50 protein-coding genes, 1 tRNA gene and 2 pseudogenes (2 of these 53 running past the window's edge) are annotated in these 57671 nt (G+C 67.4%); 32 read left to right on the top strand and 21 right to left on the bottom strand.

The genetic code is table 11. The annotated features are described in order from the left end of the window. The 4 genes and pseudogenes from ACIBH2_RS22780 to ACIBH2_RS22795 form a co-directional block, all read left to right on the top strand. Window positions 1–383: the end of a branched-chain amino acid ABC transporter permease gene (locus tag ACIBH2_RS22780; protein WP_397120444.1), read on the top strand. The gene continues 655 nt to the left of window position 1, outside the view; 383 of the gene's 1038 nt are visible here — the last part of the coding sequence; its start codon lies off the left edge, out of view; the stop codon is at window positions 381–383. Beyond that, complete coding sequence (locus ACIBH2_RS22785; protein ID WP_397120446.1) at window positions 380–1618, top strand: branched-chain amino acid ABC transporter permease; 1239 nt, start codon at window positions 380–382, stop codon at window positions 1616–1618. The genes ACIBH2_RS22780 and ACIBH2_RS22785 overlap by 4 nt, the downstream gene beginning before the upstream one ends. Window positions 1619–1659: 41 nt before the next feature. Continuing rightward, window positions 1660–2565, top strand: a pseudogene (locus tag ACIBH2_RS22790) (ABC transporter ATP-binding protein); the annotation flags it as partial. 171 nt (window positions 2566–2736) lie between these two features. Further along, entirely contained in the window at window positions 2737–3432 is a 696-nt protein-coding gene (locus ACIBH2_RS22795) for an ABC transporter ATP-binding protein (protein WP_397120987.1), read from the top strand. A gap of 52 nt (window positions 3433–3484) precedes the next feature. Here ACIBH2_RS22795 and ACIBH2_RS22800 read toward each other — a convergent pair. Together ACIBH2_RS22800 and ACIBH2_RS22805 are read right to left on the bottom strand one after the other, a co-directional pair. Then, window positions 3485–3557, bottom strand: a tRNA-Trp gene (locus tag ACIBH2_RS22800). A gap of 87 nt (window positions 3558–3644) precedes the next feature. Continuing rightward, complete coding sequence (locus tag ACIBH2_RS22805; protein WP_397120448.1) at window positions 3645–5135, bottom strand: hypothetical protein; 1491 nt, start codon at window positions 5133–5135, stop codon at window positions 3645–3647. Between the two features lie 366 nt (window positions 5136–5501). Here ACIBH2_RS22805 and polA point away from each other — a divergent pair, with 366 nt between their 5' ends. Continuing rightward, on the top strand, window positions 5502–8267 hold the full coding sequence (polA, locus tag ACIBH2_RS22810) for a DNA polymerase I (protein ID WP_397120989.1): 2766 nt from the start codon (window positions 5502–5504) through the stop codon (window positions 8265–8267). A gap of 112 nt (window positions 8268–8379) precedes the next feature. Here the strand turns inward: polA and ACIBH2_RS22815 are convergent, their stop codons facing one another. Beyond that, entirely contained in the window at window positions 8380–8712 is a 333-nt protein-coding gene (locus ACIBH2_RS22815; protein WP_397120450.1) for a hypothetical protein, read from the bottom strand. A 397-nt stretch (window positions 8713–9109) separates the two neighbouring features. On the opposite strand from ACIBH2_RS22815, the gene ACIBH2_RS22820 reads away from it, so the two are divergent. After that, the gene (locus ACIBH2_RS22820; RefSeq protein ID WP_397120452.1) at window positions 9110–9541 is read left to right on the top strand and encodes a 2-keto-3-deoxygluconate kinase; all 432 of its coding nucleotides are present in this window, start codon (window positions 9110–9112) and stop codon (window positions 9539–9541) included. A gap of 70 nt (window positions 9542–9611) precedes the next feature. On the opposite strand, the gene trxA is transcribed toward ACIBH2_RS22820, so the two are convergent. Beyond that, a complete protein-coding gene (trxA, locus tag ACIBH2_RS22825) occupies window positions 9612–9977 on the bottom strand; it encodes a thioredoxin (RefSeq protein ID WP_397120454.1) in 366 nt (121 codons plus the stop codon). 57 nt (window positions 9978–10034) lie between these two features. After that, window positions 10035–10535, bottom strand: coding sequence for a 2'-5' RNA ligase family protein (locus ACIBH2_RS22830; protein WP_397120456.1), 501 nt, complete (start codon window positions 10533–10535; stop codon window positions 10035–10037). A 209-nt stretch (window positions 10536–10744) separates the two neighbouring features. On the opposite strand from ACIBH2_RS22830, the gene ACIBH2_RS22835 reads away from it, so the two are divergent. The 4 genes from ACIBH2_RS22835 (at window position 10745) to ACIBH2_RS22850 (ending at window position 14651) form a co-directional block, all read left to right on the top strand. Continuing rightward, a complete protein-coding gene (locus ACIBH2_RS22835; protein ID WP_397120458.1) occupies window positions 10745–11830 on the top strand; it encodes an isocitrate/isopropylmalate dehydrogenase family protein in 1086 nt (361 codons plus the stop codon). A 143-nt stretch (window positions 11831–11973) separates the two neighbouring features. Continuing rightward, window positions 11974–12888, top strand: a complete 915-nt coding sequence (locus tag ACIBH2_RS22840) for an ABC transporter substrate-binding protein (protein ID WP_397120460.1) — start codon at window positions 11974–11976, stop codon at window positions 12886–12888. A 9-nt stretch (window positions 12889–12897) separates the two neighbouring features. Continuing rightward, complete coding sequence (locus tag ACIBH2_RS22845) at window positions 12898–13860, top strand: amino acid ABC transporter permease (protein WP_397120462.1); 963 nt, start codon at window positions 12898–12900, stop codon at window positions 13858–13860. A 38-nt stretch (window positions 13861–13898) separates the two neighbouring features. Next, a complete protein-coding gene (locus tag ACIBH2_RS22850) occupies window positions 13899–14651 on the top strand; it encodes an amino acid ABC transporter ATP-binding protein (RefSeq protein ID WP_397120991.1) in 753 nt (250 codons plus the stop codon). Window positions 14652–14722: 71 nt separating this feature from the next. On the opposite strand, the gene ACIBH2_RS22855 is transcribed toward ACIBH2_RS22850, so the two are convergent. Genes ACIBH2_RS22855 through ACIBH2_RS22865 form a run of 3 tightly spaced genes read right to left on the bottom strand, consistent with a single transcriptional unit; the run spans window position 14723 to window position 16972 of the window. Further along, window positions 14723–15562: an alpha/beta fold hydrolase gene (locus tag ACIBH2_RS22855; protein WP_397120464.1), complete on the bottom strand. Its 840-nt coding sequence runs from the start codon at window positions 15560–15562 to the stop codon at window positions 14723–14725. Beyond that, on the bottom strand, window positions 15559–15993 hold the full coding sequence (locus tag ACIBH2_RS22860) for a helix-turn-helix domain-containing protein (RefSeq protein ID WP_397120466.1): 435 nt from the start codon (window positions 15991–15993) through the stop codon (window positions 15559–15561). Before ACIBH2_RS22860 ends, ACIBH2_RS22855 begins: the two co-directional genes overlap by 4 nt. 58 nt (window positions 15994–16051) lie before the next feature. Beyond that, window positions 16052–16972, bottom strand: a complete 921-nt coding sequence (locus tag ACIBH2_RS22865) for a LysR family transcriptional regulator (RefSeq protein ID WP_397120468.1) — start codon at window positions 16970–16972, stop codon at window positions 16052–16054. 71 nt (window positions 16973–17043) lie between these two features. On the opposite strand from ACIBH2_RS22865, the gene ACIBH2_RS22870 reads away from it, so the two are divergent. The 8 genes from ACIBH2_RS22870 to ACIBH2_RS22905 all read left to right on the top strand — a co-directional run bounded on the left by ACIBH2_RS22870 (window position 17044) and on the right by ACIBH2_RS22905 (window position 25981). Next, window positions 17044–18411, top strand: coding sequence for an FAD-binding oxidoreductase (locus tag ACIBH2_RS22870; RefSeq protein ID WP_397120470.1), 1368 nt, complete (start codon window positions 17044–17046; stop codon window positions 18409–18411). A 244-nt stretch (window positions 18412–18655) separates the two neighbouring features. Next, complete coding sequence (locus tag ACIBH2_RS22875) at window positions 18656–20209, top strand: ABC transporter substrate-binding protein (RefSeq protein WP_397120993.1); 1554 nt, start codon at window positions 18656–18658, stop codon at window positions 20207–20209. A 14-nt stretch (window positions 20210–20223) separates the two neighbouring features. Further along, window positions 20224–21306 carry an ABC transporter permease gene (locus ACIBH2_RS22880; protein WP_397120995.1) on the top strand — a complete coding sequence of 361 codons (1083 nt, stop codon included), beginning with the start codon at window positions 20224–20226 and terminating at the stop codon, window positions 21304–21306. Further along, window positions 21306–22319, top strand: a complete 1014-nt coding sequence (locus tag ACIBH2_RS22885; RefSeq protein ID WP_397120472.1) for an ABC transporter permease — start codon at window positions 21306–21308, stop codon at window positions 22317–22319. The genes ACIBH2_RS22880 and ACIBH2_RS22885 overlap by 1 nt, the downstream gene beginning before the upstream one ends. After that, window positions 22312–24081, top strand: coding sequence for an ABC transporter ATP-binding protein (locus tag ACIBH2_RS22890; protein ID WP_397120474.1), 1770 nt, complete (start codon window positions 22312–22314; stop codon window positions 24079–24081). Before ACIBH2_RS22885 ends, ACIBH2_RS22890 begins: the two co-directional genes overlap by 8 nt. Window positions 24082–24222: 141 nt before the next feature. Next, window positions 24223–25107: an SPFH domain-containing protein gene (locus tag ACIBH2_RS22895; RefSeq protein ID WP_397120476.1), complete on the top strand. Its 885-nt coding sequence runs from the start codon at window positions 24223–24225 to the stop codon at window positions 25105–25107. Window positions 25108–25109: 2 nt separating this feature from the next. Next, a complete protein-coding gene (locus ACIBH2_RS22900; RefSeq protein WP_397120478.1) occupies window positions 25110–25274 on the top strand; it encodes a hypothetical protein in 165 nt (54 codons plus the stop codon). A 119-nt stretch (window positions 25275–25393) separates the two neighbouring features. Then, window positions 25394–25981, top strand: coding sequence for a hypothetical protein (locus ACIBH2_RS22905; RefSeq protein ID WP_397120480.1), 588 nt, complete (start codon window positions 25394–25396; stop codon window positions 25979–25981). A 1-nt stretch (window position 25982) separates the two neighbouring features. On the opposite strand, the gene ACIBH2_RS22910 is transcribed toward ACIBH2_RS22905, so the two are convergent. Both ACIBH2_RS22910 and ACIBH2_RS22915 read right to left on the bottom strand, forming a co-directional pair. Continuing rightward, window positions 25983–27032 (bottom strand): response regulator transcription factor, encoded by a 1050-nt coding sequence (locus ACIBH2_RS22910; protein WP_397120482.1) that lies wholly within the window; start codon window positions 27030–27032, stop codon window positions 25983–25985. Window positions 27033–27089: 57 nt separating this feature from the next. Further along, entirely contained in the window at window positions 27090–27965 is an 876-nt protein-coding gene (locus ACIBH2_RS22915; RefSeq protein WP_397120484.1) for a methyltransferase domain-containing protein, read from the bottom strand. A 298-nt stretch (window positions 27966–28263) separates the two neighbouring features. Between ACIBH2_RS22915 and rpsA the strand changes: the two genes are divergently transcribed. From rpsA to ACIBH2_RS22930, 3 genes are all read left to right on the top strand, one after another. Further along, entirely contained in the window at window positions 28264–29727 is a 1464-nt protein-coding gene (gene rpsA, locus ACIBH2_RS22920; RefSeq protein ID WP_397120997.1) for a 30S ribosomal protein S1, read from the top strand. A gap of 105 nt (window positions 29728–29832) precedes the next feature. Continuing rightward, entirely contained in the window at window positions 29833–30201 is a 369-nt protein-coding gene (locus tag ACIBH2_RS22925) for a DUF5655 domain-containing protein (protein WP_397120486.1), read from the top strand. Between the two features lie 27 nt (window positions 30202–30228). Continuing rightward, entirely contained in the window at window positions 30229–30861 is a 633-nt protein-coding gene (locus ACIBH2_RS22930) for a TetR/AcrR family transcriptional regulator (RefSeq protein WP_397120488.1), read from the top strand. Here the strand turns inward: ACIBH2_RS22930 and ACIBH2_RS22935 are convergent. Then, window positions 30807–33095 (bottom strand): MMPL family transporter, encoded by a 2289-nt coding sequence (locus ACIBH2_RS22935; protein ID WP_397120490.1) that lies wholly within the window; start codon window positions 33093–33095, stop codon window positions 30807–30809. The genes ACIBH2_RS22930 and ACIBH2_RS22935 overlap by 55 nt on opposite strands. Window positions 33096–33292: 197 nt before the next feature. On the opposite strand from ACIBH2_RS22935, the gene ACIBH2_RS22940 reads away from it, so the two are divergent. Beyond that, the gene (locus ACIBH2_RS22940) at window positions 33293–34822 is read left to right on the top strand and encodes a phospholipase C (protein WP_397120492.1); all 1530 of its coding nucleotides are present in this window, start codon (window positions 33293–33295) and stop codon (window positions 34820–34822) included. 70 nt (window positions 34823–34892) lie between these two features. Here the strand turns inward: ACIBH2_RS22940 and ACIBH2_RS22945 are convergent, their stop codons facing one another. Further along, window positions 34893–35105, bottom strand: a complete 213-nt coding sequence (locus tag ACIBH2_RS22945; protein ID WP_397120494.1) for a hypothetical protein — start codon at window positions 35103–35105, stop codon at window positions 34893–34895. 291 nt (window positions 35106–35396) lie between these two features. On the opposite strand from ACIBH2_RS22945, the pseudogene coaE reads away from it, so the two are divergent. Beyond that, window positions 35397–36338 (top strand): annotated as a pseudogene (gene coaE, locus ACIBH2_RS22950) (dephospho-CoA kinase); the annotation flags it as partial. Here coaE and ACIBH2_RS22955 read toward each other — a convergent pair. Further along, a complete protein-coding gene (locus ACIBH2_RS22955) occupies window positions 36337–36861 on the bottom strand; it encodes a DUF402 domain-containing protein (protein ID WP_397120496.1) in 525 nt (174 codons plus the stop codon). The pseudogene coaE and the gene ACIBH2_RS22955 overlap by 2 nt on opposite strands. A 172-nt stretch (window positions 36862–37033) precedes the next feature. Here ACIBH2_RS22955 and ACIBH2_RS22960 point away from each other — a divergent pair, with 172 nt between their 5' ends. Continuing rightward, window positions 37034–37477, top strand: coding sequence for a hypothetical protein (locus tag ACIBH2_RS22960; protein ID WP_397120498.1), 444 nt, complete (start codon window positions 37034–37036; stop codon window positions 37475–37477). Between the two features lie 158 nt (window positions 37478–37635). On the opposite strand, the gene ACIBH2_RS22965 is transcribed toward ACIBH2_RS22960, so the two are convergent. Together ACIBH2_RS22965 and ACIBH2_RS22970 are read right to left on the bottom strand one after the other, a co-directional pair. Further along, a complete protein-coding gene (locus ACIBH2_RS22965; RefSeq protein ID WP_397120500.1) occupies window positions 37636–38280 on the bottom strand; it encodes a DUF402 domain-containing protein in 645 nt (214 codons plus the stop codon). A 194-nt stretch (window positions 38281–38474) separates the two neighbouring features. Further along, window positions 38475–39044: a peptide deformylase gene (locus ACIBH2_RS22970; RefSeq protein WP_397120502.1), complete on the bottom strand. Its 570-nt coding sequence runs from the start codon at window positions 39042–39044 to the stop codon at window positions 38475–38477. Window positions 39045–39175: 131 nt separating this feature from the next. Between ACIBH2_RS22970 and ACIBH2_RS22975 the strand changes: the two genes are divergently transcribed. The 3 genes from ACIBH2_RS22975 (at window position 39176) to ACIBH2_RS22985 (ending at window position 46498) form a co-directional block, all read left to right on the top strand. Beyond that, entirely contained in the window at window positions 39176–39697 is a 522-nt protein-coding gene (locus tag ACIBH2_RS22975; protein WP_397120504.1) for a CAP domain-containing protein, read from the top strand. 144 nt (window positions 39698–39841) lie between these two features. Next, the gene (locus ACIBH2_RS22980; protein WP_397120506.1) at window positions 39842–45310 is read left to right on the top strand and encodes a carboxyl transferase domain-containing protein; all 5469 of its coding nucleotides are present in this window, start codon (window positions 39842–39844) and stop codon (window positions 45308–45310) included. Between the two features lie 168 nt (window positions 45311–45478). After that, window positions 45479–46498 (top strand): hypothetical protein, encoded by a 1020-nt coding sequence (locus ACIBH2_RS22985; RefSeq protein WP_397120508.1) that lies wholly within the window; start codon window positions 45479–45481, stop codon window positions 46496–46498. A gap of 4 nt (window positions 46499–46502) precedes the next feature. On the opposite strand, the gene ACIBH2_RS22990 is transcribed toward ACIBH2_RS22985, so the two are convergent. Then, entirely contained in the window at window positions 46503–46916 is a 414-nt protein-coding gene (locus ACIBH2_RS22990) for a nuclear transport factor 2 family protein (RefSeq protein WP_397120999.1), read from the bottom strand. A gap of 109 nt (window positions 46917–47025) precedes the next feature. Between ACIBH2_RS22990 and uvrB the strand changes: the two genes are divergently transcribed. Continuing rightward, window positions 47026–49194 (top strand): excinuclease ABC subunit UvrB, encoded by a 2169-nt coding sequence (gene uvrB / locus ACIBH2_RS22995; RefSeq protein WP_397120510.1) that lies wholly within the window; start codon window positions 47026–47028, stop codon window positions 49192–49194. Window positions 49195–49241: 47 nt separating this feature from the next. Here the strand turns inward: uvrB and ACIBH2_RS23000 are convergent, their stop codons facing one another. After that, window positions 49242–49712: a VOC family protein gene (locus ACIBH2_RS23000; RefSeq protein WP_397120512.1), complete on the bottom strand. Its 471-nt coding sequence runs from the start codon at window positions 49710–49712 to the stop codon at window positions 49242–49244. Window positions 49713–49771: 59 nt separating this feature from the next. On the opposite strand from ACIBH2_RS23000, the gene ACIBH2_RS23005 reads away from it, so the two are divergent. The 3 genes from ACIBH2_RS23005 (at window position 49772) to ACIBH2_RS23015 (ending at window position 52034) form a co-directional block, all read left to right on the top strand. After that, window positions 49772–50641, top strand: coding sequence for a helix-turn-helix domain-containing protein (locus ACIBH2_RS23005; protein WP_397120514.1), 870 nt, complete (start codon window positions 49772–49774; stop codon window positions 50639–50641). 75 nt (window positions 50642–50716) lie between these two features. Beyond that, entirely contained in the window at window positions 50717–51133 is a 417-nt protein-coding gene (locus ACIBH2_RS23010) for a DoxX family protein (protein ID WP_397120516.1), read from the top strand. Between the two features lie 448 nt (window positions 51134–51581). Next, window positions 51582–52034 (top strand): universal stress protein, encoded by a 453-nt coding sequence (locus ACIBH2_RS23015; RefSeq protein WP_397121001.1) that lies wholly within the window; start codon window positions 51582–51584, stop codon window positions 52032–52034. A gap of 51 nt (window positions 52035–52085) precedes the next feature. On the opposite strand, the gene ACIBH2_RS23020 is transcribed toward ACIBH2_RS23015, so the two are convergent. From ACIBH2_RS23020 to ACIBH2_RS23030, 3 genes are all read right to left on the bottom strand, one after another. Beyond that, a complete protein-coding gene (locus ACIBH2_RS23020) occupies window positions 52086–54359 on the bottom strand; it encodes a HelD family protein (protein WP_397120518.1) in 2274 nt (757 codons plus the stop codon). Window positions 54360–54447: 88 nt separating this feature from the next. Further along, a complete protein-coding gene (locus ACIBH2_RS23025; protein WP_397120520.1) occupies window positions 54448–54792 on the bottom strand; it encodes an antibiotic biosynthesis monooxygenase family protein in 345 nt (114 codons plus the stop codon). Window positions 54793–54801: 9 nt separating this feature from the next. Then, the gene (locus ACIBH2_RS23030; protein WP_397120522.1) at window positions 54802–56136 is read right to left on the bottom strand and encodes a diguanylate cyclase domain-containing protein; all 1335 of its coding nucleotides are present in this window, start codon (window positions 56134–56136) and stop codon (window positions 54802–54804) included. A 218-nt stretch (window positions 56137–56354) separates the two neighbouring features. Between ACIBH2_RS23030 and ACIBH2_RS23035 the strand changes: the two genes are divergently transcribed. Further along, window positions 56355–57500 carry a beta-ketoacyl synthase N-terminal-like domain-containing protein gene (locus ACIBH2_RS23035; protein ID WP_397120524.1) on the top strand — a complete coding sequence of 382 codons (1146 nt, stop codon included), beginning with the start codon at window positions 56355–56357 and terminating at the stop codon, window positions 57498–57500. 10 nt (window positions 57501–57510) lie between these two features. On the opposite strand, the gene ACIBH2_RS23040 is transcribed toward ACIBH2_RS23035, so the two are convergent. Further along, window positions 57511–57671: the end of a GAF domain-containing protein gene (locus ACIBH2_RS23040; protein WP_397120526.1), read on the bottom strand. 1561 nt of this gene lie beyond the right edge of the window; 161 of the gene's 1722 nt are visible here — the last part of the coding sequence; its start codon lies beyond the right edge, outside the window; its stop codon occupies window positions 57511–57513.

Genomic DNA, 57671 nt, shown 5'->3' on the forward strand with positions numbered 1-57671 from the left:
TCCGCGCGGTCGCCCAGGATCCCGATACCGCGACGCTCATGGGCGTCTCGCGGGAGCGGGTCATCATGCTGACCTTCCTCATCGGCGGTGTGCTCGCCGGTGCCGCCGCGCTGCTGTACACCCTCAAGGTGCCCAACGGCATCATCTACTCCGGCGGATTCATTCTGGGCATCAAGGCCTTCAGCGCCGCCGTGCTCGGCGGTATCGGCAATCTGCGCGGCGCGCTGCTGGGCGGTCTGCTGCTGGGTCTGGCGGAGATGTACGGCCAGATTCTCTTCGGCACCGAATGGCGAGACGTGGTCGCCTTCGTACTGCTGGTCGCGGTGCTCATGTTCCGGCCGACCGGCATTCTGGGCGAGAGCTTGGGGAGGGCCCGGGTATGACCGAGACGACGAAGACCCCGGCCGCCCCGACGCCACCGCAGCGTCCCATGCGCGGTGTCGGTGACGCGTTGCGTTCGTGGTGGGGCGGATTGTCGCGTCCCGCGCAGTGGGGGATCGGCGTGCCCGCCATCCTGGTGCTGGCGTTGCTGCCGCTGTTCCCGCCGCCGCTGTTGAACACCCCGGGCACCAGTTTCGGCGGTGTGATGGCGCAGTTCGCCATGTACGCGCTCATCGCCATCGGCCTGAATGTCGTTGTGGGACAGGCGGGTCTGCTCGACCTCGGCTATGTCGGCTTCTATGCCGTCGGGGCCTATACGGTCGGTCTGCTCACCAGTCCGAACAGTCCGTGGAACCAGACCGACGGCGGCTGGCTCAACACCAAGTGGGCGTGGCTGGCGTGTGTGCCGTTGGCGATCATGCTGACGGCGGTCTCGGGTCTGATCCTCGGCACGCCGACGCTGCGGTTGCGCGGCGACTACCTCGCCATCGTCACCCTCGGTTTCGGCGAGATCGTGCGGCTGCTGGCCGACAATCTCGGCGATCTGACCAATGGCAGCCTCGGGCTCTCCGGTATCGCGTATCCGCGGCTGGGGGAGTCGGAGGAGACCGCCGGTGGCTACTTCTCCTCGGGCAACCTCGGTGACTCGGAGAGCGGAAACCTGTTGGACCGGGCCAACTCCGGCACCTGGTGGTTCTGGCTCGGCATGGTGCTGGTGATCATCGTCCTGCTGATCGTCGGCAATCTGGAGCGCAGCCGGGTCGGTCGCGCGTGGGTGGCCATTCGCGAGGACGAGGACGCCGCCGAGGTCATGGGCGTGCCCGCCTTCAAGTTCAAGCTGTGGGCGTTCACCATCGGCGCGGCGATCGGCGGGCTGTCCGGCGCGCTGTACGCGGGCCAGGTGCAGTTCATCAATCCGACGGGCTTCAACATCATCAACTCGATGCTGTTCCTGTGCGCGGTGGTGATCGGCGGTCAGGGCAACAAGCTCGGCGTGCTGGTGGGCGCGTTCCTCATCGTGTACCTGCCCAACCGATTCATGTCGGTGGAGTTGGGTGGACAGTCGCTGGGCGACTACAAGTATCTGTTCTTCGGTCTCGCGTTGGTGGTGGTGATGATCTTCAAGCCGCAGGGTCTGTTCCCGGTGCGACAGCGGCTCCTCGCCTACGGGCGGCAGGTGTACCGGGCGGTGCGCAAACCCACCGAACCGGGCTCGGCGGCCGGAGCGGCGCAGTGACCGGGCCGGGCGCGGGTGGCGCGCTGTTCGACAACGAGGATATGGCGGCGGGGTACACCGAGGCTCCGGAGGTGGAGAGCGCCGGGACCGTGGATGTCACCGAGGTGATGCCGGAACTGGCGGACGCCGCCGCCGTGGCGGAGGCGGTCGCCACCGACCGCGAGATCGAAACCGCCGTCGGCGCACCGCTGTTGCGCACCGACGAGCTGACGGTGCGGTTCGGTGGTCTCACCGCGTTGGACAAGGTGAGCTTCGAGATTCGGCGCGGGGAGATCCTCGGACTCATCGGTCCGAATGGCGCGGGCAAGACGACCTGCTTCAACGCCATCACCGGGGTGTATCGGCCCAGTGGCGGCACGGTGTTCTTCGACGGGCATCCGCTCACCAAGACCAAACGCAACCAGATCACGCGGCTCGGTATCGCGCGCACCTTCCAGAACATTCGATTGTTCGGGGAGATGACCGCTTTGGAGAATGTGATCGTGGGAACCGATGCGCGGCACCGCACTTCGGTGCCCGGGGCGGTGTTCCGGACGCGGCGGCATCGGGCGGAGGAGCGTGCCGCCATCGAAAAGGGTATGGCGCTGCTGGAATTCGTGGGTATCGCGCCGCGGGCGGTCGAGAAGGCGCGCAATCTCTCCTACGGTGATCAGCGTCGCCTGGAGATCGCGCGCGCTCTGGCGACCGAGCCGAAGCTGCTGTGCCTGGACGAACCGGCCGCCGGATTCAATCCCAGCGAGAAGTCGGCGCTGATGGATCTGATCCGTAAGATCCGCGACGACGGGTTCACGGTGCTGCTCATCGAGCACGATATGCGCCTGGTCATGGGCGTCACCGACCGGATCGTGGTGTTGGAGTTCGGGCGCAAGATCGCCGATGGGCTGCCCGCGGAGATTCGGGAGAATCCGGCGGTGATCAACGCGTATCTCGGTGTGCCGGATACGGATTCGGAGTCCGCCGAGGGCACGCAAGAGTCGGCACCGGCTGCTTCGGGCGAGGTCGATCCCGCACCTGTCCCCGAAGGTGGGGCCAAGGCGGAGCCGGTCGCCCTCACCAAGGGCGAAGCGGAGCCACAGCGCCGCGCCGCCGACGCGACTCCGCTGTTGCAGGTCGAGGACATGGTCGTCAACTACGGCAGAATCCAAGCCCTGCACGGTGTTTCGCTCGACGTGGGTTCGGGCGAGCTGGTGACGCTGCTGGGTGCGAACGGTGCGGGCAAGACCACCACCATGCGCGCCCTGTCGGGTCTGCTCCCGCTGACCAAGGGGCGAATCCTGTTCGACGGCCAGGACATCACTCGGATGAAGGCTCACGAACGCGTCCTCGCCGGGCTGATCCAAGCCCCCGAGGGCCGCGGTGTCTTCCCCGGTATGACCGTTCAGGAAAACCTCGACATGGGTTGCTACGCAAGGCCCTTCAAGCAGAAGCAGGAGTACGACAGAACCCTCGACTGGGTCTTCGAGCTGTTCCCCCGCCTGGCGGAACGCCGCCGTCAAGTAGGCGGCACCCTTTCCGGCGGTGAACAGCAGATGCTCGCCATAGCCCGAGCCCTCATGGCCCGCCCGAAGCTGCTGCTTCTCGACGAGCCGTCAATGGGGTTGGCTCCCATGGTGATCCAGCAGATCTTCCGCATCATCACTGAGATCAACACCCAGGGCACCACGGTCCTGCTGGTGGAACAAAACGCCCAGCAGGCCCTAACCCGCAGCGACCGCGCCTACATTCTCGAAACGGGCGAGGTCACCAAAACCGGCCACGGCTCCGCCCTCCTCGAGGACTCCGCCGTCAAAGCCGCCTATCTGGGCGTCGGCTGATTCAGTACGCAGGAAGGGCCGGTCACTCCCGAGTGACCGGCCCTTCGTCTTGCAGGGGCGACAGGACTTGAACCTGCAACCTGCGGTTTTGGAGACCGCTGCTCTGCCAATTGAGCTACGCCCCTTCGCTGCGCGAACACAGTACCAAGCGACGGCGTCCAAGGCGAAATCGTTTCGCGGCCCCCCGAGTGACCGTGTCCGACCGCGGTGTGTCAGTCCGAGTCGCCGGTAGCCGTTTGTGAGCCGGTGCTGACATTGGCGGTATTCGACTGTCCGCCAATGTTTCCCACGGCCACGTTCGAATGGTTGAAGATCGTGGAGTTGTTGATCTGGGACACCATCTCCTCGAAGCCTCGCGCCACGAGTCCCCGTTCCTCCAGGAACTGGCGTACCGCGCTCAACATCCGCCGCTCCATGATCTTCAGATAGCGGTCGCGGTCCGACTCCTGAAAGAGGTTGTTGAGCCGCGTGCCCGCGGCGAACTCTCGGATGCTCGTGGCGGAGCCGAAGGTGGCGGCGGCCTGTGTGGGCGTGCTCCACGAGACGGGTGCCGCGGCGGACCTTTCCCGCATTCCGCGCAGCACGTCGAGGAGGCGGGACGGCATGGTGGTCGGCAACAGCGCGAGCCGGGCGAGCGCCCTGCCCATGGAGCGCAGTTCCAGCATGGTCGGGGGATCGTCGACGCGCCGAAAATCGGCGGCCACGGGCGGCAGCACGAACGCATGCCACTCCAGCACCAGCATTTGTTCCTCGCGCCCCACATGCAGATACCCGGCGACCGCCAATTGCCGTGCCCACCCCTCGATTCGGTAGCACTGATAGAAGCGGGCCGATTCGGGTGAGTTGTCGGCCAGGCGATTCCAATCCTGTTCCGGCAGCCACGGGTGAATGCCGTTCAGCAGCTGCGACATGACGACCTCGAACTCGGCGGCGTCGGGAAGCTCCGCCGCCGCCAGCATCACCCACCGGCTGATCTCGAGTTCGGTGAATCGGTAGCCCGGTGCCAGATCCGTGCCGTCGCGCAGTTTCGCCATCTCCTTGGCCACGTGCTGCTGAAGGTCCGACGGTCGGAACGCGGCGCTGGGCGCGTCACCACGCGACGTGCTCGGTGCGCTCTGCTCCGCCGGATGCAGCTCGAAGGCCGCCGACCAAGCCCGCACCCGAGTCCCCGCCCCGACGAACGGGTTACCGCCGCGATAGACGACGACCTCGTCGGATCCCTGCCCCATTCGGCGCAGATCATCGTCGGCGATACGCCGCAACCGGTCCGCGTACGGCGCGCACGCCTTCACCACCGCCTCACGCACCGGGGCGTCCGGGCGATAGTCGGCCAAGCCGTACCAGGCCGTAGCGGTGCTCCACGGCAGATACTCGCCGACGATCAGAATCGCGTACATGACGGGCACGAGCAGCAGACCGCCCACGACCCACAGCGCGACAGGTATCGAGGCGGCGATCACGCCCACGACGAGTGCCACCGGCGCGAGCAGCACCAGCCACACCAACGACGAGATAGACCACATCGCGGCCGTGACCAGCCACAACTGCCCCGGCTCGTCGAATCCGACCCCGAACCGCCGCAACGCCTGCGACCGGGCCACCCCCAGCGCGACAGCCGAACAGACACGCCAACTGAACGCCGACACGAACCATGCGAACACAACCGGCAGCGCCACCACGGTCAACAGCAAAAACAAAACCACCAGAACCGCGTTCACACCCCGCCGCCGGGCCCGCGCCGCAACCGCCTCCCGCAGAACGACCTCGGCACGAATCCCCGGAGACGGCGGAATAGCCCGAACCGGCGCCCCGAGGAACTCCTCGACAAGATCATCCGCCAACCGGTCGTCAAGATGCACCGCCGCCGCGAGAAACCGAGTGGCATGATCAGCCCGCACGGTAGTAGGAAACGCCACAAGACCCCCCTGGCCCATGAAATTAATTGGCGCACAGAAAATTACCAAGATCCGAACGAAATCGCAGCGCCGCCGAGAACACCGAGCCGTCTTGGCCGCGCCTCGGCCCGGTGGAGCATGGTTCGACGATACGGTTGTGCCCGGTGCGTGGGATTGTCGGTGCACGTCCCTAGACTCTGGGGCGTGACTCCTGCCTCTATCGATCAGCGTCCGAGTGCTGTGTCCGCCACCGAATCGGGGGAGCGGCCTACGCTGCTGTTGCTCGATGGGCATTCGATCGCGTATCGCGCGTTCTATGCCCTACCCGCGGAGAACTTCAAGACGCAGAGTGGGCAGACCACGAATGCGGTGTACGGGTTCACGGCGATGTTGATCAACCTGTTGCGGGATGAGAAGCCTACGCATGTGGCGGCGGCGTTCGATGTGAATCGGAAGACGTTTCGGACCGAGGCGTATCCGGAGTACAAGGCGAATCGGATCACCACGCCCGACGAGTTCCGGGGGCAGGTGGAGATCACCCGGGAGGTGTTGGGGGCGCTGGGGATTCCGACCATGGCGCTCGAGGGGTACGAGGCGGACGACATCATCGCCACGCTGACCACGCAGGCGGTGCCGCAGGGGTACCGGGTGCTGATCGTGTCGGGGGACCGGGATTCGTTGCAGCTGGTCAGCGACGATGTGACGGTGCTGTACCCGAAGAAGGGGGTCAGCGAGCTGACGCGGTTCACCCCGGCGGCGGTGGAGGAGAAGTACGGGCTCACACCGCAGCAGTATCCGGACTTCGCGGCGCTGCGCGGCGACCCGAGCGACAATCTGCCGGGCATTCCGGGCGTGGGGGAGAAGACCGCGGCCAAGTGGGTGCGCGAGTACGGGGATCTGGCCTCGCTGGTGGACAAGGTCGACACCGTCAAGGGCAAGGTCGGAGATGCCTTGCGCGCCAACCTCTCCAGCGTGGTGCTGAACCGGCAGCTCACCGAGATGATGCGCGACGTGCCGCTGCCCTACACCCCGGACCAGCTGGCCATGCAGCCGTGGGACCGCGAGAAGATCCACACCCTCTTCGACGACCTCGAATTCCGGGTGCTGCGCGACCGGCTCTTCGACACCCTCTCGCCCGTGGAGCCCGAAGCCGAGTCCGGCTTCGAGATCAGCGGCGGCGCACTGACTCCCGGAGCCGTCGCCGACTGGCTGGCCGATCACGCCAAAGCCGGTCAGCGCCATGGCGTTTCGGTGGTCGGCGTGGGCAGCCCGGTGCACGGCGACACCAAGGCCATCGCCATCGCGGCCGCCGACGGCGAGGGCGGCTACCTCGACGTGCACGCGCTGACCCCGGAAGACGAAGCCGCACTGGGTGCTTGGCTCGCCGACCCGGACACGTTCAAGGCCCTGCACGAGGCCAAATCCGCCATGCACGCGCTGCACGGTCGCGGCTGGACCCTCGGCGGCCTCACCAGCGACACCGCGCTCGCCGCCTACCTGGTGCGGCCCGGCCAGCGCACCTTCACCCTCGACGACCTGTCGCTGCGCTACCTCAAGCGCGAACTGCGCGTCGAGGACTCCGGCGAGACCCAGCTGTCGCTGCTCGACGACGAGGATCAGGTCGACGAGGAGATCGCCAAGACCGAGATCATGCGCGCCCAAGTGGTTTCCGACCTCGCGACCGTCTTCGACGACGAACTCGAGCGCATCGAATCCACCGCGCTGCTCGGCGATATGGAGCTGCCGCTGCTGACCGTGCTGGCCGATCTGGAGCAGGCCGGTATCGCGGTCGACTCGGAGAAGCTCGAGGAATTGCAGCGCAAATTCGCCGACCGCGTCGCCGAGGCCGCCAATGCCGCCTACGGCGTGATCGGCAAGCAGATCAACCTCGGCTCGCCGAAACAGTTGCAGGTGGTGCTGTTCGACGAACTCGACATGCCCAAGACCAAGCGCACCAAGACCGGCTACACCACCGATGCCGACGCGCTGGAGGGGCTCTACGAGAAGACCCAGCACCCGTTCCTGCAACACCTGCTCGAACACCGCGACGCCACCCGCCTCAAGGTGACCGTGGACGGCCTGCTCAAGTCGGTCGCCGACGACGGCCGCATCCACACCACCTTCAACCAGACCGTCGCGGCCACCGGACGCCTGTCGTCCACCGAGCCGAACCTGCAGAACATCCCGATCCGCACCGACACCGGCCGCCGCATTCGCGACACCTTCGTGGTGGGCCCCGGTTTCGAGTCGCTCATGACCGCCGACTACAGCCAGATCGAAATGCGGATCATGGCGCACCTGTCCAAGGACGAGGGACTCATCGAGGCCTTCAACTCGGGCGAGGACCTGCACACCTTCGTCGCCTCCAAGGCCTTCGACATTCCGCTCTCGGCGGTGGATCCGGAGATGCGCCGCCGTATCAAGGCCATGTCCTACGGCCTCGCGTACGGCCTGTCGGCCTACGGTCTGTCGCAGCAGCTGAAGATCAGCGCCGAAGAGGCGAAAGTGCAGATGGAGGTGTACTTCTCCCGCTTCGGCGCGATTCGCGACTACCTGCGCGACGCCGTGGTCCAGGCCACCAAGGTCGGCTACACCGAAACCCTCTTCGGCCGCCGCCGCTACCTGCCGGACCTGGACTCCAGCAACCGCCAGCGCCGCGAGGCCGCCGAACGCATGGCCCTCAACGCGCCCATCCAGGGCACGGCCGCCGACATCATAAAGGTCGCCATGATCGACACCCAGCGGGCCATCCGCGCGGCGGGCCTGAAGTCGCGCATGCTCCTGCAGATCCACGACGAACTCGTCTTCGAGGTCGCCCCCGGCGAGCGCGAAGCCCTGGAAACCCTTGCCCGCGAACACATGTCCAACGCCATCGAACTCTCCGTCCCCCTCGAGGTCTCGGTAGGCGTAGGCCGCAGCTGGGACGCCGCCGCGCACTGACATCCGCGAGGAGGAACTGGTGGCGGCATCGCGCGAGAGCGTCCCGCCACCAGTTCCCCCTGACCGCGCGGTACGTCAGGGGTGACGGTGCCTCACGGGTTTCCCCGGCGGATCAGTGGGGCACGAGGCTGCCGATGGTGGTGCAGGCGCGCGCGGTCGCGCGGCAGGTTCGCGCGCACTCTGTTTCCTGGAGTTCCTCGCACTGCCCCGCAATGTCGGCGCAGGCGTCGGCGGCGAGTTCGCACGACCACTGCGCCCACGGTGATTCGCGGTCCAGCAAATCCGCGGTCACCCGCGTCAGCTCGGCCAGATCGGTGAGCGCGGCGATGTGCCGGTGATCGGCGTGTGCGCCGCCGAGGTCGAGCGAGGTTCGAATCTGGCGCTCGCACACGCGGTGGCAGTCGAGCAGGTGGTCGATCGTGCTCTGGATTGTCGGATCGGTCATCGCGTCCCTCCAAGAGCGTTCGCTGTGGATTTGCCCATTGTCCGTCGCGGGGGTTCGAGGGGTGCGGAGGCGTGCCGGATGACCCGTGTCGAAAGTTACTCGTGGGTCGGTGCTTTATATGGTTGCTATCCCCGAGATGTCCCCTTAAGCTCGGTGCCGTGCCGAATCCCGCCTACAGCCGCAGCGCTGCGCGCCACGTCGCCGACCGCGACCGCGCCGCGCTTCTTCCGCTCACCGCGATGGTGGCTGTCGCGCGAATTCTCGTAGTAGCCCGCCGTAGCGGGGTCTGATTCGGACCGGCCCCCTCGCTGCGGCCACTCACGAAATCGCTTTGCGCTGGTCCCCTCTGCCATTCCACGGAAGATTCGGGAAGACCTCGTCCAACATGACCATCACATTGGATACACACACGTTCATCGCCGCCGCCCCCGCGAGCCTGCGGGCCGAGAGCAGTGGCCTCAGCCCCGCCGAGTTCCATGATCGGTACTGCGAATACGCGGGCCCGATCAAGCTCAGCGAATGGACGCCCATCGGCCAGCACGGCCCGGGCGGCCGCTACACCGCGACCCTCGAGATCGCCGACCACCTGCGCACCGTCGTCACGTCGGGCAACCCGGTGGCCACGCTGACCTCGGCCCTCTACGACGAGGGCTACCCGGTCGAAATCCTCGCGTTCCACCAGCGCCGCACCGAGAACGGCTTCGCCACCTTCGTGCAGTGCGAATTCAACGGCCGCCGAGGCTGGGGCGCCGCCCTCGCCGAAGACGGCGCGGAATCCGCCATCCGCGCCATGATCGCGGGCATCAACCACCTGGGTTCGCGCTTCTAGAACTCTCGACCTCGCGAAAACGCAAGCGCCGCACCTCTTTTAGGAGGGGCGGCGCTTGCGTGGGTGGTTGTCAGGACTGCTGCTGCTCGGCGAGCTGCTTGCGGACCTCGTCCATGTCGAGTTCCTTGACCTGGCCGATCAGGTCTTCCAGGGCGGCGGGCGGGAGAGCGCCGGGCTGGGCGAAGACGAGGACGCCCTCGCGGAAGGCCATGATGGTCGGGATCGAGCGGATCTGCGCGGCGGCGGCGAGGCCCTGCTCGGCCTCCGTGTCGACCTTGCCGAACACCACGTCGGGATGCTGCTCAGAGGACTTTTCGTAGGTCGGCGCGAAGCTGCGGCACGGTCCGCACCACTCCGCCCAGAAATCGACGAGTACCACGTCGTTTCCGGTCACGACCTCATCGAAGTTCTGCTCGGTAAGGGTCTGGGTGGCCATGGCATCCTCTCGTTGCGGTTTCGCCCGGTCCAACACCGGGCACTGCGGTTGTGTTCCCTACCCGACCGGCCACTCCAGCCGCCGATCGCCGTCCCACCGCCGAATACCCACAACCGTAGCCGGAAAATCCCCGTCGTAACCCACCGCCTCCAAGGCCGCCGCCAACTGCGGCGGGCTCACCCGCCGGGCCAGTGTGACGTGCGGCGTCCAGGCGTCGGGATGGGTATTCGCCGCGATACCCGGGCAGTCCGACACCACGCCGAACAGGCGGCGCTGGAGGTCGAGGAGGGCGGCGGTCGGCACCACGGCGCGCACCAGAACCGGCCGTCGCGCCCCGAAGACCAGCAGCCCGCCCAACCGCACCGGCAGCGGCTGAAAGTCCTCGTGCCCCAAGGCTTTATCCATGCGCGGCCAGATCTCCCGAGCCACCGCGACCGTGATGTGCGGCCGATGATTCTGCGCGGGCGAGTGCAATCCCGCCTCGGCCAGCACCCGCCACTGCCGCCGCACCGCCGCCTCGGCCGCGTCGTCGAGAACCAGTTCCACCGACTGCACCACATCTGGAACATACGCCGGTACACCCCCGCCCTCACCGTCTCTCCGCCGCGCCGCGACCCTGGTGCGCGGTGTTGATCACGCCTCGCCCGGGTTCCACTGCCGCCGTTCGCTCCCTCGATATTTGCCCCGCCCGCCCACTTGATCTCGAATCGACCCCCGCGCGTGTGCCGCCGTCTGCCCCGAAAGTCGGTTGCGCGAGGATTACTCGCATGATCGAGAGCACGAAACCCTTGCGGCTGGGTCTGATCGAGGGTGATGGGATCGGCCCCGAGATCGTGCGCGCCACCCGCGATGTGATCGACGAGGCGCTTCAGGTTGTCGGGATCGCGCCGGTGGAGTGGGTGCCGTTGCTCATCGGGCACGCCGCCATCGGGGAGTGCGGGGACCCGGTTCCGGAGCAGACGCTCAAAGGGCTCGAGGGGCTCGATGCCTGGATCATGGGGCCGCACGACAATGCGAGTTATCCGCGCGCATACCGCAATGGGCTGCCGCCCGGTGGCGCGGTGCGCAAGCGGCTCGGGCTCTACGCCAACATTCGCCCGGCCCGCACCCTCGAGGGCGTGCGCGCCACCGCCGAATCCATGGATCTGATCATCGTGCGGGAGAACAGCGAAGGGCTCTACGCCGACCGCAATATGTTCGCCGGATCCGGCGAGTTCCAGCCGACCCCGGATACCGCCCTGTCGGTCGGCCTGTTCACCCGCGTGGCGTCCGAGCGCATCGCGCGACTGGCCTTCGAGATCGCCGGGCGACGCCGCAAGCGGGTCACCATCGTGCACAAGGCCAATGTGCTGCCCTTGACCATGGGCCTGTTCCGCGATGTCTGCTACGAGGTCGCCGCGGAGTATCCCGATATCGAGACCACCGATGAGCACGTGGACGCCATGGCCGCCCATCTGGTCCGCACCCCGCAGGCCTACGACGTCGTCGTCACCGAGAACCTCTTCGGCGACATCCTCTCCGACCTCGCCGGTGAACTGAGCGGCTCGCTCGGCATGGCGTCCTCGCTGAACTGCTCGGACACCCAGGCGATGGCCCAGGCCGTGCACGGCGCGGCCCCGACGCTGGCCGGACACAATCGCGCGAATCCGGTCGCGCTCATCGCTTCCGCGGTCATGATGCTGCGCTGGCTGGCCGACCGCGATTCGTACTCCGCCCTGCGCCGCGCGGCCGAACGCATCGAATACGCGGTAGCCGAGACGTTGCGGGCCGGTGTCGCCACTTCCGATTTGGGTGGGTTAGCATCTACCACCGAATTCACCGAGCAGGTGCGGGCCCGTCTGCACCGCTGGTGAGCGATGTCCGGCGCGTAACGGGCACGCGCCAGCGTGTCGCGGATTAATCTTCCGTTACCGACCCGCGCGGAATGTCCGACTCGCCTACATTTCGAAACGGCGGGCGACGGCCGGATGTCGCGTAACCGAACTGTGGAGGACCTGTGTCTGTTCGATTTTTCCGCGGGCGTGCCCTGCGGGCCGCATGCGCACTCGCTGGCGGCGCTCTGGTGCTGACCGCGTGTACCAGCAACGAGGAGAGCTCCGCCCCCGAAGTGTCCAAGGTCGAGGGCATCACCAAGGTGGACTCCATCGCCTCGCAGTTGCCCGCCGATGTCAGCGGCTCCGGCAAGCTCATCGTCGGCGTGAACATCCCCTACGCCCCCAACGAGTTCAAGGATTCCTCGGGCAAGATCGTCGGCTTCGACGTGGACCTGATGGACGCGGTCGCCCAGGTGCTCGGCGTGAAGGCCGAATACCAGGAGGCCGACTTCGAGAAGATCATCCCCAGCATCGAGGCCGGAACCTTCAACCTCGGCATGTCCTCGTTCACCGACAACAAGGAACGCGAGCAGACCGCCGACTTCGTCACCTACTTCAACGCGGGCAGCCAGTGGGCCCAGCAGGTGGGCAAGGGCATCGACCCGGACAATGCCTGCGGTAAGCGAGTCGCGGTGCAGCGCACCACGGTTCAGGACACCGAGGAGATCCCCGAGCGCAGCGCCAAGTGCCTCGCCGAGGGCAAGCCGGAGATCGTGAAGGTCGCCTACGACGAGCAGAGCGCCGCCGCCACCGCGCTGGTGCAGGGCTCGGTGGACGCCATGTCCGCCGACTCGCCGGTCACCGCGTACGCCATCAAGGAAGCCAACAAGGACGGCAAGGTGCTCGAACCCGCCGGTGCCATCTTCGATTCCGCGCCGTACGGCTGGCCGGTGAAGAAGGGCTCCCCGCTGGCCCCGGTGCTCCAGCAGGCCATGCAGTACCTGATCGACAACGGCCAGTACCGCAAGATCGCCGAGAACTGGGGTGTCCAGGACGGTGTGATCACCAAGTCGGTCATCAACGGAGCACAGGGCTGATCGATCACCATGTCGGATAGTTCGAAGAGCCCGGAGCCGTCCGCCGCCACCGCGGCGGCGGCTTCGGCCGATACCGAGCCGGAGCCCATCAAGGCCATCCCTTTGCGGCGTCCGGGCCGGTGGATCGCCGCGGCGATCATCCTGGTGCTGCTGGGGCTGTTCCTGTGGGGCGCGAAGACCAACCCCGCCTACCACTGGGACACCTATACGAAGTACCTGCTGGACAAGCGAATTGCCCAAGGCGCGCTGACCACGCTGGAACTGACCGTCCTCGCCATGCTGCTCGGTGTGCTGCTGGGCGTGGTGCTGGCGGTCATGCGCCTGTCGCCCAACCCGGTGTTGCGCTCGGTGGCCTGGGTGTACCTGTGGATCTTCCGCGGTACCCCGGTCTACGTGCAGCTGGTGTTCTGGGGCTTGTTCCCCTCGCTGTACAAGACCATCACCGTCGGTGTGCCGTTCGGTCCGTCGTTCGCGGATTTCAATGTGCAGGACTGGCGCGCCCCGTTCGTGTTCGCGGTGATCGGCCTGGGTCTCAACGAGGCCGCCTACATGGCCGAAATCGTCCGTGCCGGAGTGAATTCGGTAGGCGAGGGCCAGCGCGAGGCGTCGACGGCCCTGGGCATGTCGTGGTCGCAGACCATGCGCCGCACCGTACTGCCGCAGGCCATGCGGGTGATCATTCCGCCCACCGGCAACGAGCTGATCTCCATGCTGAAAACCACGTCACTGGTGACCGCGCTGCCGCTCACCACCGACCTGTACGGCCGGGCGCGCGATATCTACAGCGTGAACTTCCAGCCGGTGCCGCTGCTGCTGGTGGCGGCCACCTGGTATCTGGCGGTGACCAGCATTCTCATGGTGGGCCAGTTCTATCTGGAGCGCTACTACTCGCGCGGTTCGTCGCGGCAGTTGACCGGAAAGCAATTGCGGGCGTTGGCATCCGTGCGCGTCGCGGGGGAGGAAGGGCATTGAGCGGCGAGAGCGCGCGCGCCGACAAGGTCGCGGCACCGATGGTGCTGGCCGACCGGGTGTGCAAGAACTTCGGCGGCCTACAGGTGCTCAAGGGCATCACCCTGGAGGTGAAGCGCGGTGAGGTGTTGTGCCTCATCGGCCCCTCCGGCTCCGGTAAGTCCACCTTCCTGCGCTGCATCAACCATCTCGAACAGGTGAATGCCGGACGCCTCTACGTGGACGGCGAACTCGTCGGCTACCAGGAGAAGAACGGCAAGCTCTACGAGCTGCACCCGCGCGAGGCGGCCCGCCAGCGCCGCGATATCGGCATGGTGTTCCAGCACTTCAACCTGTTCCCGCACCGCACGGCGCTGGAGAACATCATCGAAGCGCCGACCCAGGTGAAGAAGCTGCCCAAGGCCAAGGCGGTGGCCCGGGCTCGCGAACTGCTGGACCGAGTCGGCTTGGCGGACAAGGCCGATTCCTATCCGGCGCAGCTCTCCGGCGGCCAGCAGCAACGCGTGGCCATTGCCCGCGCCCTCGCCATGGACCCCAAGCTCATGCTCTTCGACGAGCCCACCTCGGCGCTCGACCCGGAGCTGGTCGGCGAGGTCCTCGGCGTCATGCGCGAACTGGCCGCCGACGGTATGACCATGCTGGTCGTCACCCACGAAATGGGTTTCGCCCGTGAGGTCGCCGACCAGCTGGTGTTCATGGACGGCGGTGTCGTCGTGGAGGCGGGCGTTCCGTTCGACGTGCTGTCGAACCCGCAGCACGAACGCACCAAGGCGTTCCTGTCGCGAATCCTGTGAGCACATAGCGCTTTACGCGTGACCGCCCCGCTCCGAGTCTTCGGAGCGGGGCGGAAACGTCTGTGGCCGGGTCAATCCCGCAGGAACTCCAGCACGCGATCGACCTGGCCGACGACGGCGTGGCCCATATCGGGCAGTACGTGCGCGGTGCCGTGTGGGATCCGATCACGAACGCGCCGTGCGGTTTCGGCGGAGTCGAACATGACATCGCGGTCGCCGACCAGTACGAGCACCGGCATGGGCAGGCTGGCGAGCTGTTGGTCGGTGAAGACCGGCAGGCGCTCCGTGCGGGGCTTGAAGTGGGTGAAGGTCGCGACGACATCGTCGAGGACCGGGGCCAGCTCGGGTGCGCTCAAACCCGTGACGAGGCTGGCGTTTCGGCGCAGATCGTGGCGGCCGAGCAGCCGGGGGAGGACGGCTTTCAGCATCCAGCCGTAGCGTTGGCGGCCGATACCGCCGGGGCACAGCAGCGCCAGCCGCGAGACCCGGTCGGGGCGGCGAATGGCGTAATCCAGTGCGGTCCAACCGCCCAGCGACATGCCGACCATGGCCGTGGACGTCATGCCCAGTCCCGCGAGAACATCGTCGAGCCAGAGCGCCACGGCCTCGGAGTCGAGCGCGGGCCGCGACGGCGCGCTCAGGCCGGGCTCGCCGACCATATCGACGGCGTAGGCGCGGAAATGCCTTGCGATCGTGGTGATATCGCCGCGCCAGGCGGTGGCATTGGAGCCCGAGCCGTGCAACAGCACCAGCGGCGGCGCGTCGCGCGGGCCGCAGGCGATGACCACGGTCTCCCCCTCGCGGGTGGGGATGCGCAGCTCCTCGGCCGGAATCGGCCAGGCGCGCAAGTGCTCTCGATACCGGCGCTGAATCTCGCGCGCACCGGCCTCGGTCTTGTAGATGGCGCTCATGACGCGAGCACTCCTTCCATGTAGTCGAGCAGGCGGGCCGTGGCGGCGAGTCCGCCGATGACGATCACCTTCAAACGCCCGCGCTCGGGGCTGTAGACGGTCTCCACCCGCAGTGGCTCGTCGTCGGGACCGGTGCGGCCGCTGGAGGCGCCGAGCAGCAGGGAACTCAGCCGCCCGAAGGTCTCCGGGCTGATGGCGTCGATCTCGACAATGCTCGAGACCTCGGTGTGCCGTTGCCGCGCCGCCGTCTCGCGCGGCGTCTCCGGTACGGGCCGTCCGGTAAAGGTCGCCAGATCGTCGTGCGCGATGCGGTACTGCTTGCCGATCCGGACGGCGGGCAGCTTGCCGTCGCGCACGTAACCGCGCACGGTCCGCACGTGCAGACCGAGGCGGTCGGCGACTTCTTCCACCGAATAGAGGCGTTCGCTCATGCAAACTACCCTATCAATCCCTATTGGGAGACTGATAGGGAAGTTTAGGTAACAGTGCTCACTGCTTCGAAGCTGTAGCGCGATCCTTCCGTACGCCCAGGGCGATGCGCAGCTGACCCAAGAGCACCTTCGCCGCGGGGCTGCCAGGGCGGTCCGCCCGCCATGCCAGCAGCAATTGCCCGCGCAGTCGCGGTGCCAGGGGAAGGACGCGCACCCCCATCGCCGCCGCGTCGTCGGGCGGCAACTCCGGAATGACAGCGACCCCCAGTCCTCGCGCGGCGAGGTCGATGAGCAGCGGGGGAGCGGCCGCCTCGAACGCGATATCGGGTGTGAGACCCGCTGCGGCGCAGGCCCGTTCGAACATTCCGCGCAGCCCGGTCCCAGGGGTCAGGCAGATGAGCGGATACCGACACAACTCGTCCAGGCCGATCTCCGCCCCGAACCGCTCGTCGTCCCTGGCGACCGCCGCGACAATGCCGGTGTCGAGCACCGTCTCGGTCTCCACCCCGGGATCGAGGTCCGCGCCGGTCCGCCCGATCATGGCGATATCCAATTCGCCGCGCCCCAGCGCCGCGATCATCCGGTCGGAGGTGTCCTCGGTGAGGCTGATCCGCACCTGCGGATGATCCTGGTGGAAGGCGGCGAGGACGCCCGCGACATCGAGGGCCTCCCCGGCCGCACCCGAGATCAGCCCGACCCGCACCTGCCCACGCAGCAGGCCGGTGAACTCGTCGACGGTATGGGTGATCCGCTCGGTCGCCTCCAATGCCGCCCGAGCGAACGGCAGTACGGCCGCACCCACCGGGGTCAGTGTCACCGAGCGTCCCGAGCGGTCCAGAAGCTGTTGTCCCAGTTCGCGTTCCAGCTGCCGAATCTGCGCGCTCAACCCGGGCTGAGCCAGATGCAGGCGGGCCGCCGCGCGCGTGAAATTCGCCTCCTCCACCACCGTGACGAAGTAGCGCAGTTGCCGCAGTTCCATAACTGTTGATTCTAGCTACGAGCAGAAGTATCTGTTGGAGTTATGGTCAGCGCCTCGGCAGAGTGAAGGACATGACGAAGACGACCATCACCGAACTGCCCGCCACCACCGGCCCGGTCTTCCGACCGGGAGACCCCGGCTACGACGCCGAGATCGCCGGTTTCCAAACCGCTTACACCCACCGCCCCGCCCTCGTGGTCGGCGCCCTGCACGCCGAGGATGTGCGCAGCGCCGTGGAGTACGCCGCGCGCCACGGCCTTCCGGTCGCCATCCAGGCCACCGGCCACGGCCTGTCGGTCGCCAACGACGGCGGCCTGCTCATCAGCACTCGCCGCATGACCGATATCCGCGTCGACGCAGCCGCCCGCACCGCCCGTATCGCCGCCGGTGTGCGCGCCGCGGCGCTCATCGAGGCCGCCGCCGCGCACGGCCTGGCGCCGCTCAACGGCTCCTCGCTCTCGGTGGGCATGGTCGGCTACACCCTCGGCGGCGGCATCGGCATTCTCGCCCGCGAATTCGGTTACGCCGCAGACCATGTGCGCGCCGTGGAGCTGGTCACCGCCGACGGCCGCCTGCGCCGCCTGGAGCCCGGCGACGAACTCTTCGCCGCGGTCCTGGGCACCGGCGGAAACTTCGGGGTCGTCACCGCCCTGGAGCTCGAATTGGTGCCCGTCACAACGGTGTACGGCGGCCAGCTCATGTTCGACACCCGCCTGGTCGCACCGGCCTTGGAGGCGTGGCGGCAGTGGACGGCCGAAGTGCCCGAGCAGCTGACCTCGGCCATCACCATGCTCAGCATTCCGAATATCCCGCAGGTTCCGGAGTTCCTGCGCGGCCGCTACACCGCCACCATCAACATCGCCTACACCGGCGACGCGGCCGAGGGCGAGCGCCTGGTGGCCCCGCTGCGCGCCGTCGGCGACCGGCTCGCCGACGATCTGCGCACCATGCGCTACACCGAATCCCATGGCATCTACCGGGATCCAGACGATCCGCACCCCTACACCGCCACCAATGCCCTGCTCGCCGAGCTGCCCGCCGTGGCGACCGACGCCTTCCTCGAGGTCACCGGACCGAGCTCGGGCAGTCCCGTGGTGGCCGGGCTCCGGCACCTGGGCGGCGCGCTGCGCCGCCGCGGCCCGGCCGGAATCGCCGTGGACCACCGCGACGCCGAATACGTCGCCCGGGTGATCGCCATGCCCGATGCCGAGCCGGTCCAACAGCGCCTCGACGAGGTCCGAAACGCTCTGGCCCCGTGGACGATCGGCCATCACCTGAACTTCCTCTACGGTGGCGGCGCGACGGCCGACGAGGCGCAGACCCGCCTCGGATACGACCCGGCGACCTACGACCGGCTGACCGCGCTGAAGGCGAACCACGACGCGCACAACCTGTTTCGGTCGAACCGCAACATCCCCCCGGCCATGACCGCGAAGTAACCAGCTCGTGACAACTTTTCCGTCATACGGCCATCAATCCGGGCACGATTCTTCGCAAATGCAATATATCGGCAATTACTCGTCGGTACTGTCCCCGCCATACCGAAAGTTCACCGTCGTCGGATCGGTCTTGTGATCCGGGACCGGACGTCGGCGGGTTTCGAGATGAGGGATCGAGATGAGAGATTCGGCGAGGCAAGTGAAGCCGCGGCCGGGTGTGTCGAGAAGTATTGCGGCACTGGGTATGACGGCGCTGGCCGTGCTCACCGCAGCGGGCTGCGGCTCGGGCCGGACCGGGGGCGGCGGGGATGGGGGGATCGTGGTCGGGACCACCGACAAGATCTTCTCCCTGGACCCCGCCGCCGCGTACGACAACGGGTCGCTACTGCCGGAGACCCAGGCGTACCAGTTCCTGTTGAATCTGCCGCCGGGCGAGACCAAGCCCAAGCCGGACGCGGCCGAGAAGTGCGAGTTCACCAGCCCCACGGTGTACACCTGCACGCTGCGTGAGGGTTTGAAGTTCGCCAATGGCAATCCGCTGACCTCCGCCAGCGTGAAGTTCTCCTTCGACCGCATGGTGGGGATCAACGATCCGAACGGACCCGCCTCGCTGCTGGGCAATCTGGAGAAGACCGAGGCCAAGGACCCGCGCACGGTCGTGTTCACGCTGAAGGGGGCCAACGACCAGACCTTCCCGGCGGTCCTGACCACCCAGGCCGGACCGATCGTGGACGAGAAGGTCTTCCCCGCCGACAAGGTGATGGACGACAACGAGATCGTGGCCGCCAAGCCCTTCTCGGGCCCGTACACCATCGTGAGTTACGACAAGAACAAGCTGGTCGAGTACAAGGCGAATCCGGACTACAACGGTGCGCTGGGCACGCCCAAGACCGACTCCATCTCCACCCGGTACTACGCCACCACCGAGAACATGAAACTCGATGTCCAGAACGGGGATATCGATGTGGCCTGGCGCAGCCTCACCCCGACCGACGTCGAATCCCTGCGCAAGAGCGACAATGTGAGCGTCCTCGAGGGACCCGGCGGCGAGCTGCGCTACTTCGTGTTCAACATGAACACCATGCCGGGCGCCGATCCGGCGCAGAAGCTGGCCATCCGCAAGGCCATCGCCTCCTCGGTCGACCGTGAGGCCCTCGCCACCAATGTCTACAAGGACACCTATACGCCCGCGTATTCGTCCGTGCCGCAAGGCTTCCCGGGTGCGACCGAACCGTTCAAGGACATCTACGGGGCCAAGCCCAACAAGGAGGCGGCGGCCAAGTTCCTCAGGGATGCCGGTGTCGCCGCGCCCGTCGAGCTGAACCTGCAGTACAACTCCGATCACTACGGCGGCAGCAGCTCCGAGGAGTACGCCGCCATCAAGACCCAGCTCGAATCGACCGGGCTGTTCCGCGTCAACCTGCAATCCACCGAATGGGTTGCCTACCAACGGGAACGGGCGCGCGACGCGTACCCGCTCTACCAGATGGGCTGGTTCCCGGACTTCTCCGATCCGGACAACTACCTGACCCCGTTCTTCGCGCCGAACAACTTCTTGCAGAACCACTTCGAGAATCCGGCCATCACCGCTCAGCTGACCGCCGAATCCACCGAGCCCAACGAGGACAAGCGGTTGGCGATCATCCGGCAGGTGCAGACGGATCTGGCCCGCGATCACATCTCCATCCTGCCGCTGTTGGCCGGTAAGCAGATCGCGGTGGCGGGTAAGGACATCACGGGCTTGCAGGAGACGCTCGACCCGTCCTTCCGATTCCGGTTCGGCGTACTGAGCAGGTGACCTCCGTCGCCAAGGTGGGGGAGCCGGAGTCCGCGGCTCCCCCACCGCGAACAAGGCGGCGCGGCAGCGGATCTCGACACAGCGTTCTCCTGCGCTATCTCGGTGTCCGAGCTCTGCTGATCGTGCCCACCGCATGGATTCTGGTCACCGTCGTCTTCTTTCTCATGCGGGTGATCGGCGATCCGATCACCGCGGCGCTGGGCGGTCGGCTGCCCGCCGACCAGATCGAGGCCCGCAAGGAGGCGGCCGGGCTGAACCGGCCGATTCTGGCCCAGTACTGGGACTACCTGTCCGGGCTGGCGACCGGGGATTTCGGCCACACCCAAGACAATCGGGCCGTCACCGAGGTGGTCACCACCTACGGCGCGGCCACCGTGGAGCTGGTGTTCTGGTCGCTGCTGGTCGCCTTCGCCGTCGGTGTTCCCCTCGGCAGATACGCTGCCACACACCGAGATTCGGCGGCCGACGTGGGCCTGCGCCTCGGCGCGATCCTGGCCTACGCCGCCCCGGTGTTCTTCGTGGGGCTGGTGCTCAAGCTCATCTTCGCGGTGCAGCTGGGCTGGCTGCCGGTGGCCGGACGGGCCAGTGCCAAGGTCGAACTCGACCTCATGCACGTCACGCCCAAGACCAACATCCTGTTCATCGATGCCATCCTCTACGGCGATATGGGCAATCTCGTCGATGTGCTGGAACACGCCGTGCTGCCAGCGATCGCGCTCGGACTGCTCACCGGCGGCGTCTTCCTGCGGCTCATCCGGATCAATCTGATCCAGACCCTGCGCAGCGACTATGTGGACGCGGCGCGGGCTCGCGGGCTGTCGGGGCGCGCGGTCACCGGGCGGCACGCCTTCCGCAATGCCCTCATACCGGTGGTCACCGTCATGGGCATGCAGATCGCCATGATGCTCGGCGGTGTGGTGCTGACCGAGAAGACCTTCGAATGGAAGGGGCTGGGCTACCAGTTCGCCGAATACCTCTCCGGCCGTGACTTCATCGCGGTGCAGGGGATCGTGGCCTTCATCGCGCTGCTGGTGGCGGTGATGAGCTTCTTCATCGATCTCATCGTCGCCCTGGTCGATCCGAGAGTGAGGTTCTGATGACCGCTCCCGAATTGGTCACCGAGCAGGCCGGGGTCGCGGTGGTGCCGCCCCGGCGCGGCGTGCCGGGGCTCAAGCTGATCAAGATGACGCACGGCCTGCAGCGGGTCACCCTGCTGTTCGGGCTGGGGCTGGTCGCGGTCTTCGTCGTCATCGCGGCGCTCGCGCCGTGGATCGCGCCCTACGGCTTCGCCGACCAGTCCGCCGACGGCGTGAATTTCGTTGCCCAGCAACCACCCTCGGCGGAGCACTGGTTCGGCACCTCGGTGCGCAGCGAGGACGTGTTCTCCCGGGTGGTCTACGGCGCGCGGACCGCCATCGCCGTCATCTCCATCTCGCTGGTGCTGTCACTGGTCGTCGGCGTACCGCTGGGGTTGGTGTCCGGATACATCGGACGCTGGCTGGACCGAGTGCTGGTGTTGTTCATGGACGCCATGTACGCCTTCCCGGCGCTGCTGCTGGCCATTGTGGTCTCGGCCATGGTGGCGGGCGGACAGGCCAGCGGTTCGGGCGGCATCCTGTCGGCCGCCATCGCCATCACGGTCATCTTCGTGCCGCAGTACTTCCGCGTGGTGCGCAATGCCACGGTGGCGGTGAAGACCGAACCCTATGTCGACGCCGCGCGGGTGACCGGCGCGTCCACGGTGCGAATCCTGTTCCGCCACATCCTCGCCAATGTCACGCAATCGCTGCCGGTGATCATCACGCTCAATGGCGCGGAGGCCATCCTCACCCTCGCCGGTCTGGGCTTCCTCGGCTTCGGTATCGAACCGACCCAGGCCGCCGAATGGGGCTACGACCTGAACAAGGCGGTCACCAACGATGTCTCCAACGGCATCTGGTGGACGGGCATCGTGCCCGGCGTGGCCATCATGCTCATCGTGCTCGGTATGACCTTGGCGGGGGAGAGCCTCAACGAGGTCATGAATCCGCTGCTGCGCACCCGCCGCACGGTGGGCGCGGCCACCTCGGTGGAGAAGGCCGCCGTCGCACGGGAGGTGGGCGATGTCTGAACCCGAAGCGGCACTGTCGATTCAATCGCTGTCGGTCACCTTCGCGACCGATGCCGGGGCGGTGCCCGCCGTCAAAGAGGTGTCCTACCAAGTGTTCCCGGGCGAGGTGCTGGCCGTGGTCGGCGAATCCGGCTCCGGGAAGTCGGTGAGCTCGCGCACCGCCATGGGTCTGCTGCCCGCCTCCGCGCGGGTCCGCGGCCTGGTCACCCTGGGCGGCAAGGACATCACCGCCATGAGTGAACGGCAGCTGACCGCGCTGCGCGGCGGGGCCATCTCCATGGTGTTCCAGGAACCCGGCGCGGCCCTGGATCCGCTGTTCACCGCGGGCTTCCAGATCATGGAAGTGCTTCGGGCACACAGTGATATGAGCAAGAAGGAGGCCAAGGCGCGGGCGGTGGAGCTGCTGCGGCTGGTCGGGCTGCCCGATCCGGAGCACCGGGTGGACTACTACCCGCATCAGCTCTCCGGCGGGCAGAAGCAGCGCGTCATGATCGCCATCGCCATCGCGTGCGAACCCAAGGTGATCATCGCCGACGAGCCGACCACCGCCCTCGATGTGACCGTGCAGGCCGAAATCCTGGAACTGCTCCGGGATCTGCGCACGCGGCTCGGCAGCGCCATCGTGCTCATCACCCACAATATGGGCGTGGTCGCCGACCTCGCCGATCGCGTGGTGGTCATGCGCGAGGGACGCGTGGTGGAGCAGGCCACCGTCGACGACCTGTTCGCGAATCCGCAACACGAGTACACGCGCGCGCTGCTGGCGGCGGTACCGCATCTCGGCGGCAGCCGGGTAGCGCTGCCGTCCGCGCCACCGTGCGGGCCGTTCGGCGCGGTCGACGAGTCCGAGGAGTCGAAGAAGCCTTCGGCGACAACGGTTTCCACGCCAGCGCCGGTGCCGCCAGCCCCGACCCCGGCGACCTCCGCCGGGCCGGTGCTGGCGGTGACCGATCTGATCGTCGAGTTCCCCGGCTCGTTCGGGCGACCCGCGTTCCGCGCCGTCGACCGGGTGACGCTCAGTATCGACAGTGGTGAAACCCTGGGCCTGGTCGGCGAATCCGGTTCCGGGAAGTCCACCATCGGGCGCTGTGTGGCGGCTTTGCAGAAGCCGTCCTCGGGGTCGGTGCGCATGCTCGGGCAAGAGCTGGCGGGCCTGTCGGAGAAGCGGCTGCGGCCCATGCGCCGCCGCCTCGGCTTCGTGTTCCAGGACCCGGCGACATCATTGAACCCGCGCATGACGGTGGGCGACTGTGTCGCGGAACCGCTCATCGTGCACGGTGCGGCCAAGGGCGAGCAGCTGCGCGCCCGCGTGCGCGGCCTCCTCGACGATGTGCAGCTTCCGGCGGGCACCGAACACCGCTACCCGCACGAACTCTCGGGCGGGCAGCGCCAACGCGCCAGTCTCGCACGGGCACTCGTGCTCAATCCGGATCTGCTGGTGGCCGACGAACCCACCAGCGCACTGGATGTCTCGGTACAGGCGAAGGTGCTGGAACTGTTCGCGCAGCTGCAATCCGAATGCGGTTGGGCGTGCCTGTTCATCAGCCACGACCTCGCCGTGGTCGACCAACTGGCCGACCGCATAGCGGTATTGCGCAATGGGGCGGTGGTCGAGCAGGGCACGCGCGACGAGATCCTGCGTCACCCGACCCAGGAGTACACCCAGCGGCTCGTGGCGGCGGTTCCGGTGCCCGACCCGGTCGAACAGCGCCGCCGTCGCGCGGCCACGGCGGAGTTGTTCGCCACCGATCACAGCGGCTGAGCTTCCCCGCACGCGCGAACCAAGGGCGGCGTCCTCTCATCCAGAGGGGACGCCGCCCTTCTCGTGTGGGCTGCGATCCAGTTGGCAGCCCCGTCGCCGTGCGCTATCGTAGTGATATCACTTCGATATTGGGAGGGCGCAATGGAGCTTCGTCCGGCGTTTCGGATGAACGGGTTTCTCATGCTGTTGGTGCTGTTCGCGACCATGGTCGCGGCAACGCTGGTGGTGATCGCGGCCATCGGGTCGGCGTCCGACGGGGGCGGGGTCGGGCCGGTGGTGGTCGCCATCGTCGCCGGAATCATCGGGCTGGCGGCGCTGCTGGGGCTGAGCGGCCTGGTGGTCGTGAACCCCAACGAGGCTCGCGTCATCCAGTTCTTCGGCCGCTACATCGGCTCGGTCAGCGAACCGGGCTTCTTCTGGACCGTGCCGATCACCGACCGGCGGCGAATCTCGTTGCGGGTGCGCAACTTCGAGACCCAGAAGCTGAAGGTCAACGACGCCGACGGCAATCCGGTCGAGATCGCGGCCGTGGTGGTCTACAAGGCCGTCGACAGCTTCAAGGCCGCCTTCGCCGTCGACGACTACGAGCAGTACGTGGAGACCCAGTCCGAGGCCGCCGTGCGACACCTCGCCACCATCCACCCCTACGACGCGCACGACGACTCCCGCACCAGCCTGCGCGACGGCACCGAGATCGCCGAGGAGCTCACCTCGGAGCTGCGCGAGCGCACCCTCATGGCCGGAATCGAGGTCCTCGAGGCGCGCATCACCCACCTCGCCTACGCGCCGGAGATCGCCCAGGCCATGCTGGTTCGCCAACAGGCCAACCAGGTGGTCGCCGCCCGCACGCGCATTGTCGAGGGCGCGGTGGGTATGGTCGGCCTGGCCCTGGAGCGCCTCGCCGCGGAGGGCATGGTCGAACTCGATGAGGAGCGCAAAGCCGCCATGGTGTCGAATCTGCTGGTCGTCCTGTGCGGCGACCGACCGACGCAGCCCGTCGTCAACGCTGGCACGCTGTACAACTGACCATGGCCCAGGGCAAGCGCGAACCGAAGAAGGTGCTGCTGCGCCTCGACCCGGCCGTCCACGAAGCCGTCGCCAAGTGGGCCGCCGACGACCTCCGCAGCATCAACGCCCAAATCGAGTACGCCCTGCGCCTGGCACTCAAACAGGCAGGGCGAGAACCCAAATAGCGCGAACGCCCCCACCCGGTGGGGGCGTTCGTTCGCGAGGGGGAACTCATGGCGGCGGTCTCCCGGCAGGTGCCGCCGTCAGTTCCCCCTGATCTCGATCGGCCGGTACGGTGTCCGGCGTGCCGATCTCGTTCGATACCAGTGGACTACAGCAGCAGGACGCGAACCGGTGGGTGAATCCCGCCACCCGTGACATGGTGAGCGTGCAGTACTTCGATCTCGCGCCGGATCTGCCCGCGGCGCTGGAGGATCTGGATACGCTGCGGCAGCGGTTGGCCCAGCATCGGGCCGATACCGGTTGTCTCATCGAGGCTTTCGTCGTCGGGGTGGACGGGCAGCCCGCGCTGCTGCGGATGGAGAAGATGCCGCTGCCCGATCAGCCGACCGGACTGATCTTCGCGGCCTCGCTCGTCGTGCCCAAACAACAGTGCAGCGCCACGCTGACCCTGCTGTGCCCCGAAGCCGGGCCGACCGGAATGCGCGAAGCCATGCTGGCGGCGCAGATCGGATTCCAGAACATGTACCCGCCGCACCCGTACGCTCCGGGGTTGCAGGGCAAGCTGCCCTACAACGCCGCCGACGACATCCGATGGGACGCACAGTTTCCCGAACATCCGCTCACCCGCGCCCGGCAGTGGATCGCCCGCACCGTCCCCGGAATGCGGCTGGATCCGGGCTTCGCCGCGCTGCCGCCCTTCCGGGGTTAGCTCACGCCGACTCCGGCCGCGCCGCGCCCAGGGCCTGTTCCAGCAGCGAATTCCGGTTCGCCACCTGGCATTTGGTGAGAATCGCCCGCACGTGGTCGGTCACCGTGTGGTCGCACAGCCCCAATTCCGTTGCCATGTGCCGGGTGTCGCGCCCGGCCGCGAGCAGCGACAGCACCTCGGATTCGCGGGCGGTGAGCGCGTGCGAGCGGGCGAACAGATCCAGGCGCTCGGCCGCGGTGCAGGGCTCGATCGAGACCGCGATATCGGTGCCGCGGCGACCCGCCTCGACGGTTACCCAGCGATTGCCGCCCACCTGGATGCGCGCCCGCGGCGGACCGATCGGCACCTTGTGTTCGGCGGCGATGAGCGCCGCGCCGACGTTGTAGACCGAATTCGGAATCGGCGGCATGGGCTGATCGGGCGGATTCAATCGCAACAGCGCCGCCGCGGCCGTCGTCTGCGTGCGCACCCGCAGATCCGCGTCGAGAATCACCACCGCCGGACCGCTCGGTGGGACCTGTCCGTCCGAAGCGCCGAAGGTCCGCGCCACCGCCTGTCGCAGCCCCATGGCCACCGGTCTGCTCAGCGCCGTCAGCGTGGCCAGCTCCGCGGAGGTGAACGGCGGCCAGGAGGTGCGCAGCAATTCGAGGAAACCCCAGCAGCCGTAGCGATCCCCGAAAGCGACAGTGGCCGTATCGGTTACGCGCAGGCCACGCTGGCACTCGCGCCACAGCAGCGACCGTTCCGGCGCGCCCCGGGTCGCCTCGAGCAGCGAGTGCGCCCGGCCGCCGAGCAGGCCGTCCCAGCGATTGACGGTGGTCAGATACCAATTGCGAATGAAATCGGGCAGTCCGGGCCACGCCAACCCGGGCACCTGCGCCATCGGCGAGGTCGCCACCCGCGTCACCGGATCGGTGAGCATGAAGACGTGCCCCTCGAACGGGAAGGCGCGGCGCAGGTCGGCGAGCACCGACGCACGCAACTGCTTGGCGGTGCTCCCGCCACTGATGTGTCGCTCGACCCGATCGGCCAGCTCGCGTGGGCTCGGCACGCGGCCCAGTCTAGGAAGATCTCCGGGATCGACAACACCGGACGCGATTTCCCGAGCTCATCGGACGGGCTTCTCGGTGACGAAAATGGCCGTACCGGGGAAGATCTCACCGCGCAACGGACTCCACTGCCCCCACTCCCGATCCAGCCACTCCGGCCAGTCGGGCTCGATCACATCGCACAGCACCAGGCCCGCGCCCACGATCTCGCGCACCCGATCGCCCATGGTGCGGTGATGCTCCACGTAGGTCGGCTCGCCGTCCGCGTCCACCTCTATATAAGGAGTGCGGTCGAAGTAGGGGATGGCCGCGCGCAGACCCTCCGGCCCGGGATCGTCGGGAAAGATCCACCGCATCGGGTGGTTCACCGAGAACACCCAGCGCCCGCCCGGCCGCAGCACCCGCGCCACCTCGCGCATCACCTGCGCGGAATCGGCCACGAACGGCACCGCGCCGAACGCCGAACACGCCAGGTCGAAGGATGCGTCGGCGAAGGGCAGCTGCTCCGCGCCCGCCTGCACGAGCGGAACCCGCGGGCCGCCCGCCGCCATGGCCGCCTGTCCACGCTCCAGCATGCGGCGCGAGAGGTCCAGCCCCACCGGATGCGCGCCGTGCGCGGCGAGCCACCGCGAACAGGGGGCCGAACCACAGCCGATCTCGAGGACCCGCTTACCGGCGATATCGCCGAGCAGCCGCCAGTCGCCCTCGTGCAGACCCTCCGGACACCACACGAACTCACCCTCGGGCGAGTCCACACCGAGGAAGTCGGCATGGGTGTCGTGGTACTGGATGGCGTCGGCGTCCCACCACTTGCGGCTGGCGCGCTGACTGTCCGCCGAGCCGATCTTGACCCGGGCCACTCCCACCGTGCCGAGCAGGGCATTGGCCTCGGCATGGCGTGCGTCGTCGGGGAGGGTGGAGTGATCTTCGGACATGGCATCACCCTATCGACCCGCGAAGGTCCACCCGTGTTTGCTTGGTGCAACTGACGTCGCGTACGCTGTTTTCCGCGAGTGTCTTCTGTGTCCAGATCCGCTGTTCTAGACCCAGGGACTTGGATATTGCAGACATTCGTGCTGTGAGACCGCATGCTTTGAGTGCAGCGTTGTGCTCCGCCGCAGCGATGTGCTGGTGCATGGCCAACGTTAGTTCCATCGCTGTGTGTTCGTCGCAGCAATACCGAAAGTCCACATGTCCACTACCGACCACAATCCGTCCGGAGCCTCCCAACACATGCCCACCACCGTGACCTCGCCGCAGGTAGCCGTCAACGACATCGGCACCGCCGAGGACTTCCTCGCCGCTATCGACAAGACGATCAAGTACTTCAACGACGGCGATATCGTCGAAGGCACCATCGTCAAGGTCGACCGCGACGAGGTCCTTCTCGACATCGGTTACAAGACCGAAGGCGTCATCCCCTCCCGCGAACTTTCCATCAAGCACGATGTCGACCCGGCCGAGGTCGTTTCCGTGGGCGATGAGGTCGAGGCCCTTGTTCTCACCAAGGAGGACAAGGAAGGCCGCCTGATCCTGTCGAAGAAGCGGGCTCAGTACGAGCGCGCGTGGGGCACCATCGAGGAGCTCAAGGAGCGCGACGAGGCCGTCAAGGGCACCGTCATCGAGGTCGTCAAGGGTGGTCTCATCCTCGACATCGGCCTGCGCGGCTTCCTCCCCGCCTCGCTCGTCGAGATGCGTCGCGTCCGCGACCTCCAGCCGTACGTCGGCAAGGAGATCGAGGCCAAGATCATCGAGCTGGACAAGAACCGCAACAACGTGGTTCTGTCGCGTCGCGCCTGGCTGGAGCAGACCCAGTCCGAGGTGCGCAGCGAGTTCCTGCACCAGCTGCAGAAGGGCCAGGTCCGCAAGGGCGTCGTGTCCTCCATCGTCAACTTCGGTGCCTTCGTGGACCTGGGTGGCGTCGACGGTCTGGTGCACGTCTCCGAGCTGTCCTGGAAGCACATCGATCACCCGTCCGAGGTCGTCGAGGTCGGCAACGAGGTCACCGTCGAGGTGCTCGACGTCGATCTGGACCGCGAGCGTGTCTCCCTGTCGCTCAAGGCGACCCAGGAAGATCCGTGGCGTCAGTTCGCCCGCACCCACGCCATCGGCCAGATCGTGCCGGGCAAGGTCACCAAGCTGGTTCCGTTCGGTGCGTTCGTGCGCGTCGAAGAGGGCATCGAGGGCCTGGTGCACATCTCCGAGCTGGCCGAGCGCCACGTCGAGGTCCCGGACCAGGTCGTGGCCGTCGGTGACGACGCCATGGTCAAGGTCATCGACATCGACCTGGAGCGTCGCCGGATCTCGCTGTCGCTGAAGCAGGCCAACGAGGATTACTCCGCCGAGTTCGATCCGTCGAAGTACGGCATGGCCGACAGCTACGACGACCAGGGCAACTACATCTTCCCCGAGGGCTTCGATCCCGAGACCAACGAATGGCTCGAGGGCTTCGAGAAGCAGCGTGAAGAGTGGGAAGGCCGGTACGCCGAGGCCGAGCGTCGCCACAAGATGCACACCGCTCAGATGGAGAAGATGGCCGCCGACGCCGCCGCCGAGGCTGCCAACGGTGGATCGTCCAACTACTCCTCCGAGAGCGGCGCCCAGGCGCAGGCCTCGACCAACGAGCCCGCCGGTGGCTCGCTGGCGAGCGATGCGCAGCTGGCCGCGCTCCGCGAGAAGCTGTCGGGCAACGCCTGATTCGTCCACGCCTCGCGGCGTGAACTGAGCTGAGATGTCCCCCGGGTCCTGATGGACTCGGGGGACATCGGCGTTTCGGGGGCAGCGGGGGCGTACCGTGCACCTATGGCTGATGTCGCGAAGTCTGTGGAAGAGTTCTTCGACGGGTCCGACGAGGCGATCGCCATTGCCGAGGCGGTGTGCACGGCGATCGACGACCTCGGGTCGGCCGATATGCGAATTACCAAGAGTCAGGTCGGATTTCGACGCAAGCGGGCCTTCGCGCAGCTGTGGAAACCCGGGCAGTACGTCAAGTCCGAGGTGCCGGTCGTGCTCACCCTCGAGTTGCCGCACGAACTGAAGTCCAAGCGGTTCAAAGAGGTCGCGCACCCCGCCGACGGGCACTGGACCCACCATCTCGAACTCAGCGATCCCGGTGCGGTGGACGACCAGGTGCGGTCCTGGCTGAGCGAGGCGTACGACGCGGCCGGGTGAGGCGGCACCGGTATTCTCGAAGACGATATGTCCCAGTCCACCGTGGAGACTCCCGCCTCGCTGTGGGAGCAGCGCAAGATCGAGGCGATGAGCCGGATTCAGCGGGTCGCGCTGGACCTGTTCGGCGAGCACGGCTATCGCGAGGTCACCGTCGAGAAGGTGGCCGCGGCGGCGGGGGTGTCACCGAGTTCGATCTACCGCTACTTCGGGACCAAGGAGATGTTGGTCCTCTACGACGAGGCCGACCCGCAGGTGCTCGAGGTATTGCGGGACGCGGGCGGGGGCGAGCGACTCGGATTCACCGAACTGCTCGCCCTGGCCCGGCCGCTGATTCCGGTGCTGACCCCGGTGATCATTACCGAGGAGCTCGAGCGGCGCACCCGCCAGCGCATGGAGTACGTGCTCACCATTCCCGAGGTCCGCGACCGGCAACTGCGGCAGATGCGGGACCTCGAAGACCAGTTCCGGCTGCTGTTCGCCGAACGCAGTGGGCGCGACGCCAACGACCTGACGATTCGCATGGCCGCCGCCACCGGTATCTGGAGCTGTGTGGCGGCGCTGAACCATTGGGCGGGAACGGGATTCGAGCGCCCCCTGGTGGAGGTCTACTCCGAGGCGTTGGAATCGGTGGTGGACGCGCTCGAAGCCATCGTGGGCTGAGACCGCTGTGCGGGCTGAGACCGCTTGCCGCGCTGGGGCAGTCGTGGCAGCCACCAGTTCCAGCGGCCGAACAGCTGCATGAACGCCGGAACCAGAACCAGCCGCACGATGACCGCGTCGATCGCAACGGCCACCGCCAGCGCGAAGCCGATCTGCTTCAGCTCCAACACATCCGCGGTCACGAAGGCCGCGAAGACCGCGACCATGATGGCGGCCGCCGCGGTGATCGGCCGGGCGGTGCGCTGCAAGCCCTCGGCGACCGCCGCGGCATTGTCCGGATGGCGATCCCACGCCTCCTTCATGCGCCGGACCAGGAATACCTCGTAATCCATGGACAGGCCGAAGAGGACGGCGAAGACCAGCATGGGCAGATACACCTGGAGGAAGCCGGTGCTGTGGAAACGCAGCACCGATTCGCCGTAGCCGTACTGGAAGACGGCGACCGTGATACCCAGTGCCGCACCGGTCGCCAACAGATTCAGCACGATCGCCTTGACCGCCAACACGATACTGCGGAACGCGAAGACCAGGAATGCCAGCGACACCGCCAGCACCAGCGCGATCACCCACGGGAAGCGGTCGGTAATGCGTTGGGAGACATCGGCGAAGGAGGCTGGCACACCACCCACCGACACCTCGGCGGACTCGACCGCGGCCGCGTCGGCTCGGATATCGGTGGTCAGCTCCGAGACCGCGGTGGAGTCGAAGGAATCCCTGGGCACCACCATGGCCAGCATCCGGCCATCGGCCTGCTGCGGCAGCACCGACGCGATGCGCGGATCGCCGGACAGCTCGGCGGCGAAGCGATTGGCCTCGACGAAACCCTTGCCGGACAAGGCCGTATCGTCCGCACCGGCCACCACCACCTGGATGGGGGAGAGCAGCCCCGGCCCGAATTCCCGCTGTATCAACTGGGTCGCCTGCCCGGAGGGGCGATCGGCCAGCGAGTTCAACCCCATGTCTATGCCGTACTTGATGCCGCTGATCGGCGCGGCCGCCACCGCCAGGACGGCAACACCCAACGCGCCGAACAGGATCGGTCGGCCCATGACGGTGCGGGCCCAGCGCGTCCACCCGGTGGAGACGGGGGTCGTCCGCGTCTCGGCCGGGCGCAACCGCGCGGGCAGCGCGCCTCGATTGATGGCCGGGCCGAGCGCCGCGAGCACCGCGGGCAGCAGTGTGAACGCCGCGCTCAACGTGGCGATCACGGCGGTCACCACGCCGATGGCAATGCCATTGAGCATCGGCAGGCCGACCACGGCCAGGGAGCACAACGAGATCATGACGATCAGGCCGGAAGCCAGGATGGTGCGGCCCGTGGTGTCCAGCGCGGTGCCCACCGCGTCGCGAATGTCCTTGCGCGCCCGGCGATCCCGGACCCCGCGTCGCGTGAGCTCCTCGTTGAACCGGCTCACGATGAACATGGCGTAGTCGATGGCGGTGCCGGTGCCGATCATGGTGGCCACCGAGAGCACCAGGGAATCGAAGGCGAACCAGGCCGTCAGCCCGAACAGCACACCGACCGCCAGGGCGATACCCGCCGCGGTGACCGCGATGGGGATGGTCGCGGCGACCACCGCGCCCAGCGCCAGAATCAGCACCAGCGCCGCGATCGGCAGGCCGAAGCTCTCGGCGCGCGTCATATCGCCGGTCTCCATGGCCATGAGATCACCCTCGATCGGCGCGTAGCCGGTGAGCGCGGCCGACACGCCGCTCTCGGCCACCGGCGCGAGCGCGGACTGGAGCCGGGCGGCGACATCCACGCGCGCGGACATATCGCCGTCGATACCGACGATGCCGAAGGCGGTGTGCCCATCGGCCGAGATCTGTCGCGCCGCATCGCCTTCGAACGGTCCGACCGCCCCCGCGACACCCTCGACGGTGCGGGCCGTACCCACCGCGCGGTCCACGGCCGCGCGGAATTCGGGGGTGTCGGCGGTATAGCGCTCGGAGTGGAAGACGATCAGGTCCTGCTCCGTGCCGAACTGCGAGAAGTGTTCGGCCGCAAGACGTTCGACGCGCGCCGACTCGGATTCGGGCACGCTGTAATCGGGTGCGCCGAGCCGCTCGTGCAGGGCCGGGTAGGCCGCCGCGCACACGGCCACCAGCAGCAGCCACACGGCGATGACCACGCGGTGGTGGCGTGCCATGAGCACACCCCACCGGCCGAGCAGGCCGAGCCGATCGGGCGCTTGCCGCCGCTCGGCCCGGTCGGGTGTCGCCAGTTGTGTCATGTCCCCTCCGAATCCAGCTACCTGAAAGTCACTTTCAGGTTTCGGCCAGCCTAGGACGCGCCGGAGATACCTGCAAGTGACTGTCAGAAAATCCACGGTGGGTTGGTCGAAACGTTGGTCGCACGTCCAGCGAATGGACATCGGCGTGGGTTAGCCTCGGTCCGATCTTGTCGTGTCGTGGAAGGTGCACCGTCGCAATGAGCCTGTTCGCCGGTATCAACAGACGTGAATTTCTGGCGAAGGCATTGGCGGCGGGCGGGGTGGGAGCTCTCGCCGCCTGGGCGAATCCGATTATCGACCGGGCCTACGCGGCCGACCCGGCGGGTATGGGCGGACTCGGGGATATCGAGCACTTCGTCCTGCTCATGCAGGAGAACCGCTCCTTCGACCACTACTACGGAGCCATGTCCGGGGTCCGTGGATTCGACGATCCGTCACCGTCCTGGCGACAGTACGGATACGCGCCCGGGGTCGGCCCGACGCCCGACGGCTACCTCGAACCGTTCCGCCTCGACACCACGCGCGGCGCGACGCTCGACGGCGAATGCGTGAACGATCCCGACCACGGCTGGGAGGGCATGCACCAGGCGTGGAACGGCGGGCGCAACGACAGTTGGATGCCCATGTCCATCGCCAAGGTCGGGGCGGCGAACGGGCCCGCGGCCATGGGTTACTACCTGCGCGAGGACATTCCGGTCCACCACGATCTGGCCGACGCCTTCACCCTCTGCGACAACTACCACTGTTCGGTGCTGGGGCCGACCAATCCGAATCGGCTGTACTGGATCAGCGCCTCGATCGATCCGGACGGGGTGGCGGGCGGACCACTCGTCGAGACGCCGCTCGCCCAGCCGCAGCACGTGTACCGGTGGCGCACCATGCCGGAGAACCTCTCCGACGCGGGCGTGAGCTGGAAGGTGTACAACAACCGGGATCTCGGCCCGATTTCGCGGGTGCTCCTCGACGGTATGGTCGGCACCTTCGCGCAATCCCAGGATCCGAATTCGGAACTCGCCCGGCGTGGCCTCGCGCCGGTCTATCCCAACGACTTCGCCACCGATGTCGCCGCCGACCGACTGCCCAGCGTCTCCTGGGTGATTCCGCCGCTGTTCCAATGCGAACATCCCGCGCTGCCACCGGCTTTGGGCGCGGTCGGCATCATGGGCGTACTCGATATCCTCACCTCGAATCCGGCGGTGTGGGAGAAGACCGCGCTGATCGTCAGCTACGACGAGAACGGCGGCTTCTTCGACCACGTCACGCCACCGACCCCGCCGCCCGGCACGCCGGGGGAGTACCTCACCGTTCCGCTCGGCGGGGTCGGCAAGGCCGCGGGTATCGCCGGGCCCATCGGACTCGGCTACCGGGTGCCGTGCCTGGTCATCTCGCCCTATAGCCGGGGCGGCCTGGTGGCCTCGGAGACCTTCGACCACACCTCCCAATTGCGCCTGCTGGAACGGCGATTCGGGGTGGACGTGCCCAATCTGACGCCCTGGCGACGCGGCGTCACCGGGGATATGACCTCCGCCTTCGACTTCGGGACCGCACCCGACGCCGCGCGCCCGCCGCTCACGCCGACCGGGGGCAAGGTGAACGACGCGCTGGCGCAGTGCGGTCCGAATATCGCCCTGGGTACGGCGAATCTCGGCCTCGCCTACCCCGTGCCGCCCAACGCCATGCCGTCCCAGGCGCCGGGTACGCGCCGTCGACCCAGCGGAATCGTCTGAAGCCCAACGCCATACGCGGCAGTGGCTCGGTCCGTCCGGACCGAGCCACTGGCATATGCGCGGGGCGAATTCAGCTGGCGGTGGCGGGAACCCACTGGGCGGCGGCCGCGGCGGAGCGTTTTCGCATGGCCGCGAAGCTGTGGCGGGCGGGGTTGATCAACGCGCTCAGCCACGAGCGCCGGTGTGCGGCCAAAGCGGCTGCGATGGCGGGGATCTCGGTGCAGTGCACGGTGCCCGCCAGGCCCAAACGGTGGCGACCCGTCTGGATGTTCTTGGTGCCCACTGATGTTCCTTTGCTTGCGTGTTACCGGCCGGGTATCGCCTGCGGCGAACCTTAGCGGAACAAAAGTGTGCCGCACCGGATTTTCCATGACATTCTCCCCGGCGTGTCGGAATGTTGCCGACGGGGGGTCTGGATTTCTGGAAAATAGTTGCGGATCGGTCTCGTAAATATCACGGAATGGGTAAGTCCTCGCGAAGTAGGTGAAATCCCTGCTCACTCTGGGTAATCCAGCTTTTCGGCTGGTGTCGACCCGTTTCGACAGCGGCGGCGGGCGAATGCGAGACTGGTCGAATGTTGCGAATCGGTCTCACCGGAGGCATGGGAGCGGGTAAATCCACGGTGGCGCGCGCACTGGTGGAACGCGGAGCCATTCTCGTGGATAGCGATGTGATAGCTCGCGAAGTGGTGGCGCCTGGAACCGAGGGGTTGGCCGCGCTCGTCGAGGCGTTCGGCTCCGATATTCTCGCCGCCGACGGCAGTCTCGACCGTCCGGCCCTCGCCGCCAAGGCCTTCGCCACCGACGAGGCGCGCAAAACCCTCAACTCCATCACCCATCCGCTGGTGGGCAAGCGCACCACCGAGCTGATCGCCGCCGCACCCGCCGACGGCATCGTCGTACAGGACATTCCGCTGCTCGTGGAGAACGGGCTCGCGCCCTTCATGAACCTCGTCGTCATCGTGGACGCCGCCGAGGAGACCCGGGTGCGCCGTCTGGTCGAATTCCGCGGCGTCGACGAGGCCGACGCGCGCGCCCGCATCGCCGCCCAGGCCACCGACGAACAGCGCCGGGCCGTCGCCGACGTGCTGCTCGACAACAATGGGGCCGATGGTGCGGTGGTCGCCGAGGTGAACCGCCTGTGGGACGAGCGCCTGGTGCCCTTCGAACACAATCTGCGCACCCGGACTCCGGCCGCACGCCCGGCCGAATCGCCTGTGGTGGAGGCGAATCCGCAGTGGCCGGTGCAGGCTCAGCGCATTATCGCCCGCCTGGCGGTGGCCTGTGCCGCCGACGCGCAGCGCATCGAGCACGTCGGGCCGACGTCGGTGCCGGGCAAGCCCGCCGAGGATGTGCTCGATATTCGAATCACCGTGGCCGACAGCGCGATCGCGGACCGGCTGCGGGATCGCCTGGCCGACATCGGATTTCCGCCGGTCGGTGACGCGGGCGCGAATGACGAACGGCTGCACGCGAATACCGACCCCGGTCGCCCGGCGAATGTCGTGGTCGCCGTTACATCCACGTCAGCTTGATGCCCTGCGCCGCCAGCCAGGCCTCGAAATCGTGTCCGTGCGCGGCGATTCCGTCGATGGTGGCCGAGGCCGTCTCGATGGCCTGTCGCGCCTGACCGAGGTCGAGGTAACCGGCGGCGTGCGCGGCCAGCAACTCGTCGACATCGAGTAGCTCCACATCGCGACCGGTGCGCACGGTCAGATCCAGGTAGTGGTCCACCGACTTCCACTTCTTCGGCTCCACCTGGCTGTACTCGCCGATATCCACGTAGTAGTCCTGATCGCGGCGATGCGCCGGGGTGAAGTGGAAGACGGTGACGCGAATGGACAGGCTCGGCAGCAGCCAGGATTCGATGTAGTGGAATTCCGGGTGGTCGGAGGTGCGCGCCATGTACAGGCCCCACGGTTCGACGTGGTACCGCTCGACGGCTCGCACGAACCCCTTGGGGTCGATATTGGTGAGCTCGTCGACGTTGAAGTACTCCACCTTCGGTCGGTGCAGGTCCACCGCTGGCGCCTGGGTCATGGAATCAGCATCGCTGGTCGGACCGTGATCGTCCAGGGCAGTGTGGGCCGCGTCGCGAGCCGACACACATTCTTCACAGCGATTTCCGGGAAAACATAATCTGAAACATGGCTGTTTCGATACTGTGCGCTCAGTCCACGCAGGTGTGGACGCCGGACAAAGGGAACACAGTATGAACGCACAGGGGACCCGCGCGCGCCGGGTCGGTATGGCAGCCACCACCTTCGGCGCGATGGCCGCGGCCATCGTGGTCGCCGCGCCCAGCGCCAGCGCGTGGGTCGGCAACCTGGAGGTCTCCGGGAAGGACCACAAGACCGGCTGCACCTACACGCTCATCGCCTCGGTCGAGGTGGACCGGGTCAGTACGGTGAAGTTCACCGACAATGGCAAGGAGCTGCCGGGCAGTCCGGTGAGTCCGTCGCTGTTGAGCAACAAGGTGACCATCAAGTGGACCCCCGCGACGGCGGGCGTGCACAAGTTGGAGGCACGTCAGATCCTGATCAGCGATTCGATCAGCGTCACGGTGGCCGAGGGGAGCGGCGGCTCGGGGAGTGCCTCGGGCAGCGGGGGCTGCGGAGGCGGACTGGGCGGGCTGATCCCTAGCCTGTCCGGGTAGGGGTTGCTCGACTCTCGAAGTCTCGTGCCCCTTTCACTGCGTGAAAGGGGCACGACGGGTGAATTGGCAAGCGCGACTACCGAACCGGTGGTTACGACCAGGGGTTGGCGAGCGCGACTACCGGTGGGGGAGCCGCGACCCGCTGGCCGAACCGGCGGCTACAGCCAGGTGAGGGTGATGCCCTTGGTGGCGAGCCAGGTCTCCAGGCGGTGTTCGTGGGCGGCGATGCCCGCGACTACGGCGGTGGCGTGTTGGACGGTTGCGCAGGTGCGGGCGGTGTCGATGCGACCGGCGGCGTGGGCGGTGAGGAGTTCGTCCACGCAGATGAGTTCGGCGGGGCGGCCGGGGCGGGCGACGACGTGGAGGTAGTGCCCTTCGGCGCGCCATTTCTTCGGTGCGACGGGGGCGTAGTCGCCGATCTCCAGGTACTGCGTCTGCCCTCGGTCGTGGCCGGGGCGCTGGTGACGCACCGTCACGCGGAGCGAGAGCGCGGGCAGCAGCCACGATTCGATGTACCGGAAGTGCGGATTGTCCACCGTGCGTGCGAAATACAGCCCGAACGGTTCGACGTGGTAGGTCTCCACCGGCTGCACGAAGCCCCGGGAATCGGTGAGGGTCAGCTCCGCGAGATTGAAGTACTCCACTCTCGGCGGGTGGGTCGTGTCCACCGGGGGCGTCGCGGCATGCTCCGCGGCTCTGCCGATAATCGAATCACGTTGCGGGACACGCTTGTCCCGGGCCTCGGAGCCCGCCTTGTCGGTGACAGCGGGCATCGTGCCGAGCAGTGTGAACAGACCGGTCATCGCCCTGCCCTTTCGAGGTGTATCCGATCAGCTTGCTCAGCCTACACCTGCGACAACGCGCTCGGGCCGTCGTGAACATTCCGCAACGCCGAGGTTCTCGGAGTTTTTCTGAAACGAAAACCGTTCAGTCTCATTCGAATTCGACGACACCCTCATGAAGAATGAGAAGCGCTGCCCGGCAGCGCTTTTCGCATTCAGCCGTGGAAAGGATCCACATCCTGGCCCGGCATCCAAGAATGGCCGGGCACCGTCCACCCGTGCTCCTTGATCATGCGGCGGGCGGCGCGCTGATTGCGCCCGATGAGGCGGTCGAGATACAGATGCCCGGTCAGGTGGTCGAACTCGTGCTGCAGGCACCGCGCCAGATAGCCGGTGCCCTCGGCCTCGACCGGCTCACCGTGCACGTCAACCCCGGTTACCTTGGCCCACTCCGCCCGACCGGTCGGGAACCACTCGCCCGGCACCGACAGACAGCCCTCGAGATCGTCCTCCGGATCGGGCATGGTCTCCGGAATCGTCGAGGTCTCCAACGCCGGATTGACCACATACCCGCGATGGCGCTGCCCGTCGGCGATGAGGTCGTAGACGAAGACCGCGCGGGGGTCACCGATCTGATTCGCCGCCAAACCGGCACCGCGGGCGGCGGTATTGGTCTCGAACAGGTCGGCGACGAACGCCTCGAGCTCGTCGTCGAACACGGTGACGGGCGTGGCCGGAGTGGCCAGCCGGGGGTCACCGGCGATCAGAATCGGTCGGATAGCCATGAATCCGAGCCTAAATCCCGCTATCGGTCATTCGACCTGGGGGTAGGCCCATTGGTGCGTCATTGGAATCCGATTGGCCGCGCGGGCGACCCTGTGGGCGTCCAGCACGGCACCACCCACAAGGATCACCGATGAACGTCAAAACACCCGCCGCCGCAGCGGCTTTCGCGATCGTCACGGGCCTGTGCCTGTTCGCCGCGCCGAGCGCCGCCGCGCAGGCACCGGTGAACTGCGAGGTCGAGACCGCCAGCCTCGCGCTGCGCGGTGAGGAGCCCGAGGTGTTCACGGCCATCAACACCCTGCGCGCGCAGGCGGGCCTGGCCGCGGTCACCCACTCCGACACCCTCGCGCGGCCATCCGAATGGGCCAGTATCGACAGTGCCGGGCGCGGTTTCTCCCCGGCCAATCACGTGGACACCCTCGGCCGCGACATCCCCACCCGGTTCGCGCAGTGCGGCGTCTCCGCCAGCACACCCCGCATCGCCGAAATCAACTACTACGGCACCAATGTCACCCCGGCCGATGCCATGCGGTTCTGGACCACTTCGGCGACCCACCGTGCCATCATCCTGGATGGCAATCTGAAGAAGGTCGGCGTCTCGGTGATCTACGAAGGCAACCTCCGGCATTGGACGGTCACCTTCTCCTCCTGATTTCGGCCATTCGTGAGGAATTTGCCACGATACGGGCCGGTAACCCCGTCTCCGTGTGTACCTGTGGGCGATGGCGGTGCACACTACGCGGGAACCGGCCGTTGTCGCCCGGGCCAGAGTCGTGGAGTGGGAAGGAGCTGGCGAGTGTTCAGCCGCATCGCCATCGTGAACCGGGGTGAGGCCGCCATGCGGCTCATCCATGCCGTCCGAGATCTGGCCGCGGAGACCGGGCTACCGATCGAAACCGTCGCCCTGCACACCGATGTCGATCGCAACGCGACATTCGTGCGCGAGGCCGATATCGCCTACGACCTCGGTCCGGCCTCCGCGCGCCCGTATCTGGATCTGAAACTGCTCGAGCGCGCGCTGCGGGCCACCGAGGCCGATTCGGCCTGGGTCGGTTGGGGATTCGTCGCCGAGGATCCGGCCTTCGCCGAACTGTGCGAACAGATCGGCGTCACCTTCATCGGCCCCAGCCCCGACGCCATGCGCAAACTCGGCGACAAGATCGGCGCCAAGCTGATCGCCGAGGAGGTGGGCGTACCGGTCGCGCCGTGGAGCCGCGGCGCGGTCGACACGGTGGAGGCGGCCAAGGCCGCCGCGGCCGAGATCGGCTACCCGCTCATGCTCAAGGCCACCGCGGGCGGCGGCGGTCGCGGTATCCGCGTCGTCACCAACGACGACGACCTCGTCGATGCCTACGAGCGCACCCGGCAGGAAGCCGCGCGCGCGTTCGGCAGCGGCGTGGTGTTCCTGGAGCGCTTGGTCACCGGCGCGCGCCACGTCGAGGTGCAGGTGATCGCCGACGGTCAGGGCACCGCGTGGGCGCTGGGTGTGCGCGACTGCTCGGTGCAGCGCCGCAATCAGAAGATCATCGAGGAGTCGGCCTCGCCGGTGCTGCGTCCCGAGCAGGCGGCCGAACTCAAGGCCTCGGCCGAGCGGCTGGCCGTCGCGGTCGGCTATCGCGGCGCGGCGACCGTCGAATTCCTCTACCACCCCGGTGACGAGCTGTTCGCCTTCCTCGAGGTCAATACCCGCCTCCAGGTCGAGCACCCGATCACCGAATCCACCACCGGATTCGACCTCGTGCGCGCCCAGTTGCACGTGGCCTCCGGCGGCAAGCTCGAGGGCGAACCCCCGGCCGAGCGCGGCCACGCCATCGAGGCGCGCCTCAATGCCGAGGACCCCGACCGCGACTTCGCGCCCGCGCCCGGCCGCATCGCGCGCCTGGATCTCCCGGCGGGACCGGGCATTCGAGTCGATACCGGCGTGAGCGCGGGCGACACCATTCCCGCCGACTTCGACTCCATGATCGCCAAGATCATCGCCTACGGGCGCGACCGCAACGAGGCGCTGGGACGACTGCGCCGCGCGGTGACGCAGACCCGGGTGGTCATCGAGGGCGGCGCCACCAACAAGAGTTTCGTGCTCGACCTGCTCGATCAGCCCGAGGTGATCGACGGCAGCGCCGACACCGGCTGGATCGACCGGGTGCGCGGTGAGGGCCGCCTCGTCTCGCACCGGCACTCCGCCATCGCCCTGGCCGCCGCCGCCATCGACGCCTACGAGGAAGAGGAGCGCGTCGAGCGGCATCGGCTGCTCTCCACCGCCTCGGGTGGCCGTCCGCAGGTGCAGCACGAGAGCGGTCGCCCGCGTGATCTCAAACTGCGCGGCGTCGGCTACCGGGTGCGGGTCGCGCGCATCGGCGCGCATCGCTTCCGGATCGGTATCGAGGCCGGTGGCGACATCCGCACCGCCGATGTCGACCTCGAGCGCTTCGACGACCACACCGGACAGGTCGTGGTCAACGGCGTCCGATACCGGCTGACCACCGGAACGCACGGGCCCACCCACACCGTCGATGTCGACGGCATCACCCATCGCATCAGCCGCGACGAGGGCGGCGTGGTCCGCTCGCCCGCCCCCGCGCTGGTGGTCGCGACCCCGCTCGAGGTCGGCGACGAAGTCGAGGCGGGCGCACCGGTTCTCGTACTCGAGAGCATGAAGATGGAGACGGTGCTGCGCGCCCCGTTCCGGGCCCGGCTCAAGGAATGCGGCGTCTCCGTCGGCACCCAGGTGGAGACCGGCGCGCCGCTGCTGCGCCTGGAACCGCTCGCCGAGGAGGGCGAGGCCGCCGAGACCGCGACCGTCGGCGCGGTCGAACTGGATCTGCCCGTCGAGACCGCTCCGGTGCGCCCGCACGAGCGCCTGACCCGCGGCCTGCAGGATCTGCGCAGCCTGCTGCTCGGCTTCGACGTCGATCCGCACGACGACCGCCGTGTCGTCGACGGCTACCTCGCCGTGCGCCGCGCCGCCATCGAGGACAACCGCAGGCCCCTCGCCGAGGAGCTCGAACTCATCGAGGTCTTCGCCGATCTCGCCGAACTCAGCCACAAGCGCTCGTGGGACGAGGACGGCGGCCAGGGCCACGTCCACAGCGCCCGCGAGTACTTCCACACCTATCTGCAGAGCCTCGACGTCGAACGGGCCGGGCTGCCGGAGTCCTACCGCAACAAGCTCGCCAAGGCGCTCGGCCACTACGGGGTCACCGAACTGGACCGCACCGCCGACCTCGAGTCCGCGGTCTTCCGGATCTTCCTCGCCCAGCAGCGGCCCTCCGACACCGTCACCGTCATCACCACCCTGCTGCGCGAATGGCTGCGCGAGCCGGGACCCGACGGTGTGCTGCGCGAACCGGTCGGCCTGGCGTTGGAGCGTCTGGTCGCCGCGACCCAGGTGCGCTTCCCGGTGATCGCCGACCTCACCCGCGGCGTCGTGTACGCCTGGTACGGCCAGCCGCTGCTGCGGCGCAACCGTGCCCGCGTCTACACCAATGTCCGCAAGAACCTGCGCTACCTCGACACGCATCCGGACACCCCCGACCGCGCCGAGCGCATCGCCGATATGGTGCGCAGCACCGAACCACTGGTGCGGCTGCTCGGGCAGCGCCTGGTGCGCGGCAATGTGGACAACACCGCCATGCTCGAGGTGCTGACCCGCCGCTACTACGGCAACAAAGGTCTCGCCGGAGTGCACACCCACGAGGTGGACGGGCGTACCTTCGTCATCGCCGAACGCCGCGGCCTGAGCCTGGTGTCGGCCGCGGGCAGCTTCGACGAAATCGGCAGTGTGCTGCGCGGTCTCGCCGAACTCGCCAGCGGCGCCGCCTCCATCGAGGCCGACATCTACCTCAGCTGGGAGAAGCAGCCCGAGGACTTCGACGCCATGGCGGTCGCCCTGCAGGAGGCCCTCGACGCGCAACCATTGCCGAATCAGGTGCACCGCATCACCGCCACCGTCGCGGGCAGCGGCGGCGCGGTCATGCACCACCACTTCACCTTCCGGCCCTCGGCCACCGGCATGGTCGAGGAGCGGTTGATCCGCGGCCTGCACCCGTTCATCGCGCAGCGCATGCAGATGAAGCGGCTGCGCAAATTCGATCTCACCCGGTTGCCGTCCTCGGACGACGAAGAGGTGTACCTGTTCCGGGCCGTCGCCAAGGAGAACCCCTCCGACGAGCGGCTCATCGCCTTCGCGCAGGTCCGAGACCTGGCCGCGCTGCGTGAGCACGACGGCCGCCTGTTGGCGCTGCCCTCGGCCGAGATCGCCATCGCCACCTGTCTGGACTCCATTCGGCGGGCGCAGTCGGCGCGGCCGTCGGCCAAGCGGTTCAACACCAACCGCATCGTCATGTACATCTGGCCGCCGGTCGATGTCACCCGCGCCGAACTCGAGACGGTGCTCGGCGGGCACGTGCTGCCCATGACCGCCGGAGCCGGACTCGAGGAGATCCTGCTCATCGCGCGGCAGAACGATCCGGAGACCGGTGAGCTGACCAAGATCGCCGTGCGCATCTCCTTCGATGCCGCCGGTGGACCGCAGGTCACCGTCGGCGAGCGCACCGACGAGACGGTGGAGCCGCTCGACGAGTACCGGCAGAAGGTGCTGCGCGCCAGCAGCCGCAACACCGTGTACCCGTACGAATTGACCGGGCTGCTCGGCGAATTCACCGAATACGACCTCGACGCCAACCATGCGCTGGTGCCGGTCGACCGGCCCAAGGGGCACAACACCGCGGCCATCGTGGCGGGTGTGGTCACCACCCCGACCGAACAGCATCCGGAGGGCGTCACCCGCGTGGTGCTGCTCGGCGATCCCACCAAATCGCTTGGCGCGCTGTCGGAACCGGAGTGCCGTCGGGTGATCGCCGCCCTGGACCTCGCCGATCGGATGCGGGTGCCGTTGGAGTGGTACGCGCTCTCCTCGGGTGCTCGGATCTCCATGAAATCCGGTACCGAGAACATGGACTGGGTGGCGGCGGCGCTCAAGCGCATTGTCGAGTTCACCCAGGACGGCGGCGAGATCAATATCGTGGTGGCGGGCATCAATGTTGGCGCGCAACCGTATTGGAACGCCGAAGCCACCATGCTCATGCACACCAAGGGCATTCTGGTCATGACGCCGGATTCGGCCATGGTGCTCACCGGCAAGCAGTCGCTCGACTTCTCCGGCGGCGTCTCGGCCGAGGACAACTTCGGCATCGGCGGCTACGACCGCGTCATGGGTCCCAACGGTCAGGCGCAGTACTGGGCGCCGAACCTGACCGCCGCGCGCGGCGTGCTCATGTCGCACTACGACCACACCTATGTGGCGCCCGGTGAGAAGGGCCCGCGCCGTTCGCGCACCACCGATCCCGTCGACCGCGATGTCTCGACGTTCCCGCATCTGTTGGCGGACAGCGATTTCACCACCGTCGGCGAGATCTTCTCGGCCACCGCCAACCCGGATCGCAAGAAGCCCTTCGATATTCGGACGGTCATGCGGGCGCTGGCCGACCAGGACCACCCCGTGCTGGAGCGCTGGGCCGGTATGGCCGACGCCGAGACCGCGGTGGTGCAGGACGCGCGCCTGGGCGGTATTCCGGTGTGCCTGTTGGGTATCGAGTCCCGGGGCGTGCCGCGCCGCGGCTTCCCGTCCACCGACGGACCCGACACCTACACCGCGGGCACCCTGTTCCCGCGGTCGTCGAAGAAGGCCGCGCGCGCCATCAACGCGGCCAGCGGCAACCGCCCGCTGGTCGTGCTGGCGAACCTGTCGGGCTTCGACGGCTCGCCGGAGTCGATGCGCAAACTGCAGCTCGAGTACGGTGCGGAGATCGGCCGCGCGATCGTCAATTTCCAAGGGCCGATCGTCTTCTGCGTGATCTCCCGCTATCACGGCGGCGCGTTCGTGGTCTTCTCCAAGGCCCTGAACCCGAATATGACCGTGCTCGCGCTGGAAGGCTCGTTCGCCTCGGTCCTCGGTGGCGCTCCGGCGGCCGCCGTGGTCTTCGCCAACGACGTCAACGCCCGCACGGCCGCCGACCCGCGCATTCGCGAACTCGAGGAGCGGGCCGCCACCACCGTCGGCCCCGACCGTGCCGCTCTCACAGCGGAACTCGACGAACTGCGCTCCTCGGTCCGCGCCGAGAAGCTGGGCGAGGTCGCCGCGGAATTCGATGGCGTGCACAATATCCAGCGCGCCGTCGAGGTCGGCTCGGTGGACGCGGTGATCCGCGCCTCGGAGATGCGGCCACGGATCATCGAGGTGATCGAGGCGGGTCTGGCTCGCTGACCTTCATGGCTCGTTGATCGTCACGGCTCGCGGACCGGCGCTACCGGTCCGCGAGCCGTTCCATCTCCGAAATCCGTTATTCGGATGGGCATTTCGGGGCGTGGTCCTTACACTCACCCGGTAATCGCGTGTGGGATTCGCAGCGCGAGGTTCATCGGGGAGGCATACATGGCACCAATTCGCCCGCGTTACCGACTTCGCCTGGGCGTGGTGGGCGCGCTGTTGGTCGGTCTGGTGGTGGCGGGGATCTTCTGGGCCATCAGTCGGCCGGGGGAGAAGGAAGTGCTCATCTGGGGCGGCAACGAGGTGAGCTCGACCGACACCTGTGTCGAATTCGGCGGGGCGGGACGTAAGGGCAGCTGCGCGGATCTGGCCCGCAAGGAGTACCGCTACGAGGACACGCAGGGCTGGGCGGTGGCCATGGCGGGTGGCTGGCTGCTGCTCGGTCTGGTGGGAGCCGGGCTGGCCGGTCGGGAGGGGATCAAGTTCTACAAGGTGCAGCAGCGCGATCCCGACAGCACGGTGGAGTTGGAGCAGATCGCCGCGCTGCACGATCTGGGCGAGCTCGAGGGCTGCTTCGTCGGGGCGCGCGGCGCCTTCGTGACGAAGACCTCGCTGGTGCTCGGCCAATTCCACGGCGGCCTGGTTCGATACGAACTCGACGAGCGGCCACGCGCCTATCGGTGGGACGAGATCGCCTCGGTACGCCAACAGGTTTCGCACAAATTCGAGAACCGGCAGTACAAGGGCACCTCGTTCAACCACGTCCTCACCTTCGCGGACGGCACCACCCTGCCGGTGCGCGGCTCGTACCGCGATCCGCAGTGGGATCCGCAACGCGGCGACACTCAACAGGCGGGCTACCGCTTCACGCTCATGGTGCAGAAGGTGAACCAGGCGGTGGCGGCGCTGCGACTACCGGGGGCCCGCGACACCCTCGCGGCGGGCGGCACGATCGACTTCGGCGGCATCGAGGTCACCGCGAACGCGTTGCGCTACAAGGGCAGCGCGACGGCGTGGGCGAAGGTCGGCGCGGCGGTCGTCAAGGACGGCGCGCTCACCTTCCCGAATATCGAGCGCCGCGCCGCCATCGTGAAGAAGAAGGCGATCGGCGACATACCGAACCTGCCACTACTGCTGGTGCTCAGCGACGAACTGCGTCAGTCCAGCGCGCGCGGCGTGGCCTGAGCGCTCACGCCCGCGCGTCGTGCTCGAGCTGTGCGGCGGCCTCGGCCTTGATCCGCTCGAACTGCTCGCCCATGCGGGCGGCGAGGGCCTGCGCGGCCGACAGCGGGCGAACCATGACCATGAGCTCGTCGATCTTCCCGTCGTCGTCGATGTGCAGGAAGTCGCAGCCGGTGAGCTGCTTGCCGTCCACGGTCGCCTCGAAGACGAGGGCGTGGTCGGGGCCGTTCGCGTCGCCGATCTCGCGCACGTACCGGAAGTCCTCGAAGACGCGCAGGACTCCGCGCAGAATGGCGGCGGTAATGGCCTTGCCGGGGTAGGGCTTGAAGGCCACCGGACTGGTGAACACCACCTCGTCGGCCAGCAGCGCCTCGATGGCGTCGATATCGCGGGCCTCGACTGCTGCGCGGAAGGAATGCACGGCGTACCTCACCTGTTCCATCGGTCGATCGGATGGTCCCTACCGTATCCCTCGCCCCGGTCAGCGCGCGGAGTGAAATCTGTCGGTGGTCGGGCTTAGGCTGGTGAGCATGGCTTTCGCAACCGAGATCCCGAACGAGGATCTGCCGTTGGCGCATTCGGAATTCCGCCCGATCGGCGCGGTCGAACGCGCCGACGGCCAGTTCCGCGTGGTCAGCGAGCACGTGCCCGCGGGTGATCAGCCCGCCGCGATCGCGGAGCTGGAGAAGCGGATCAACGCGGGGGAGCGCGATGTCGTGCTGCTGGGCGCCACGGGCACCGGCAAATCGGCGACCACCGCGTGGTTGATCGAGAAATTGCAGCGGCCGACCCTGGTGATGGCTCCCAACAAGACCCTCGCCGCGCAGTTGGCCAACGAGCTGCGGGAGATGCTGCCGCACAACGCGGTGGAGTACTTCGTCTCCTACTACGACTACTACCAGCCCGAGGCGTACATCGCGCAGACCGATACCTATATCGAGAAGGACAGCTCGATCAACGACGATGTCGAGCGCCTGCGGCATTCGGCGACGTCGAGCCTGCTGTCGCGCCGCGATGTCGTGGTGGTGGCGTCGGTGTCGTGCATCTACGGCCTCGGCACGCCGCAGTCCTACCTGGATCGGTCCGTGCAGTTGCGAGTCGGTGCGGAGATCGACCGGGATCGGCTGCTGCGGCTGCTCGTCGACGTGCAGTACACGCGCAACGACATGTCGTTCACGCGCGGCTCGTTCCGGGTGCGCGGGGACACCGTCGAGATCATCCCGTCCTACGAGGAACTCGCGGTGCGCATCGAGTTCTTCGGCGACGAGATCGAGGCGCTGTACTACCTGCACCCGTTGACCGGCGATGTGGTGCGGCAGGTGGATGTGGTGCGCATCTTCCCGGCCACCCACTATGTCGCGGGGCCCGAGCGCATGGAGCGCGCGGTCACCGATATCGAGGCCGAACTCGAGGTGCGTCTGGCCGAACTCGAGAAGCAGGGGAAGCTGCTCGAGGCTCAGCGGCTGCGCATGCGCACCCAGTACGACCTGGAGATGATCAAACAGGTCGGATTCTGCTCGGGTATCGAGAACTACTCGCGCCATATCGACGGGCGACCCGCGGGCTCGGCCCCGGCGACGCTGCTGGACTACTTCCCGGACGACTTCCTGCTCGTCATCGACGAATCGCATGTCACCGTGCCGCAGATCGGCGGTATGTACGAAGGCGATATGTCGCGCAAGCGCAATCTGGTGGAGTTCGGGTTCCGGCTGCCGTCGGCCGTCGACAACCGGCCGCTCACCTGGGAGGAGTTCGCCGACCGGATCGGGCAGACCGTGTACCTGTCGGCCACGCCCGGCCCGTACGAATTGGGCCGCACCGGAGGCGAATTCGTCGAACAGGTGATTCGCCCGACCGGTCTGGTCGACCCGCAGGTCGTGGTGAAGCCGACCAAGGGGCAGATCGACGATCTCGTCCACGAGATCCGGCTGCGCACCGAGCGCGACGAACGCGTCCTGGTCACCACCCTCACCAAGAAGATGGCCGAGGACCTCACCGACTACCTGCTCGGCCTGGGTGTGCGGGTGCGCTATCTGCACTCCGAGATCGACACGCTGCGCCGCGTCGAACTGCTGCGGCAGCTGCGGCTCGGCGAATACGACGTGCTGGTCGGCATCAACCTGCTGCGCGAGGGTCTCGATCTGCCCGAGGTGTCCCTGGTCGCCATTCTCGATGCCGACAAGGAGGGCTTCCTGCGCTCCAGCACGAGTTTGATCCAGACCATCGGCCGTGCCGCCCGCAATGTCTCGGGTGAGGTGCACATGTACGCCGACAAGATCACCGACTCCATGCGCCAGGCCATCGACGAGACCGAACGCCGCCGGGCCAAGCAGATCGCCTACAACGAAGAACGCGGTATCGACCCGAAACCCTTGCGCAAGAAGATCGCCGACATTCTCGACCAGGTCTACCGCGAGGCGGAGGAGACCGAGGTGGAGGTCGGCGGCTCCGGCCGCAATGCCAGCCGCGGCCGTCGCGCGCAGGGCGAACCCGGTCGCGCCGTCTCGGCGGGCGTCTACGAGGGCCGCGATATCAAGTCCATGCCGCGTGCCGAATTGGCCGATCTGGTCAAGGAACTCACGGCGCAGATGATGAATGCCGCCCGCGAACTCCAATTCGAGCTCGCGGGACGACTCCGCGACGAGATCGCCGACCTGAAGAAGGAGCTACGCGGTATGGACGCCGCCGGATTGCAGTGACGAATCCGGCGAGTGGTGCGCGGCCGGTCGGGGCCGCGCATCGCCCATCACCCCTGCTGCGCCATCCATTCGTTGACGCGGCGGTCGGCCTCTTCGCGGGAGACGTTCTCGACGCGGGTCATGACCACCCAGCGGTGGCCGAACGGGTCCATGACGCGGCCGAAACGGTCGCCGTTGACGAAGGTTTCGGGGTCCTCGGCCAGGCGCGCACCGTGTTCGCGGGCGAGCTTGACGACCGCGTCCACATCGGGGCAGTAGTGCACGACGCTGGTGTGCACCCAGTCGTCGGCCGGGGCGCGCACCCCGTGCTCCGGCATGGGGACGCCGAGCTGGAAGGTGGAGTCGCCGATCTTCATCTCGGCGTGCGCGGGCTGTCCGTCGGGCAGATCGTTGCGGCTGATGAGCTCCGCTCCGAACACCGCGGAGTAGAAGTCGATGGCCTTGTTGCCGTCCGGGACGGCCAGGAAGCAGGTGATCGAATGGTAGCCCTCGGCAATGGGATTCACTGTCTCGCTCATGGCTCCCACTCTCGCCGAACCGCCGGTGGACGGTCTTGTAAGAAAGCGACAGCCCCACGGTGAGCACCGAACGCGAAGGCGTCGACTTCACCCCGCACCAGGTCCCGCCCGAGGTCGCGAAGGGCATCCTGCGTCCCCGCGAACAACTGCGGACCTTCACCCATACCCGCCTGTCGGCGGGTCCCGGGGTGAACCGCTACGTCGAGTGGTTCTGGGCGGTGCGCTGGGACCGCCGCGGCCTACCCGTCTACCGCTCCGAGATCCTGTCCTATCCGTCGGTCAACATCACCTTCGAGCGCGAGCCCGGCCGCTTCGGCGGCTACGTCACCGGCGTCTGCACCACCAAGTACATTCGCGAACTACGCGGCGAGGGTGAGACATTCGGCGTCAAGTTCCGCGCGGGCGGTTTCGGGGCGTTCACCGGCCTGGATGTCGGCGCGATCCGCGACACCTGCGTCGAACTCACCGACGTGCTGCCCGAGGCCGTCGGCCTACACGAGCGGGTGCTCGCCGCCGACACCCTCGAGGGCCGCCGCGCCATCGTCGAGGACTTCCTCGCCGAGGTCGCCCACCGCCGCGCCGTCACCGACGACACCGCCTACCTCCAGGTGCTGCGCATCGTCGCCGCCATGGAAGAGGATCGCGACCTCACCCGGGTCGACCAGGTCACCGAGCGCTTCGATATTCCGGTCCGCACCCTGCAACGCCTGTTCCGCCGCTACGTCGGAGCCAGCCCCAAGTGGGTGCTGCGCCGCTACCGCCTCCAGGACGGCGCGCATCTGCTCGCCGAGGGCCGCACCACCGACCTCGCGACGCTCGCCCTCGAACTCGGCTATTTCGATCAGGCGCACTTCTCCAAGGAGTTCGCCAGCGAGATCGGTATGCCTCCGCTGGAATACGCCCGTTCCTCACTAGCCTCCCAGGAATAACCGCACCACCGGGCTAGTTGGTTGCCATGTCACCCAAATGGGTGTGGGCACACCAACCCGACAGAGGAGCTGGCAATGGATGTTGTGGTGTTGATCGGACGAATCCTGTTCGTGGTGCTTTTCCTGAGCTCGGGCATCGGGCATCTCACCCAGGCCGACGGTATGGCCGGATACGCCCAGTCCAAGGGCGTGCCCATGCCGAAGCTCGCGGTGCAGGTCTCCGGCGTCGTCCTCGTGCTCGGCGCCCTGATGGTGCTGTTCGGCGTCTGGGCCGACCTGGGTGCGCTGCTGCTGGTCGTCTTCCTGCTGCCGACCGCCTTCCTCATGCACGCCTTCTGGAAGGAGGCCGACGCCATGGCCAAGCAGAACGAGATGATCCAGTTCAACAAGGATGTTTCCCTCGCCGGTGCGGCACTGGCTTTGTTCGCCTTCTTCGCGCACACCGCCGAGCTCGGATTGACCGTTACCGGGCCGCTTTTCAGTCTCGGCTGAGCGCATGGGCGCGTTAGTATTGCGCCGCAATACCGCGTTCTACAGGGAGAGAAAAACATGGATCTCATCGGCTGGCTGCTGGGCATTTTCTGGGCCGATCACCGCCCGTGGCCCTGATCGGGGAACCGATTTCCGGCCCGTCCGAAGGGGAACTCCCACAGCGGACGGGCCGGTCTCGTTTCCGCCGCCACCAGGGCTTGTGACGAATATCCTACGGGCGCAACAAGGTTCGAATTGCCGAGCGCGCACGGCCGCCGATCGCGCTCGCGCAGGTAGTCAAGGCTGTCGCGGTCGCCTCCCAAAAAATGTGCGCCGATGCTATGACGGCGCACAAGTGTGATGTGTTGCGATATCGATTAATTCCGTCTGTTCTGCCGCTATTGTCAGGCGAAGTTGCCGTGACGCAGTGTCGCGGTTCATGGCACCCGACTCACTGTTGGAGGAGAGAATGACCGCCTACCGGAGCATTGTCGTCGGTACCGATGGCTCGAACTCGTCGTACGTCGCTGTCGAGCGGGCCGCGGCACTGGCCGGTGACGAGGGCGCGACGCTGTACATCGCCTGCGCCTACTATCCGACCGACGACCGTGAGGTGGCAGCCGCCGCGGATGTGCTCAAGGACGAGGCCTACCAGGTGCGCGGTTCCGCGCCCACCAGCGAGATCCTGCGTATCGCCCGCGAGAAGGCCATTGCCGCCGGGGCCGCGAACGTCGTCGAGAAGTCCGTCGTCGGCGAGCCGGTCGAGTCGCTGCTGACCCTGGTCAAGGAGGTCGAGGCCGATCTGCTCGTGGTCGGCAACCGCGGCCTCAACACCATCACCGGCCGCCTGCTGGGCTCGGTCCCCTCGGATGTTGCCCGCAAGTCCCGCAGCGATGTGCTGATCGTGCACACCGTGCGCTGAGTACCCGACCTGACAAGCGGCCGCGCCCATCCCGGGCGCGGCCGTTTCGCGTCAGCTCAGCCGGTGCAGGACACCGGGTAGCTCGCCCGTGTGCACCACCGCGAGCCGCTGCGTGGCGCGGGTGAGCGCCACGTACAGGTCGTTCATACCGCGCGGCGATTCGTCCAGAATGGCCTGCGGCTCGACCAGGACGACCGCGTCGAATTCCAGGCCCTTCACATCGTGCACGGTCAATACCCGCGCCGAATCCCCGCCGAGCTCGCCCAACTCGGCGAGCAGTTCGTGCGGCACGATGACGGCGGTGGTGCCGGGGCGTTCGGCCTCGGCCGCGAGCAGGCTCTTCACCTCGCTCGACAGCTCGTCCGCGCCGACCTTGGTCGCGGTCGGCGCGAAACCGGACTCGCGCACCGAGCGCGGCACCGAGGAGCCCGGGTCGATCTCGGCCAGGACGTCGGCGGCGATGTCCATGATCTCGGCGGGGGTGCGGTAGTTCACGGTGAGCTCGGTGAGCTTCCACCGTTGCGCCACATACGGTTCGAGCACCTTCTGCCACGACGACGCGCCCGCCGGGTCGCCGGTCTGCGCCACATCGCCGACCGCGGTGATCCACCGATTCGGAATGCGCCGCATGACCATTCGCCAGGCCATCTCCGAAAGTTCCTGCGCCTCATCGACAATGACGTGCCCGTAGGTCCAGGTGCGGTCCCCGGCTGCGCGTTCGGCGGTGGTCTGCCGGGTGCCCACGCGCTGGCGTTCGGCGAGCTGGCTGGCGTCGATGAGGTCGTAGGCCATGAGGATCTCGGGATCGAGTTCGTCCTCGAGATCCTGTGGCGCGGAACCGGTGAGGATATCGAGCGCGTCCTGCGCCTCGGCCAACTGCGCCCGGTAGCGACGGCGGGCCCGCTCGCGCTCCTCGGTGTCGTCCACCCCGAGCAGTTCGGCCAGCTCGTCGAGGAGCGGCGCGTCGGCGGGGCTGAATTCCCCGCTGTCGCTGCGCCGCAGCTGCGCGCGATCCTCCTCGGAGAGGTGTCCGGCGGCGTGGGCGAGCCGTCGCGGATCGGCCCACAGACCGCCCAGCACCTCCTGCGGGGTGAGGATCGGCCACAGCTGCGCGATCACCCGCTGAATCTCCGGATCGGCGCGCATCTCGTCGCGAATCTCGGTGAGATCGGTCTGCGACAAGAGGTTTCGCCCACCGAGCGGATTGGCGCCGATGAGCTGCGCCAGCTGATCGGTGAGCTGATCCACCACCGACGCCGCGAATATCGGCCGCGCCAGATTGTGCGCGCGCCGCGACGACCGGGCCCGCCCGCGCGCCTTGGTGACGGTCTTGCGGTCGAGCACCAGATCGTGCCCGTCGAAGTGCAACCGCACCGGTTCCTTGGGCACCTCCTGCCAGTCCCGCACGGCCTTCTTCAACACCTCGAGCATGTCCAGGGAGCCCTTGAGCTCGCCCGCGCGCAGCGAATCCTCCAGCGTCGCTTCGACTCCCGGATACAGGTTGCCGATGGTCGAGAGCAGTACGCCGGTCTCACCGAGCGACGGGAGCACCTGTCCGATGTAGTCGAGGAAGGTCGAGTTGGGGCCGATGATGAGCACGCCCGCCTTGTCCAGCTGCTGGCGGTAGGTGTAGAGCAGATACGCGGCGCGGTGCAGCGCCACCGCGGTCTTACCGGTGCCCGGTCCGCCCTGGACCACCAGCACGCTCTTGTGCTCGGAGCGAATGATCGCGTCCTGCTCGCCCTGAATGGTCTCGACGATGTCGTTCATATGCCCGGTGCGCGCGGCATTGAGCGCGGAGAGCAGCGCGCTCTCGGTGCCGACACCGCCGTCGACGTCCACGGCCCCGGCGCTGCGTGCCGCCTCCAGATCCAGGTATTCGTCGGTGACCGCGGTGACCTTGCGGTTGCGCGAGCGAATATGCCGTCGCCGCGTCACCCCGTCGGGCGCGGCGGTGGTGGCCAGATAGAAGGGCCGGGCCAGCGGCGCGCGCCAATCCAGCAGCAGCGTCTCGTAATCGGACTCCTCGTCGAGAATGCCGATACGCCCGATGTAGCGGTGCTCGGTGTCGCCGTTCTCGGCGAGATCGATGCGCCCGAAGCACAGACCGTGTTCGGCCGCATCGTATTTGGCGAGATCCTCGTTGTAGAGCTGGGTGAACGATTCGCGCTCACTGCGCGCCTGCGGCGTACCGCCGGTCTCCAACAGCACGGTGCGCAACCGGCGCTGCGCGTACTGCCGCATCCCGTCGAGCCGCTCGTACAGCAGCGTCAGATGCTGCTGTTCACGCGCCACATCCGCGCTGGCGGAACCGGTCGCGGGCACAGGACGCTCCTCGGTGAGGTCGGGCAAAACGGGACTCCTTGTCACCGCGCGGAAAAACGCGCAACGTTCGAGAACAGAGCAGTCGAGTCTAGTTCGACTTCGCCGAACGCGCCGTATCCCCAGGTGATCCGCCGGTCGTGACCTCGGCCACGGGCGAAAAGTGTTCGACCACCGGAAACGGTTCGTAGAAGTGGTGCAGCAATCGCTTCCACTGCTGATACTCGGCCGAACCGCGAAAGCCCTCGGTGTGGTCCTCGAGGCGCTCCCAGGCGACGAGCAGCAGATAGGTGTCGGGTCGCTCCACGCAGCGGGTCAGCGACAGCGACCGGAAGCCGGGCATTCCGGCGATGATCGGTTGGGCCGCGGCGAAGGCGGCCTCGAATTCGGCGGATCGGCCGGGACGCACCGGCAGCAGGGCGTGCTCGAGAATCAAGGGGTTCTTTCAGGAGGCGTGGGTGTTGTTGGGCCGTCGGGAGAGTGTGTTGTTCTCCCGGTGGCCCGGCGGCTTCGCGCGGTACATGGCCACGTCGGCGTCGTGCAGGACGGCCTCGGGGGTGCGGCTGTCGCCCGGATGCAGCGGGGTGACGCCGATGGAGGCGTCGACCTGGATGCGGTGGCCGCGCGCGATGATGGGTTCGGCCATGGTCTGGCGCAGGCGCGTCACCAGGGCGTCGAGGTCCTCGCCGAGGGTGCGTCCGGACAGCAGCACCAGGAATTCGTCACCGCCGATGCGCCCCACGATGTCGTCGGTGCGCAGGCCGCGTTGCAGGCGCTGCGCCACGATCTGTAGGACGGTGTCGCCGATGGCGTGGCCGAGGGTGTCGTTGATGGTTTTGAAACCGTCGAGGTCGATGAAGAGCACGGTGGAGACCGGCAGATCCTCGCTGGTGCCCAGCGCGGCGGCCAAACGCGACAGCACCAATGCCCGATTGGCCAGGCCGGTCAGCGGGTCGTGGGTGGCCTGGTACTCCAATTGCCTTCGGCTGGCCCGGAATTCGGTGATGTCGTTGAACGACGACACCGCCGAGGACTGCGGGTCGCCGGGATTGAGCAGTCGCGAGGAGCCCGACAGCCACCGCCGCTGCCCGTCGGGGCGATCCACCCCGAACACGTATCCGACGACCGTCTCCCCGGTGGCCAGGGTGCGGGCCACCGGATGCCGGGTCGGCGGCAGCGGTAGCGCGTTGGCGTCGAGCAGGGTCAGCGGCAGCGCGTAGATCGGCGTGCCGACCAGATCCTCCCCGGCGTGCCCGAATATGCGCAGCGCGGCGGGATTGATGGATTCGATGCGCCCCAGCCGGTCGATCACCACCACGCCTTCTTCCAACTGCGAGACCACGGTGGTGAAGTGCTGTTCTGCCAGGCGCTGCGCGGCCTCGGCGGCGCGCTGCGCGCTCAGGTCGTGAATGACCACCTGATAGGCCATGCGGTTGTGCCAGGCGGTGAGCACCGAGACGGTCTCCACATCCACGGTGCTGCCGTCGCGGCGAATGAGCGTCATCTCCGCGCTCTCGGAGGCGTCGCCGGATTCGGTGAGCCGCCGAATGCGCTCCAACATGCCGGGAACGGATTTCGGATCGACGAAGCGGGTCACCGGCTGTCCGACGACCTCGTCGGTGGAGGTGGCTCCCAGCAGTCGCACCATGGCCGGATTGGCGTAGACCAGGATGCCGCGCTCGTGCACGACCACCCCGTCCGGACTGTGTTCGACCAGGGTTCGGTAGCGCTGGGCCAGCTGTTCGGCATCGGTCGGGCCGTTTGCCCGATCGTTACCCACTTCCACCTCGAGTACCCCCTGATCGTCGTGGACTACGTCCGTGGAGCACGGGACCATTGTGGTGTCGGCAGCTGGCGGGCAACACCGCCGACGTTATTGAATCAATCACAATCCCCTACGGCATCGGGACATGATTGGTGATCATTACAGGCACCGGCTCTGGAAGGAGCGATGCTATGACCAGCAGCACCCCAGGATCCACGCGGCACCAAGATCATATGACCATAGCCGGAATCGGTGCGGTCACCGGTTACGGCTGGGGCCGCGAGAGCCTCTGGGAAGGTTTGCTGAGCGGTAAGCCCGCCGCCCGGCTTTATCCAGGGTACGGGCCGAATCGCGATCGGCAGGGCTGGGTGGCGCGTGTCCCCGACGGCGGTGATCCGGATCTCGGCCCGAGCCGCTTCGGACGCGCCGTTCAGGAGGCGGCGCGCGAGGCGGTGGCCGACGCGCGCGCCCGCGGCTGGCGGCCCGGGCGCACCGTCGGACTGGTGCACGCCATCGTGCTCGGCGACGTGTACCAGTGGCGCGACTTCTATGTCGTCGACGGCGGCCGCCGCCGCAATCGCGACTACCTGCGCCTGCTGCCCTCCACCCCGAACTCGGTTCTCATGCAGGAGTTCGGTTTCCACGGCCCGGCCATGAACGTGACCGCCGCGTGCAGCTCCAGCAATGTCGCGCTGATCACCGCCAAGATGTGGCTGGACAGCGGTTTCGCCGACGATGTGGTGGTGGTCGCGACCGATCTGTCGGCCACGCCGGACATGGTGGAGCCGTTCGTGGCCGTGGGCGCGGCGGTCAACGACGTGGAGCCGCTGCAGGCCTGCCGTCCGTTCCAGGAGGGCAGTCGCGGCTTCGGCTTCGGTGAGGCGTCGGTCGGGTTCGTCGTGAGCCGCGAGGTCGAGCGGCCCTACGCGGCCGTCCTGGGCGGGGCCATGTCCAACGACGCGTATCACGTGCTGTCCGTGGACCCTTCGCACGAGCAGATCTTCGACTGTGTGCGCCGGGCGCTGGACAACGCGGGGGTGCGGCCGGAGCAGGTCGACTACTTCAATACCCACGGGTCCGGCACCAAACAGTGCGACGACGCCGAAACCGCGCTGCTGGAAAAGCTTTTCGACCAGCGGCCGTGGGTGACGGCACTGAAACCCCTTGCCGGACACTGCCAGGCGGCCTCGGCCGGTGTCGAGGTGGCCGCGGCGGCCATCGGCTACGAGCGCGGCGTGGTGGCGGCCTCGCCCATCGTGGCGGCGGCGCATCCGCGACTGCTGGACGGGCCGCAGCCGATGAACGGCGCCATCACGCTCAAGACGGCGCTCGGTATGGGCGGGAACAATTCCGCCCTGCTGCTCGGGCCGGTCGACTGAGTCGAACATGTCAGTGCAGCGGCACCGACCAGTGCAGTTTGGTTCCGGTGTCGGGATCCCGGCACGGGTAGACGGCCAATCGGCCGCCGGACTCCTCGGCCCGGTGCGCCAGATTGGTGAGTCCGCTCGGGGTGATGTTGTCCGGTATCCCGCGGCCGTTGTCGGCGACCA

The organism is Nocardia sp. NPDC050406, assembly GCF_044459025.1.
Lineage (GTDB): Bacteria > Actinomycetota > Actinomycetes > Mycobacteriales > Mycobacteriaceae > Nocardia.

Coding starts and splice junctions, on each gene's coding strand:
- ACIBH2_RS22785 (WP_397120446.1), top strand. CDS start 380: ATGACCGAGACGACGAAGACCCCGGCCGCCCCGACGCCACCGCAGCGT.
- ACIBH2_RS22795 (WP_397120987.1), top strand. CDS start 2,737: ATGGTCGTCAACTACGGCAGAATCCAAGCCCTGCACGGTGTTTCGCTC.
- ACIBH2_RS22815 (WP_397120450.1), bottom strand. CDS start 8,712: ATGACCGATCCGACAATCCAGAGCACGATCGACCACCTGCTCGACTGC.
- trxA (WP_397120454.1), bottom strand. CDS start 9,977: ATGGCCACCCAGACCCTTACCGAGCAGAACTTCGATGAGGTCGTGACC.
- ACIBH2_RS22835 (WP_397120458.1), top strand. CDS start 10,745: ATGATCGAGAGCACGAAACCCTTGCGGCTGGGTCTGATCGAGGGTGAT.
- ACIBH2_RS22845 (WP_397120462.1), top strand. CDS start 12,898: ATGTCGGATAGTTCGAAGAGCCCGGAGCCGTCCGCCGCCACCGCGGCG.
- ACIBH2_RS22850 (WP_397120991.1), top strand. CDS start 13,899: ATGGTGCTGGCCGACCGGGTGTGCAAGAACTTCGGCGGCCTACAGGTG.
- ACIBH2_RS22855 (WP_397120464.1), bottom strand. CDS start 15,562: ATGAGCGCCATCTACAAGACCGAGGCCGGTGCGCGCGAGATTCAGCGC.
- ACIBH2_RS22860 (WP_397120466.1), bottom strand. CDS start 15,993: ATGAGCGAACGCCTCTATTCGGTGGAAGAAGTCGCCGACCGCCTCGGT.
- ACIBH2_RS22865 (WP_397120468.1), bottom strand. CDS start 16,972: ATGGAACTGCGGCAACTGCGCTACTTCGTCACGGTGGTGGAGGAGGCG.
- ACIBH2_RS22870 (WP_397120470.1), top strand. CDS start 17,044: ATGACGAAGACGACCATCACCGAACTGCCCGCCACCACCGGCCCGGTC.
- ACIBH2_RS22875 (WP_397120993.1), top strand. CDS start 18,656: ATGACGGCGCTGGCCGTGCTCACCGCAGCGGGCTGCGGCTCGGGCCGG.
- ACIBH2_RS22885 (WP_397120472.1), top strand. CDS start 21,306: ATGACCGCTCCCGAATTGGTCACCGAGCAGGCCGGGGTCGCGGTGGTG.
- ACIBH2_RS22890 (WP_397120474.1), top strand. CDS start 22,312: ATGTCTGAACCCGAAGCGGCACTGTCGATTCAATCGCTGTCGGTCACC.
- ACIBH2_RS22895 (WP_397120476.1), top strand. CDS start 24,223: ATGGAGCTTCGTCCGGCGTTTCGGATGAACGGGTTTCTCATGCTGTTG.
- ACIBH2_RS22900 (WP_397120478.1), top strand. CDS start 25,110: ATGGCCCAGGGCAAGCGCGAACCGAAGAAGGTGCTGCTGCGCCTCGAC.
- ACIBH2_RS22915 (WP_397120484.1), bottom strand. CDS start 27,965: ATGTCCGAAGATCACTCCACCCTCCCCGACGACGCACGCCATGCCGAG.
- rpsA (WP_397120997.1), top strand. CDS start 28,264: ATGCCCACCACCGTGACCTCGCCGCAGGTAGCCGTCAACGACATCGGC.
- ACIBH2_RS22925 (WP_397120486.1), top strand. CDS start 29,833: ATGGCTGATGTCGCGAAGTCTGTGGAAGAGTTCTTCGACGGGTCCGAC.
- ACIBH2_RS22930 (WP_397120488.1), top strand. CDS start 30,229: ATGTCCCAGTCCACCGTGGAGACTCCCGCCTCGCTGTGGGAGCAGCGC.
- ACIBH2_RS22935 (WP_397120490.1), bottom strand. CDS start 33,095: ATGACACAACTGGCGACACCCGACCGGGCCGAGCGGCGGCAAGCGCCC.
- ACIBH2_RS22940 (WP_397120492.1), top strand. CDS start 33,293: ATGAGCCTGTTCGCCGGTATCAACAGACGTGAATTTCTGGCGAAGGCA.
- ACIBH2_RS22955 (WP_397120496.1), bottom strand. CDS start 36,861: ATGACCCAGGCGCCAGCGGTGGACCTGCACCGACCGAAGGTGGAGTAC.
- ACIBH2_RS22960 (WP_397120498.1), top strand. CDS start 37,034: ATGAACGCACAGGGGACCCGCGCGCGCCGGGTCGGTATGGCAGCCACC.
- ACIBH2_RS22965 (WP_397120500.1), bottom strand. CDS start 38,280: ATGACCGGTCTGTTCACACTGCTCGGCACGATGCCCGCTGTCACCGAC.
- ACIBH2_RS22970 (WP_397120502.1), bottom strand. CDS start 39,044: ATGGCTATCCGACCGATTCTGATCGCCGGTGACCCCCGGCTGGCCACT.
- ACIBH2_RS22975 (WP_397120504.1), top strand. CDS start 39,176: ATGAACGTCAAAACACCCGCCGCCGCAGCGGCTTTCGCGATCGTCACG.
- ACIBH2_RS22985 (WP_397120508.1), top strand. CDS start 45,479: ATGGCACCAATTCGCCCGCGTTACCGACTTCGCCTGGGCGTGGTGGGC.
- uvrB (WP_397120510.1), top strand. CDS start 47,026: ATGGCTTTCGCAACCGAGATCCCGAACGAGGATCTGCCGTTGGCGCAT.
- ACIBH2_RS23000 (WP_397120512.1), bottom strand. CDS start 49,712: ATGAGCGAGACAGTGAATCCCATTGCCGAGGGCTACCATTCGATCACC.
- ACIBH2_RS23010 (WP_397120516.1), top strand. CDS start 50,717: ATGGATGTTGTGGTGTTGATCGGACGAATCCTGTTCGTGGTGCTTTTC.
- ACIBH2_RS23015 (WP_397121001.1), top strand. CDS start 51,582: ATGACCGCCTACCGGAGCATTGTCGTCGGTACCGATGGCTCGAACTCG.
- ACIBH2_RS23035 (WP_397120524.1), top strand. CDS start 56,355: ATGACCATAGCCGGAATCGGTGCGGTCACCGGTTACGGCTGGGGCCGC.